A 54,832-nucleotide genomic window follows, 5' to 3' on the forward strand; every position below is an offset into this window, starting at 1 on the left:
TGCCGGTCGCGCCCACCGTCCCGATGCGTTGCCCTGCCCGGACGAATTCGCCCTCTTCCAATCCCGGCGCATAAGTATCGAGATGCGCATAATAATAGATCGTCGCACCATCGGCGCTGCGCACGTAGATCGTCTTGCCGCCGTCATCGGACAGGAACAGCTTTTCAACCGTGCCTTGTGCCGCGGCAACGACAGGCGTGCCCGTTGGGGCCATGATGTCGAGCGCCTCGTGACTGCGCGATCCGCGCGGCGCATCGTATGTGTCAATCAGGGCCGATGAAGCGACGCCCTCCACCGGAATGCGCAAGGCACCGACCGGCTTTAGCGGCTGGACCGGGGAGACCATCTCGATCGGTACGACGTCCTTAGGTAGGCGATCGTCCGCATCGGGCGAAACCGTGGTTACGGGCTCGTCAGGCTCAACCCTCGGCGCGAAAAGGTTCACGCCCGCGAAAGCCAGCAACACGATCCAGGCCAGCGACGTCAGCCCTGCGGTGACGAGCACGATACGCAAATCCCGCCCGAACCGCCGCATGCGCGACGGCCGGGCGGGGGCGGTGACGGCTTCGGTCTCGCTCATTCCTGGAAGATGACCTGCGTGCTTTGCGAAACCATCTCGGCAAGGCGCGCGGCGTCCCAGTTGGTCAAGCGGACACACCCATGGCTCTGCGCGCGACCAATGGTTTCAGGCGCTGGCGTGCCGTGAATGCCGTAGTGTTCCTTTGAAAGGTCGATCCAGACCACGCCGACCGGGCCATTCGGGCCAGGCGGCAACTGCTGCGGCTCCTCATCATCGGGCACATCCCAGAACAGCGAGGGATCGTAGGCGAACGGAGGATTGTGCGCGATGCCGGTGATCTTCCACTCGCCGATCGGAAGCGGATCGTGGCTCGATCCGCTAGTGATCGTGAACGCGGCGACCAGCTTGCCCTCGGCGTCATAGGCCTTGAGCGTGTCTTCCGACTTGTCCGCCACGATCTTCGTCACTTCGGGCTGATCGGTCCCGACGCCAAGCATCTGCAACGTATCGCGCCATTTCGAATCGGTATCTGCAGAACGATCGATGAAATCGGCGCCGATGTTGGGCACGCGGATCTGCTGCCCGGCAGCGAACTTGCTTGCCGGAGCGGCTTCCGCACCGTCCGACGCGGTCGCACTGGGTGTCGGTGTCGGTGTGGGCGTCGCGGTCGGGGTTGCCGTGGCATCGGCCGCCGGGGTCGTTTCGCTTGTCGCGGGCTTGCCGTTCGGGTTCAGCATTTCGAGCGTCTCGACCGTCGTGTGAAAACGTTCGGCCAGCTTTTCATCGAGCGATTCGTACCCGAGCCGGGTCATCTTCGCCTTTTCAGCCGGATCTTCGGGCAGCTTTTCAAACCGGCCCACGGCGAATTCCTCAGGGATGGTCACGACGCGGGTTGCCGGAATATCCTGCCAACGCTGCAAGGCCTCCTTCGTGGCCTCGTCCAGCTTTCCCGACTGGTCCAGCTCGTTCGCTTCCTGAAAGGAAACGAGAGCGTTTTCGGTGGAAAGGCCCATCTTGCCGTCGATCACGCCCGGCGAAAAGCCGAGCCGATCGAGCACGACCTGCGCCTGCATGATCGGGCGATCTTCCGCGTCGGGAATCGCAACCTGATCCTGCACGTCGCCGCGATCGTTGCTGCGCATCGAATCGGCGAAGTTCGAATCCGTGGTCTGCGTCGCGGTAGGTTCCGGCGCGGGCGCTTGCTCATTTCCCGAACAGGCGGCAAGGGCCAGCATGACTGGAAGGCCGAAAAGCAGTGTCGATTTGCGGATCATGGGAATTCCCGAAGATTTCTATTGTCTTCGGGAGCAACGCGCGAAACCCCGGTTGGGTCCGCAGGGCGAAGATCAGGTCTCCGGTTCAGGTGGCGGCGCGTCCTCGATCGCCTTGGCAAAGGCCTGCACGGCGGCAACCTCGTCCCCATTCCACACGGCGCCGCACACGGCCAGGAAATCCGCCCCGGCTGTCACCAGCGGTACGCAATTTTCGGGTGTGATCCCGCCGATGGCGACCGAGGGCAGCTCGAAAACGTGGAACCACCATTCCAGTAGGTCCAGTCCGGCCCGGTGCTCGGTTTCCTTGGTTTCGGTCGGGAAGAAAGCGCCGAATGCGACGTAGTCGGCACCGTCCTCACCCGCCTGCATGGCAAAGTGGCGGCTGTCGTGGCAGGTCACGCCGATCTGCGCATCACGGCCAAGCCGTTCGCGCGCGTCCTTCACTTCGCCGTCGGACTGGCCAAGATGCACGCCGTCGGCATTGAGGCGCTTTGCCAGTGCGATCGAATCGTTGACGATGAAGGCCACGTCCCGGTCCGCGCACATCTTCTGCAGCGGTTCTGCAAGGCGGGCGGCCTCGTGTTGATCCTCAATCCCTTTCACGCGGAACTGGAACGCGGTGACGACGCCCTTCCCCGCATCGAGTGCGCGGGCAAGCCGGTCGGGGAAATCGCCCGATACGTCGAGCGGGGATATCAGGTAAAGCTGGCACGTTGTGTTCATGTGCCGCGCCTTAGATCACCAGCGAAGGAGTGTGAAGCTGAATGCTGAAGTCGTTTGCCGCCGCTGCGCTGATGGCTGGCCTGACACTGTCCGCCTGCGCCACCGTACCGCCCGTCGCCGCCCCCGCCGCAGCGGGCACGCCAGTGTCGCTGAACCAGCCGGTGTACGTGGGCGATGTCGTGGTTACGCCGTTGGCCGTGAAGGAAGACAGCCGCTGCCCCGCGAACGTACAATGCGTCTGGGCGGGGCGCGTTGTGGTGACCACGCAGATCGACGGGCCGGACGACGCATGGCGCGACACGCGCGACCTGGAGCTGGAGAAGTCACAGGCGCCGAGCGGCATGACCGTGCGGCTGGCCGAGGTCAGCCCGGCGAAAACGGCAGGCGCGGAAATAGCGCCTGCCGATTATCGCTTTCGCTTCGATGCCGAGCGTACGTGGTATACCCGGCCCGAATAGGCAGGATCAGGCCACGCTTGCCGCGTAGATCTGGTCGATCGCATCGCCCAGAGTCTTGTCGAACTCTTCGTCCGACTGTCCGGCGCGCAGGTCCTGCAACAGGCCGCGGCTGAAGCTGGCGATCATGCCCTTGTTCTGGGCAAGCTTCTCGCAAGCCTCGTCGGTGGAATACCCGCCCGACAGCGCGACGACGGCCAACACCTTGGGATGGGCGATCAGGTCGGCATAAAGGTTCGCCTCGACCGGGATCGACAGCTTGAGCATGACCTGCTCGTCCATCGCCTCAAGATTCTTGAGGATCTCGGCCTTCAGGATCTTCTCACCCTCGGCGCGGCCCTCGGCCTTGATCGAGTATTCCGGCTCCAGCATCGGGACCAGCCCTGCGGCCAGGACCTGGCGGCCAACCTCGAACTGCTGCGCGACGATGGCAGCGATGCCTTCGGGGTTCGCCTCGTTGATGACCGAGCGTTCCTTGGTGCCGAACACGCCAAGCGCCTTGGCACGGGCCAGCAGCGTGTCGAGTTCCGGCATCGGCTTCATCATCTGGACGCCGTTGGCTTCGTCTTCCAGACCCTTGTCGATCTTGATGAACGGCACGATGCCGCGATCGATCAGGGCCTGCGGGGTCGGTTTGCCTTCGACCTGGCCGTCCATCGTCTTTTCGAACAGGATCGCGCCAATCACCTTGCCGTTCGAAAACGACGGGCTGGTGATGATGCGGCTGCGCATCTCATGGATTTTGGCGAACATTTCTTCATCGCCCGACCACTCGCTATCGTCCACGCCGTAACCGCGCAGTGCCTTCGGGGTCGAACCGCCCGACTGGTCGAGCGCGGCGATAAAGCCTTGTCCGTCGGCAATCTGCTTCTTCATATCCATCTAGTCTGCGCTCCCTCGTCGCATTGAAACCGGTGCGCCGCCTTTATTGCGACAGGGCGGCAACACCGGGCAGTTCCTTGCCTTCCATCCATTCGAGGAAGGCACCGCCTGCAGTTGAAATATAAGTGAAATCACCGGCCACGCCGGCATGGTTCAAGGCCGCGACCGTATCGCCGCCGCCTGCGACCGAGACAAGCGAGCCTTCCTTCGAAAGCGCCGCCGCGGTGCGGGCAAGAGCGACCGTCGCCGCATCGAACGGCTCGGTCTCGAACGCGCCCATCGGGCCGTTCCAGACCAGCGTCCGGCAGGTCTTGAGAACGTCTCCCAACGCCTCGACCGCCTGCGGGCCGACGTCGAGGATCATTTCGTCCTCGGCAACTTCGTGCACGTTGCAGGTGCGCATCGAAGGCGGGTTCGCGGCGAATTCCTTCGACACCACGACATCGTAGGGCAAGTGCACGGTGCAACCGGACGCGTCCGCCGCTTCCATGATCTCTTCTGCCGTGCCGGTCAGGTCATGTTCGCAAAGCGACTTGCCGACATCGACCCCGCGCGCAGCAAGGAAGGTATTGGCCATGCCCCCGCCGATGATCAGGTGATCGACCTGGCCGACAAGATGGCGCAGCACGTCGAGCTTGGACGAAACCTTGGCCCCGCCGACAACGGCTGCGACCGGCTTTTCCGGGCTACCCAGCGCCTTGTCGAGCGCTTCTAGTTCCTTCTGCATCGAACGGCCCGCATAGGACGGCAGGAACTTCGTCAGCCCTTCGGTCGAGGCATGGGCGCGGTGCGCGGCGGAAAACGCATCGTTCACGTAGAGATCGCCGTTTGCGGCAATGGCCTTGGCAAAATCAGGATCGTTCTTTTCCTCACCCGGCCAGAAGCGGGTGTTTTCCAGGATTGCGATGTCACCGTTGCGCATGATGCCGACCGACTGTTCGACGACTTCGCCCGCCACTTCGGGCACGAACATGATCTCTCGGCCCAGAACGTCCTGAACCGCATCGATCACCATCGACAGGCTCATCGTCGAATTGCGCGCGCCCTTCGGACGTCCGAAATGCGCCAGCAGCAGCACCTTGGCACCGGCATCGGCGAGTTCGAGGATCGTGGGGGCAGAAGCAGTGATGCGCGTCTTGTCGGTCACCTGCCCGCCGTTCATCGGCAGGTTCAGATCGACACGGACCAACGCGACCTTGCCCGAAACATCGCCGACATCGTCCAGCGTGCGGAAGTTGCTCATTCTTCGATCCTTATGGTGTCGCCGGCACGGATCGTGCCTTCTTCAAGCACGCGGCCAAGCACGCCGCCCCGCCAATCGGGGGTCAGCGCGGCCTTCAGTCCGGCGTGGATTTCTTCCATGCGGCTGCACGGATCGCATTCCTGCACGACCTCGATCACGACATCGTCGCCGATGCGGATGCGTGCGCCTTCGGTGCGCGGCAGGGTCAGCCCCTCGACCAGCAGGTTGGCGCGGCGTTCCTGCCAAGGGATGGCCCCGGCATCGAGACCGAGGTCCGACATTGCAGCGGCCCAGTCCTCCGCGCTGATGAGCGAGACCTGCCGCTTGCGCGGGCCGTCCGGCTTCAGCGCGCCGCGATAGTCGCCCGCGATGCCCTCACGGACGGTCACTGCCGCCTCGTCGGTCAGTTCCACAGGGCCACGCGGACGATCGTGCCGCGCGATGCCGCCCAATCGTCCCGTAGCGCCCATGTCAGCCAACCTCTCTTACAGGAAGCTCGCCATTTTGCCGGCGGTGTCGATCATGCGGTTCGAGAAGCCCCACTCGTTGTCGTACCAGGACACGACACGGGCAAGCTTGCCTTCGAGAACCGCGGTTTCGAGGCTGTCGACCGTCGAGCTGGCGGGATAGTGGTTGAAGTCCGACGAAACCAGCGGCTGGTCGGTATAGTCGAGAACGCCCTTCATCGCGCCTTGCGAAGCGGCCTTGAGCGCCGCGTTCAGTTCTTCCTTCGTCGTATCGCGCGAGGGCGTGAAGACGAGGTCGATGAGCGAGACGTTCGGGGTCGGCACGCGAACCGACGAACCATCGAGCTTGCCCTTCAGTTCGGGCAGGACGAGACCGACCGCACGGGCAGCGCCGGTGGTGGTCGGGATCATGTTCTGCGCACCGCCGCGCGCACGGCGCATGTCGGAGTGCATCTGGTCCAGCATGCGCTGGTCGTTGGTGTAGGAGTGAATCGTGGTCATGAAACCGCGCTCGATACCGACGGATTCCTGAAGAACCTTGGCAACGGGGGCGAGGCAGTTCGTGGTGCACGATGCGTTGGAGACGACGTCGTCCTCGGCCGTCAGGGTGTCCTGGTTCACACCGAACACGATGGTCTTCGAAACACCCGAGGCCGGAGCCGAGATCAGGACCTTCTTCGCGCCAGCCGCGATGTGCGGGCGGGCCGCTTCGTCCGACTGGAAGAAGCCGGTGCATTCGAGGACGATGTCGATACCCATGTCGCCGTGCGGCAGCTTGCCGGGCTCACGCTCGGACGTGACGGCGATCTTCTTGCCGTTCACGGTGATGCTGGCATCGCCTGCCTCGACCGTGCCGGGGAAACGGCCGTGCGTCGAATCGTACTGGAAAAGGAGCGCGTTTGCCTTGGCATCCGCCAGGTCGTTGATCGCAACGAGCTCGAGATCGTGGTCGTCACGTTCGAGGATAGCGCGAGCGACGAGCCGCCCGATACGTCCGAAACCGTTGATCGCAACCTTGGTCGCCATGCCAGTAAACTCCTGTCTTATTCGCCTAGTTTCGCTTTGATCTGCGGCACGATCGCGTCAACCGTGAACCCAAAGCGTTCGAAAAGCTGTTCTGCCGGCGCCGATGCGCCAAAACGGTCGAGACCGATGTTAAGGCCGTTCGCCATCGTGTAGCGTTCCCAACCAAGGGTCACGCCCGCCTCGATCGAGACCCGAAGGATCTCGGACGGCGCGACGTTGGGCAGAAGGTCTTCCTTGTAAGAAGCGTCCTGCGCCTCGAACAGTTCCATGCACGGCATCGAGATCACGTCCGCGCCGATGCCGTCGGCTTCCAGCGACTTGGCAACGTCGCAGGCCAGTTCGACTTCGGAACCGGTCGCAATCAGGATGACTTTGCGCGCGGCTTCGGCGGACTTCAGGCGATAGGCACCCTTGGCCGACTTGTTCGCGCCCGCATCCCACGCCTCGTCACCTTCGCCGCGAAGCTGGGGCAGGTTCTGACGCGACAGGGCGAGAACCGACGGCGTCTTTTCGTTCGCAAGCGCGATCGCCCAGCATTCGGCCGTTTCGATCGTGTCGCACGGGCGCATGACGTTGAGGTTCGGGATAAGGCGCAGGCTCATCACCTGTTCCACCGGCTGGTGGGTCGGGCCGTCTTCGCCAAGGCCGATGCTGTCGTGCGTGAAGACGTAAGTCACGCCGACCTGCTGCAGGGCCGAAAGGCGCACCGCGTTCCGGCAATAGTCGGAGAAGATCAGGAAGGTGCCGCCATAAGGCGCGATCCCGCCGTGCAGCGCCATGCCGTTCATCGCGGCGGCCATGCCGAATTCGCGGATGCCGTAATAGACGTAGCTGCCTTCGTAGTCGCCCGCCGTGATCGGGCCGGTCGACTTGGTCTTGGTGTTGTTCGAACCCGTCAGGTCGGCGCTGCCGCCGATCATGTTGGGGAACGCCGCGGTCAACGGGCCAAGCGCCATTTCCGAAGCCTTGCGGGTCGCGACCTTCTTCGGCTCTGCGGCAAGCCCGCGGACATAGTCCTGAAGCACCGCACCGGCATCCGCGCCGGGCAGCTTGATGCCCGCAGTATAGGCCGCCGCACGGTCCTCGTCGGCGTCGAAACGCTGCTGCCATTCCTGGTGAGCAGCGGCGCCGCGTTCACCCGTCTTCTTCCATGCGTCGGCGATGTCGCCGGGAATGACGAAGGGTTCTGCGGTCCAGCCCAGTTCCTTGCGAGCGGCCTCGATCTCTTCGGCGCCCAGCGGTGCGCCGTGCGTCGCGCTCGTACCCTGCTTGTTGGGCGCGCCCTTGCCGATGACGGTCTTGCACGCGACCAGCGAGGGACGCGGATCGGCGATCGCCTCGTCCAGCGCGCGGCGGATATCCGCCGGATCGTGGCCGTCACAGCGGACGGTATGCCACTTCGACGCGCGATAGCGGGCCTCGACGTCCTCGCTCGACGAGAGTTCGACCGAACCGTCGATGGTGATGTTGTTGTCGTCCCAAAGCACGATCATGCGGCCAAGACCGAGGTGCCCGGCAAGGCCGACCGCCTCGTGGTTGATGCCTTCCATCAGGCATCCGTCGCCTGCGATCACCCAGGTGCGGTGATCGACAAGGTCGTCACCGTATTTCGCGTTGAGGTGACGTTCCGCCAACGCCATGCCCACGGCCATCGCAAGACCCTGGCCCAGAGGACCGGTCGTGCATTCCACGCCGTCGAGCAGGAAGTTTTCCGGGTGACCGGCGCACGGGCTGCCGAGCTGACGGAAATTGCGGATCTCATCCATCGTGGGATGGGCATATCCCGACAGGTGAAGGAGCGAATAGATCAACATCGAGCCGTGACCGGCAGACAGGACGAAGCGGTCACGATCGTCCCAGTGCGGATCGGCCGGATCGAACTTCAGGTATTCGTCGAAAAGCACGGTCGCGACGTCGGCCATGCCCATCGGCATGCCGGGATGTCCCGAATTGGCCGCCTGTACAGCATCCATGGAAAGGGCACGGATGGCATTGGCCATGTCGGCCAGGCGGGTGGTCTCGGTGGTCATCTTCAGGCTCTTCCCGTTCAGCGCGCCAGGAGCGGGTGATTCGTTGCGGCGCTGCATTGCGGGTCCGACTGCCCCGCGTCAAGTTCACCACGGCCAGACGCGCGCGAGATGCCCCGATTGTCGCTTGGGAACGCCGGAATGTCGCTTTCGCGCGTTTAGGGGTTTGCCCGCCTTGCGACTATGCGCCATCGCCCCCAATTACCAATTCCGGAGCGGGGAAAGCGAATACCACATCATGGCAAAGACCGAGCGACTCGAAATGGAAGGCGCCCTCGACAGGCTGGAAGCCATGCTTGAGCGGCTGGAAAAGGCCGTGGTTAGGCCGAACCCGGCCCAGTCGGAGCTGGCAACCCTGAAAGTCGCGCACGAAGCGATGCGGCAGAAAGTCGGCACCGCGCTCGCCGATCTGGATGTCCTTCTCGAAGAATTCGGGAGCCACGGCTGATGGCGAACCTCGACCTTGAAATCGGCGGCCGCCGTTTTGCCGTTTCCTGCCAGCCCGGCGAGGAAGGCCATATCGAACAACTTGGCCGCATGATCGACACGCGCGTGCGCGATGCCGGCGCGGTAGGACAGTCGGAACCGCGCATGCTCCTGTTCGGCGCACTCCTTCTGGCCGACGAGGTCCACGCATTAAGAGAGGGCGACGCTGCCCCCGCGATCGATCGCGACGAGGACAAGGCCATGTCCCGCAGGATCGATTCGATCACGGCCCGGATCGAAAATATCGTCCGGCACCTTGAGGGTGGCGACCACCATTCCTAGATTCAGCGCGACGGGTTCTGCCCGGCACGAGCCGACAGAACATCCCTGAGGCTATAACCAATCCTAGGGGGCTGTCCCTCGGCTGGCTCGTGGGCCGGCCGAAACGGTCCCCACCTGATGCTTAGGCGTCAGAGGATTTCATACGGCAAACGACCCATGGTGGGCCCGTCACCTTCGCTGTACCGGCTTTTCGCCCATGCCGGCCTGCAAATGGCGTAGGCTTGTGCTTCCGGTGCTCACGACCAGAAGGTCGCTCCGCTCCGGTTCTCGGCCTCCACCATTTTCGGCTTCGGCCTGAACGAAAATCCGGCACAGCTCTTTTCCTTATAACAGGTGGCAACAACCGGATGGACAGCAAGGTGGAAATGCGCAGGTCGCTGCGTAGCGCGCGGCGGGCGCATGTTGCGGCCTTGCCCGAGGTGACGAAGGCGCTTCTTTTTCGCAGGCCGCCCTCGGCCGTGCTGGACATGGTGCCGGACGGTGCGACGATCGGGTTCTATCACCCACTTCCTACCGAGGCGCCGACCGGCGGCTATGCTCGCTTCTTTTCCGAGGCAGGTCATCGCATCGCCCTGCCCCGTTTTGCAGACGCCGACGATACCATGCATTTCGCGCAATGGGCCGACCCCTGGGGCGACAGCGACCTTGATGTCGGCCCCTTCGGCGCGCTTCAGCCCGCGCGCGATGCCGAAGCGGTGGTGCCCGATGTCATCTTCGTCCCGCTGGTCGGTTTTACCGAAAGCGGCGCGCGGCTGGGACAGGGCGGCGGGCACTATGACCGCTGGCTGGAAGCGAACGCCGACGCGCTGCCCATCGGGCTTGCATGGGACGTGCAGAGAGTGGACATGTTGCCGATGGAACCGCACGACAGGCTTCTGGCCGCAGTGGTGACCCCGACCCGGCTCTATGGCCCGTTTGAAAGGCACAATGCGTGAATCGCCCCGAATGGAAACCGACCTGGCGCAAGCCCGTGGGCATCATCGCTCTATTGGCAGCGATGATGCTTTACGTCGGTCTGGTGGTCACGCTGATCGAACCGATCTCGCGCTGGCATGTGTTGCTGCAGGTGCCGGTCTATCTGGTGCTCGGCATCGCCTGGCTGCTGCCTTTGAAACGCTTTCTGATCTGGATGGAAACGGGGCGCTGGGGCTGATTCCAGCGGCTGCGAAATCACCGCACGAACGTCTCGCAACATATTGATCGGAAACGAAAAAGGCCCGCTTTCGCGGGCCTTTATGCGTCCTCCAAGTGGCGCGAGTGACGGGGCTCGAACCCGCGACCTCCGGCGTGACAGGCCGGCGCTCTAACCAACTGAGCTACACCCGCTTGCCCCTTGGGGAGCCGCGCATCTATGGGAGGTTCCGCGCCCTGTCAACGATGATCGAAAACCTTTTTTGAAATTTTTCGAAAGTCGCGATTTTGCGTGGTCTTGGGCATCCCGGACTGGTCCCGGATCGCTTGCCCCGACGACTGATATCTCTCGCCGGGACGAATCGCGGCCCGATTTTTTAGCCGCCGCACAACAAGCGCGTTTGCGAAGGGCTGCTCTATCTGACAAACACTTGCGCAATGACGCAAACCGCCCCCTCCCTCGTCGACACGTACAAAAGACGCATCACCTACCTGCGCCTCTCGGTCACCGATCGCTGCGACCTCCGATGTCAGTATTGCATGCCCGAACGCATGCAGTTCCTGCCCCGCGCGGAGGTGCTCACGCTTGAAGAACTCAACAAGGTCGCGAATGCCTTCATCGATCGCGGCGTGACGAAGATCCGGCTGACCGGCGGCGAACCGCTGGTGCGGCGCGACATGATCGAACTGGTCCGTGCGGTCGGCCGCCGAATAGGCAATGGGCTTGAGGAACTGACGGTCACCACCAACGGCACGCGTCTTGCCGAATTTGCCGAAGATCTTTTCGCCGCGGGCGTGCGCCGTGTGAACGTATCGCTCGACACGCTGGACCCGGCCCTGTTCGAAGAACTCTCACGCCGCGACAGGCTGTCACAGGTATTGGAAGGCATCGCCGCGGCGAAAGCGGCGGGACTATCGGTGAAGATCAACACGGTCGCGCTGAAAGGCGTGAACGAGGACGAGATTCCCGACCTTATCGCATGGGCGCACGGCGAAGGGCACGAGGCAACCCTGATCGAAGTCATGCCCCTGGGCGAAGTCGATGGCGACCGGATCGATCACTACCTGCCACTGACGCAGGTTCGCATGAATCTGGAAAAACGCTGGACGCTGGAGGGGGACACCCATCGCAGCGGCGGTCCGGCGCGCTACGTCCGCGTGGCCGAAACGGGCGGACGGCTCGGCTTCATCACGCCGCTCACCAGCAATTTCTGCGACGGTTGCAACCGCATCCGGGTCACCGCGACCGGCCAGCTCTACGCCTGCCTTGGCGGGCGCGAGCAAGTCGACTTGCGCGCCGCGGTGCGGTCAAACGATCCCGACGCCGCACTCGATGCGGCGATGGACGAGGCGATGACGATCAAGCCCGAGCGCCATCACTTCGCCATCAACCGGAAGGGCGAAGCACCCGCCCTGCCCCGGCACATGTCGGTTACGGGCGGCTGATCGTGGCTTTGACGTTGCTGTTTTTGGGCAAGCTGGAAGACGTGGCGGGTGCGGGCGAGATCGCGCTCGACATCGCGGACCGGATGAGCCTTCCCGCCATTGCCGAGCGCCTCGACCCCGAACTGGCCGTCGCCATCGCCGCGCCCGATATCCGCATCGCGCTGAACGGTACGCTGGTCGCGGCTGGCGAAGTCCTGGCCGGTGACGGGGACGAGCTTGCCTTCCTTCCGCCGGTCAGCGGCGGCTGACGTGCGCGACGTCCGCCTCGCCACCGACCCGTTCGACCCGAACGAGGAACTGCGCCGCTTCTCGCACACTTGCGGAGATGCCGGCGGCATCGTCAGCTTCACCGGACTGGTCCGCGAAGAAGCGGGCAGCGAGGTCGAGGCCCTGGAGCTTCGCCATTTCGAACCGCTGACACTACCGGGGATGACCGATCTGGCTGCGCGGGCAGAAGCGCACTGGCCGCTGACGGGCACGCTGGTCCTGCACCGTGTCGGCACGATGGAGCCGGGCGATGCGATTGTCCTTGTCGCCTGTGCGGCCCGTCATCGCCGCGATGCGTTCGAAGCGGCAGATTTCCTGATGGACCACCTCAAAAGCAGGGCATGGTTCTGGAAACGGGAAAAAACCGCCTGCGGCTGGCGCTGGATCGAACCGCGCGATGCCGATCACTCGGACCTTGCCCGCTGGACCGCCGTGCCCTGAACGTCAGACCGCCCCTGAAAATCAGACCGCTACTTCCGCCTTGATGGCGGCGTGCGGGGCGTAGTCCTCGACCACGAAATCCTCGATCCGGTATCCGTCGATGCTGTCGGGTTTGCGGACAAGGTGCATTTTCGGGAACGGGCGCGGCTCGCGGCTCATCTGTTCGCGGGCCTGTTCGTAGTGGTTGGAATAAAGATGCACGTCGCCGCCGAACCACACGAAGTGCCCCGGCTTCAACCCTGCCTGCTGCGCCAGCATCAGTTGCAGCGCACTGGCCCCCGCCCAGTTGAAGGGAGCACCCAGCAGCAGGTCGGCCGACCGCTGGAACATCAGGGAATTTAGCCTGCCGTCCGACGTCACGTGGTACTGATAGACCATGTGACACGGCGGCAAGGCCATGCGGTCCAGCTCCGCGACGTTCCAGCCATGGAACAGCATCCGCCTGCTCGACGGATTGTTGCGCAACATGTCGACCAGCGTGGCGATCTGGTCGTGTTCCTTGCCGTCGCTGCCCAGCCAGCGGCGCCACTGCTTGCCATAGACCGGGCCCAGCTCGCCCCAGCGCGCGGCGAAATCGTCATCGGCAACGATTCGCGCCTCGAAATCTTCCTGCGAAATGTCTTCGCCGGTCTGTTCCCGGTAATGGGCCAGCGGCCAATCGGACCAGATGCGCACATTGTCGCGCAGTAGCGACTGGATATTGGTCTGCCCGGTCAGGAACCAGAGCATCTCCTTCACCGCGGTTTTCCAGTAGACCCGCTTCGTCGTCAGGATCGGGACCGAACCATCCGACAGGTCGAACCGGGCCATCGCCCCGAACAGCGAACGCGTACCGACGCCCGTGCGGTCGATACGCTCATCCCCGTGTTCGAGCACGTTTTCCATCAGGTCGAGGTACTGATACTCGGGGTGTCGCATTGCCTTCATCCTGTCCGCCGCGCACGATTACCTTTGGGCCTTTCGCGCGAATTTGCCAGTTTTCGCACCGCTGCATCCACACTTGCGAGCATGTTTCCGGGTCCGATCGAACAAATCGTCGAGAAACTTCCGATTGCCCGCTTGCCAGAACCAAATGCGCCGCTTATAGGCCCGCACCTGCCTCGCCGCAGCCTCGCAAGAGCGCTGTGGCAGACCGATCGGTCGGGGAGTAGCTCAGCCTGGTAGAGCACTGTCTTCGGGAGGCAGGGGCCGGAGGTTCGAATCCTCTCTCCCCGACCAATTTCGGCCCTTTGGCCGCGTTTCTGACATCGCTGCGCCATTCTGGCTTTGCGCCTAGATTTCTCTTGCTGGAAAGCGGGGCTTGTCGGGTCGCAAGGATATCTCGCTTCAATGCGTGCCCGCGTCTCCTAAATGCCAGACCGTCGAAGCCGGCCCCCACTTATTCCGGCGACTATCGCATTCAGGAAGCATCCCCCATCATGTCGACCCATCTCTCCCGCCTTTCGCTTGCCCTGGCGGTTTCCGCCGCTGCGCTGATTCCGGGCACCGCGCAGGCCACCGACGGCTATTTCCTCAACGGCACCGGAGCCAAGGCCAAGGGCGCTGGCGGCGTGGAGATCGCGATGCCGCAGGATGCGCTGGCCATTTCGGTCAATCCGGCCGCCGCGACAGAGCTGGGCCATCGCCTCGACGTCGGTGTCGAAATCTTCGTGCCCGATCGCGGCGCGCGTATTTCCGGCAACCAGGCCGGACTGGACGGTGACTATTCCGGCAACGGGTCGAACCCCTTTATCCTGCCCGAAGGCGCCTATGTCCGCCCGCTGTCGGACAAGGTTTCCGTCGGCATCTCGGTCAACGGCAACGGCGGCATGAACACGCATTACAAGGCCAACCCTTTCGCCAGCTTCGGCGCAACGGGTCCGGCCGGTGTGAACCTTCGCCAGATCATGATTTCGCCGACCGTTGCGGTCGAATTTGCCGAAGGCCACTCGATCGGCGTGTCGCCCCTCTTCGTGATCCAGAGCTTCGAACTGCACGGCGCGCAGCCCTTTGCCGCTTATTCGCAGGAACCGGCCAAGGTATCGAACAACGGCGCGGATTGGACGACAGGCGCGGGCGTGCGGGTCGGCTATCTCGGTTCGGTCGGCGACAACGTGAAGATCGGAGCGTTCTACCAGTCCAAGGTCTGGTCCGGGCGGTTCGACGATTACGCGGGCCTCTTCGCAGAAGGCGGCGATTTCGACATTCCGGCGTCCTGGGGCGTCGGCGCATCGGTCAAGGCCAGTGACCGCCTGACCGTGGGCGCAGATTACAAGCGGATCGAATATGCGGGCGTCCAGTCGGTCGGCAATACGCTGGCCCCCTTGTTCGAAGGCGTGCCCTTCGGCGCGGACGGCGGCCCGGGTTTCGGCTGGCGCGACATCGACGTCTGGAAGGTGGGCGCGGTCTATCAGGCTAGCCCCGCCCTCACCCTGCGTGCAGGCTATGGCCGTTCGGACAACCCGGTCCCGCAGTCGCAGACCCTGCTCAATGTCTTCGCACCGGGCGTCGTGCGCGGACACTACACGCTGGGCGCGACGGTCGGCCTTGCCGACGATGTCGAACTGACCGGCTATGTCATGCGCGCGCCAACCCAGACCGTGCGCGGTTCCGGTTCGATCCCGATGCCGTTCGGCGGCGGCGAGGCGGACGTGCACCTTGCCGAAACCGCGGTCGGCCTGTCATTCGGCTTCATTCTCTGATCTGGTGCCGCCCGGCGTAGTCGCGCCGGGCGGCCGCGAGTTACGTATTGCCGAGTAACCTGGCGGCTAACCGGGGAGACCGGCGAATCCGGGAACGTCTTGCAGGTCCGCGTCCCACTCGGCCCTGCTGGCAAGGCAGATATGCGCATCGGGCCTGATGCCAATCGCACTATCGACACTTCCGGCCGGTACGACGACGAACGCGCCATTCGCATGGACGCCGGGAAGCGCAGACCCGCACTGATCGCAGAAATTCCGTTCGTGGCGGCTTTCCGGCACGCGATAGGTCCGAACGCAGTCCTGCCCCGAAAGCCAGTTCAGCCTTGCTGTCGTCAAAACCAGATTGGCAGCATGCGCCGAACCGGAACCTTTTCGGCAGAGACTACAATGGCATAGGAAGAACTTCTCGAAACCACCTGAAATCTCGAACCTGACGGTACCGCAAAGGCAGGATCCGCTTGCGGATTCTGTCATAGCAACGATCTCATCATTCCTGATCTGCCGGTGCGGCTTCGCCCATGCCGGCGTTGGCATCGCCCATTGCGATGCTGACAAGGCGGATACCATCGACATTGTCGACGATCTCGCCGCCAAGCGCGCTGGCAGAAGCATCGTCAGGGCAGCCCACCAGAATCGCGCTGTCATCGAGGTAATTCGACGTTGCCGCGCTTTCGCCAAGCCTGCGGCAAGGATTGCCCGGTTCCGGGTACCCGTCGCCAAAAGGCGCGAGACTTTCGGGAATTGTCGCCATGACTTTCGTCGCGGGGTCCTCGCTCGCTTCGGGCTCGGGCGCGGGCTGCGCCCCGCAAGCAGCAAGGGCAAAGGCGACCGATACGGTCAGGCAGATTGTGCGCATTCGGCCGTTCCTTCTTGTCCTGCCAGCAGCGTCGGTACTGCTCGCGATCTTGCATTTTCCACTCGGAAAAGCTCCCCCTCCCCTTTCGTAAAGTCAACCTTGCGCCGAACATCGGTGCATTGCGAACCAAGACGGCTCCCTTTTGGAGGACTCGGCCGCTAGGCTGGCAACCGGATGAAGAAAGGTATGGCATGATTCCGTCGAAGTGGCGTTACGCGACATGGGCCATTGCGCTTGCGATGTTCATGCTCGTCATGGTGCCCAGGGGTGCGCAGGCCGCACTCGTCCCGATGGTCGCCGAAGCAGTCGAACTCGAAGCCGAGGTCGAGGCCGCCAAGATCGAGAAGCAGGAACGCGACCCGGCAGTCGAAGAGCTTTTCGAGCAATTCGAAGCGAATGCCGACGAAGCGCGTGCCTTGCTCGACGAGGACACTCAGGACCTTTCCATCCAGGGTCGAAGCAGGTTTGCCGTGGTCCGCGCAAAGCTGGCCCGCGACCGCGACCTTGCCAATGCCATGGCAACGAGCGGTTCGCTCGACACGCGCATTCTACAGGCGCGCATCGATGCCTTGGGCCCGGTTCCCGCCGATGGCGAAACCGAGCCTGCCTACATCACGGAGCGCAGGGAGGAACTCACGGCCCGGCTTGGCGAGATTCAGCAGCCGGTCATGCGCCTTCGCGATGCACAAGTGACCGCCGCCGTGCTTGTCGGCGAACTCGATGAAAAGATCGCGGCGCTGACCCAGGCAAGGCTGTTCCAGAACGGTCAGTCCCCACTCGATCCGCGCCTGTGGGTCGATAGTGCGAAAGACCTTTGGGCCGGCGTCAGCAAAACGCGGGATGCGATTCGCCAGGCCGTCGTCGATCACGGCATGGGCTATGTCGCTTTCGGCGCCATGCTCGTCATCGCGGCGATCGTGGGTCTACCCCTGCTCGCCGTATTCACCCGGCGGTGGATTACACGGCTGGTGCAAAGGCGCCTCCTGTCCGGCGGCGGCGTGGCGCGGCGGCTGGCCCTGACAATCGTGCTCGACAGCCTGCTGGCTCTCGTCCTCGGCATCAGCATATTGTTGGCCACACTGGCCCTGTTGGCCGCGTTCATCCCGCTCATCGGACCTGAAAGCACGAGCGAACTGGCCGCCAGTTTCATCGTCGCCGGGGTGATCGTCTCCGTCGGCCACTGGCTGGGCCGCGGGGTTCTGCTTTCGCCCTTTCCCGAATTGCGCCTGATCACGTTGCCCGAAGAAGGTTCGCGGCGCGCACTGCTGATCGTTCGGCGTATTGCCTATGTCCTGGCCGCAGAACTGGTCGTCGCGAACCTAGAGGAATACGACCTGCTCGGGACCGAGCTGTCACGGCTGCTCTCGGCGATGCTGGTCACCTTGGGCGCGTGGCTCTTGTGGCAACTGGCGAATTCGATCCTGGAGGCGCGGCGTTTCTGGGAAAGCCGTGAGGAAAAGAGCACGACCAGTTCCGAAGCCAGCCTCGATTTCGCGACCCCGCTTGCGCGAGCAATCAAGATATTTTCGCTGGCCGCGGTGATCGCCGCCGTTATCGGCTTTGCCCTGCTGGCCCGCTATATCTTTTCGGCCACGCTGCTGTCGCTGGGCACGATCTGCACCGCGATCTACATCCACCGATCCTTTGCACTGTTCGTCACGTCGCTCGCTTCGGGGCGCCTGTACCGCTATCGCCGCATCCTGCATTTCCTCCCGCTGCTCAGCGGGATCGTGGCGACACTCCTTGTGATTCCCCTGCTGGCGATCATCTGGGGTTACAGCGCGTACGAGATCGGGGACGCGCTGCTTGCCCTGCGCAACGGTATCGAATTCGGTGAAATCAAGATTTCCGCCGGGGACGTGTTCACATTCTTCATCGTCTTCTTCGTCGGGTACTTCGTCACGCGCTGGCTGCAAAGGTTCCTCAAAGTGTCGGTCATGCCCGAATTCGGCATGGAAGCGGGCGCAGAGGCGGCGATCCTCACGTTCCTTGGCTATATCGGGGTCACGCTGGCCGCTGTCATCGCCATCGCCACGACCGGCCTCGATCTGTCGAGCCTCGCCTTCGTGGCCGGTGCGCTTTCGGTGGGCCTTGGCTTCGGCCTGCAATCGGTGGTCGAAAACTTCGTCAGCGGCATTCTTCTCCTGATGGAACGCCCGATCAAGGTGGGCGACTGGATCGAAGTGGGCGAGCATTCGGGTATCGTGCGCAAGGTCGCGGTGCGATCCACGCATGTCGAGACGTTCGACCGCCACCAGATCATCATCCCGAACTCGCAGCTGATCACAGAGGTCGTGAAAAACCGCAGCTTCAGCACCGCGCCGACGCGCATCGTGGTACCCGTCGGTGTCGCCTATGGCACCGATCTGGAAAGGGCGCGGCGAATCCTGCTCGAAATCGCGCATTCCACCGATGCGGTCCTCGAAACGCCCGAACCGGCCGTGGCCATCGAAGGATTCGGGGACAGCTCGATCAACATGAAGATCCTGGCTTTCGTGCGCGAAGCCACGGAGGGCGCGCCGACCACCTCTCTTATCTATTTTGCGATCGCCAGCCGTTTTGCCGAGGAAGGCATCGAGATACCTTTCCCGCAGCGCGACCTGCACGTGCGATCGGTGCCGGAAGGATTCCTCGGCAAACCGGGACCGGCGTGAGTTTGAAGACGATGAACAAGACGCGAGGCGCGATGCTGATCGCCGGGGGATTGATGATGTCGCTGATGACCTCTTCGTGCCAGACAGTGCCACCGGTCATGACTTACGCCGATTTTCAGGAACTGGAACAGCCTGCCTCGCCCCGCGCGATCGCCTATGGCGACGATCCGCTGCAACATGTCGATCTCTGGACGCCGCGCGGCGCGGGGCAGCATCCCGTGGTCTTCATGGTCCACGGCGGATGCTGGCAGACGAATATCGCGACGGCAGAGATCATGAACCGGATGGCGCAGGCCTTCGTCGACAAGGGCGTGGCGGTCTGGAATGTCGAGTATCGCGGCGTCGACGTCGATGGCGGGGGCTATCCGGGCACGTTCACGGACATCGCGGCGGCGGCGGACCTGCTTCGGGACAAGGGTGCGGACTATGGTCTGGACACCTCGCGCACCGTGGCGCTCGGCCATTCGGCAGGCGGGCACCTTGCAATCTGGCTTGCCGGTCGCGGGCGGATCGGCGCCGACAGTCCGCTGCACGCATCGGGCGCGCAGAAACTGCGGGCCGTCATCAGCATCGGGGGCCTCCCCGACCTCGAACAGGCGCGCGTAGAAGCAGCGGGAGCATGCGGTTCCGACACGGTCGACCGGCTTGTCGGACAGGGGCGAAGCAATCCGTTCGCCGACACCTCGCCTGTCGAACTTCTGCCCATCGGCACGCCGCAGGTGCTTGTCTCGGGAGAGGCGGACGTCATCGTGCCGCCCAAGTTTGCTCACGACTACGCCGCAAAGGTCCGCGAAAGCGGCGAGGATATCCGGGTCGTCGATATTCCCGATCAAGGGCATTTCGAACTGATCACCCCCGGCACCAAGGCGGGCGACAAGGTCGTCGAGATCGCGCTCGAATATCTCGAAGCCGGTCGCTGACAATGGCAACGCCGACCTATCAGGACGTTCTGGACCTCGACGCTGGCGATCCGCTGGCGCCGCTTCGCGAAAGGTTCAGCCTGCCGGAAGGGGTGATCTACCTTGACGGCAATTCGCTGGGCGCGCTGCCAGGCGCTACACCTCGCCATCTGGCCGAAGTGGTCGAGGCGCAGTGGGGCCGCGATCTCATCCGGAGCTGGAACGCCCATGACTGGATCGGCCTGCCAAGGCGGATCGGCGAGAGGATCGCGAAGCTGATCGGTGCCGGACCGGACGAAGTGATCGCCTGCGATTCGACATCGGTGAACTTGTTCAAACTGCTGCAAGGTGCCCTCGCCCTGTCGCCATCGCACGGCACGATCCTTACCGAAGATTCGGGCTTTCCAACGGACCGCTACATGGCGCAATCGGTGGCCAACCTCGCGAGCGGCACGTCTGTGAAGGCGGCCCCGCGCGACGCGATCATCGACCATATCGATGACGATACCGCGCTCGTCCTGCTGACGCATGTCGACTATCGCTCCGGCCACAAGATCGACATGGCGGCGATGAACAAGGCCGCGCACGACAAGGGCGCGCTCGTGCTCTGGGATCTCAGTCACAGTACAGGCGCTGTCGCGCTGGATCTGGCCGGCAGCGGCGCGAACCTCGCCGTGGGCTGCGGTTACAAGTATCTCAACGGTGGGCCCGGCGCTCCGGCTTTCCTCTATGTCAGAAGCGGATTGCAGGAGCGGTTGGAAACGCCCCTGCCCGGCTGGATGGGTCACGCCGAACCGTTCGCCTTCTCGCAAGGGTACGCCCCTTCACCAAGCATAGACCGTTTTCTATGCGGGACCCCGCCCATCCTTGCGATGGCAGCGCTGGAAAGCGGGCTGGCGCAGTTCGACGGCGTTGATCTGGCCGCTCTTTTCGCCAAGGGGCAGGCGATTTGCGGGCTCTATATCGAACTGATGCAGGACTTGTGCGAAAGGCACGGCTTCACCCTCGCCTCTCCGGCAGACGCCCGGCACCGCGGCAGCCACGTCAGCTTTGCCCATCCCCACGCCCATGCGGTTTGCCAGGCCCTGATTGAGCGAGGCGTCATCGGCGATTTCCGCACGCCGGATATTCTCCGCATGGGTTTCACCCCGCTCTACACCCGGTTTGCGGACGTGTGGGAAGCCGTGCGGATCTTACGCGAAGTAATGGATAGCAGCGCCTGGCAGGACGATCGCTTCACCCGGCCGCGACGCGTGACCTGACCGGCGTAGCGCCCTTTCGGGACCAGCCGCAATCAGGCCGGAAAACGGACCGGCGCGTCGCCTTCCACCCATGGCGCGAACTTGGTCATTATGCCCTTGAACAAGGCGGATTCCAGATGACCTTGCAGCCACGAACCCACGTTGGGGATGCCTGCACCGGCAAACCAGTCCCGGTCGACGGCGGCGAACTGGCGGACGAAAGGCATTATCGCCATGTCCGCAATGCCCCTTGCGGGACCGCACAATTGTCCCGAAGCGGCGATCCGCGCATCGAGATCGGTCAGGAAACCAAGCGCCGCGGCACGGTGTTCCTCGGGGTCGGAGCCATGCCGATCGGGGTACTTGTATCGGTCGAGATGGTGTTTGAATTCGCCGTCGTTGCGCGCGATCAGGTCGGCGTCGTCGCGCAGCAGCCAGCCTTCAGGATCGTTGTGCGACAGGGCCAGCCGCATGATGTCGATGCTCTCATCCACGACCTCGCCGCCAAGCTTGACCAGCACGGGCACGGTGCCTTTGGGCGATGCGTCGAGCATGGCCTGCGGCTTTGCCGACAGCTTCACTTCGCGCAATTCGCAGGTCATGCCGCTGATCGACAGGGCAAGGCGCGCCCGCATCGCATAGGGGCAGCGGCGAAAACTGTAGAGGGTGGGCACGGTCTTGTCAGTCATCTCGGCGCCCGACCAAACGCGCTCCAACGTGCTGTTCGCCGCGTTCTGCCGCAAGGCGCTGTTGCTTGTGACGTTCGCGGTAGGATGCGCGCTGCTCCTCCGTCCGCTCTTCGAAACAGCCGGGGCAGCTGACCCCTTCCTCGTATAGATCCGACGCGCGGTCCTGCTCGCTAACCGGGTTGCGGCAGGCATGGCACAGGCCATAGCTGCCCTCGACCAGCCCATGGCCGACCGTGACGCGGTTGTCGAAAACGAAGCATTCCCCTTCCCAAAGACTTTGCTCTGAAGGGACGGTTTCAAGGTATTTGAGGATACCGCCCTTGAGGTGGAAGACATCTTCCACGCCTTCCTGCTTCAGAAACGCGGTCGATTTCTCGCAGCGGATACCGCCGGTACAGAACATCGCGACGCGCGGCTGCCGCCCTTCGCCCAGCAGGCGTTCGCGCTGTTCGCGGAACCAGGCGGGGAATTCGCGAAAGCTGGCGGTTTTCGGATCGATCGCGCGCCGGAACGTGCCGACCGCGACTTCGTAATCGTTGCGCGTGTCGATGACGATCGTGTCAGGATCGGCAATCAGCGCGTTCCAGTCCTGCGGATCGACATATGTGCCGACGCTGCGGCGAGGGTCGATGCCTTCCTCTCCCATCGTGACGATCTCACGCTTCAGCCGAACTTTCATCCGGTTGAACGGCATTGTCGAGGCCGAGGAGAACTTCACGTCGAGGTCGGCGCAATCGGGGAAGCTGCGAATATGGGAAAGGACTTCGTCGATGCCGTCATGCGGCCCCGCAATCGTGCCGTTCACGCCTTCGTGGGCAAGCAGCAAGGTTCCGCGAATGCCATGGCTTTCGCATAGCGACTGAAGCGGCGCCTGAAGATCGGCAAAGTCGTCAAGGCGCGTAAAGCGGTACAGTGCCGCGACAAGGACTTCGCCGGTATCGGAAATCGGATTGCTCATGCGCGGCCCATAGCGCCAAGCCCGCCCTCCGTCAGCCCCGATGCATCATGCAAACAGGCGAACGAAATCCCAGATGAGGATCGCGAGCAGCAGGATGAGGCTCGACAGCAGCGCCAGCGCAGCCGTGCGCCCACGACGCCAGCGCGCATTGGCGAGCACGATGCCGGTCTTGAACGCCATGTTCACCGCGACCGTCCCGGCCAGCGCGAGCGCGGCGATACGCGGGGCCACGGCGCCTTCCGGCAGCGCGGAAAAGGCAACGATGGCGGCATCGACATCGAAACTGCCCGCGATGAACAGCGAAAGGCCGCCCCCCGCTTCTCCGAATTCCGCCTGCGCCCAGTTCACCAGCAATGACGCACCAGCAACAGCAGCCAGGAAGACGAAAGCGGGCAGAAGCGCGAAAGGCTTGTTCGTCATTCTCGGCCCGCCTGATGCCGCCTCTTCCCCCGTTTCGAACCGCCATGCGAGGGCGGTCGCGGCGAAAGCCATCAGCGTCGGCGCACCCAAGAGCAGAAAGATCGGCACCGTCACGACCGGCGCCAGGATCGCAGTCAGCGCGATGACCCGCAAATACATGATCGCACTGGCCAGCGCGATGCCGGTCGACAAGGGGCCGCCGGTCCCTTCGCGCAGCCGTTGTGCAAGCGAGGCGGTGACCGCGGTGGACGAATAGGCCCCACCAATCATCGCCGTGACGATCGTGCCGCGCCGTTCCCCGACCAGACGGTTCGCGACATAGCCGGCGATCGAAAACCCGGTAATCAGCAGGACGACTAGCCACAGCCGGAACGGGTTCCACGCGTCATACGGTCCGAACTGCGCGTCGGGCAGGAACGGCAGGATCGCGACCGCGAGCACCGCGTAGCGCGCAATCGCCTGCATCTCCTCGCGCGTCAGCCGCGCGACGAAGGCATGGCTCTGCCGCCGCATGGCAAGGATGAAACTCGTGAGGGCCGCACCGGCAACAGCAAAGGCGGGATAACCCGCGCCGCCCAGCAGGCCAAGGCCGAGCGCCACGAGCGCGGCCACCATGGTCGTCGCGTCGCGGCTCCTGGTGTCGTTCATCGCACGCAGGAACATGGTGACGAGCACGACGAGCAGGCCGGCAAGAAGCACCGCGGCAACCGCATGGGATATGTTGAGCGCGACAATGGCGACGATGGCCCCGCTGCCGCCGATCAGCGTGAATGTGCGGATACCGGCAACGCGTGACCCGCTGGCAAGTTCACGCTGGCGCCAACCACGCTCTATCCCGATCAGCAGTCCGGCGGCCAGCGCGGACAGCAGCGGCAGGACAAGCTCCGTGTCGAGGTAGGGGTACTGCGCGGACAAGCCATTCCCGATCAGGACTGAAGACCGCGATCATGACTGCGCGCATTACCGGCGGCGGGCAAGCCGCGCCGCCCGATTGTTCACCGCCGCCGACCGGTTCTGCAAGGTGCCATCCATGCGATGTCCGTTCCCGCATTCGCGCCGGCATAACCGGTCTGCGACTGCGGAAACGGGACGCATCGACGCTTCAATCGTTTCCGGGTCAGCTGGCGAAAAGCGTGCGCCCCTGACCCGCGATATGCGCCAGCATGGCAGGCGATACCGGCACCGAGTTTTCGGCCCGAGCAACCATCGAGCGGAACTGGCGGATCGCCGACTGGCGATTCTCGGTCCAGTTAGCCAGAGCCTCCGCCGGATCGGCCTTGGCCTTTTCGCTCCGCAGCAGCTTGTGCAGGAACTGCAGGCGCATCTGCTGAAGATCGCGTGACAGACCGGCCACCAGCAGGCGTTCCCACGGGTCCGACGGGCTCATCACCGCGGCGGTCTGCTGGGCCCAGTCGATGCCCAGCTTCGCGCCCAGATCGGTGAAGGTTGCCGCAACCGTGCGCGCCTTGATGCCGCTGTCGGCCGAAAGCTGCGCCAGGCCGATCGCGCCGTCCATCTGGTAGAGGTGGACGACCGCATCGGCCATGGCTGCCGGAACGCCCTTGGCGGTCAGTTCGGTGCGCAGCCGGTCGGAATGGTTGCGCGCAGCCGTTTCCAGCAGCTTGATCGTTTCGGATGACAAGAGGTCAATCTGGGGGCGCAGGCGCTCATGGATGTCCGAAGGAGAAACTTCCCCCGCGCCAAGGCGCAGGACGTCGGCCATGTGGCTGCGAACAGCCCCTGCCGCCCGGTCGAGCAGCAGCAGGCGCCCTTCCTCGGGCATCTTCGCGCTCTCGATCTTTTCCCACAAATCGCTCAGATCGAACAGGCGATCGACAGCGACGAAAGCTGCCGCCACTTCGGCCAGAAGTGCGTTTTCTTCCTCGGCCAGTTCGTAGGGCAGGATCATGCCCAGCCGGTTGATGATGCGGTTGGCCAGTTCGGTCGCGATGATCTCGTGACGCAGGCGATGTTCCTCGAGATACTTGCGGAACTTGTCCTGCAACTGCTCCGGGAAAGAGGTGACGAGTGTCCTCTCCATCGCCGGATCGTTAGGCAGCTTCGAATTCTCGATAGAGTCCTGCAGCACCAGCTTCGAACTGGACAAAAGGACCGCCAGTTCGGGCCGGGTCAGGCCATGACCTTCCGCCGCGCGGCGCGTAAACACGTCGCTTGCGGCCAGCCCCTCGGTCCGGCGGTCAAGATTGCCGCCGTCCTCGAGCTGCTCGATGAGCCGGATCTGCGATGCCGTGGCCTGCGAACCGCCCTGCTCCGCCACCGACAATGCCAGCGTCTGGAGGCGGTTGTCCTCCAGCACGATGGTGGCAACCTCGTCGGTCATCTCCTCAAGCAGCTTGTTGCGCCGTTCCTCTGACAGGCGGCCCGCCTTGCGCGCCGCTTCCAGCGCGATCTTGATGTTCACCTCGTTGTCCGAACAATCGACGCCTGCCGAATTGTCGATGAAGTCGGTGTTGATGCGTCCGCCGGACAGGGCAAACTCGATACGTCCGGCCTGCGTGATGCCAAGGTTCGCGCCTTCGCCGATGGCTTTCACGCGAAGTTCGCCGGCATCGACGCGAAGACGATCATTCGACGGGTCGCCAACATCAACGTGGTTCTGCACGGTCGATTTCACGTAAGTCCCGATCCCGCCAAACCACAGCAGGTCCGCCGGGGCCTTGAGGATGGCGGAAATCAGGGCGTCAGGCTCGATCTCCTTGTCCTCTATGGCCAGCACCTCGCGTGCCTGCTTCGACAGGGGGATGCGCTTCATCGTGCGCGGGAAGACGCCGCCGCCCTTGCTGATCAGCTTGTCGTCATAGTCCTCCCAGCTGGAACGCGGCAGTTCGAACATGCGCTTGCGTTCCTTCCAGCTTGCCGCCGGGTCGGGATCGGGATCGATGAAGATGTGCCGATGGTCGAACGCGGCGACGAGCTTGAGCGCCTTGGACAGCAGCATGCCGTTGCCGAAGACGTCCCCGGACATGTCGCCGCAGCCCACGACGCTGATCGTATCGGACTGAACGTCGATGCCCATTTCCAGGAAGTGCCGCTGAACCGAAATCCACGCACCGCGCGCGGTGATGCCCATGGCCTTGTGGTCGTATCCGTTCGACCCGCCGCTGGCGAAGGCATCGCCCAGCCAGAAGCCTTCGGCCTTTGCGATGGCATTGGCGACGTCGGAAAAACGCGCCGTGCCCTTGTCGGCCGCGACCACGAAGTACGGATCGTCGCCGTCGAGGATCTTGACCCCATCGGGATGCACGACCTTGTCGTCGACGATGTCGTCGGTCACCGAAAGCAGAGCCCGGATGAAAATCTCGTAGCTTGCCTGGCCCTCGGCGGCCCAGCCGTCACGATCCTTCGACGGATCGGGAAGCTGCTTGGGATAGAAACCGCCCTTTGCGCCGGTCGGAACGATCACCGCGTTCTTTACGCGCTGGGCCTTCATCAGGCCGAGGATCTCGGTGCGATAGTCGTCACGCCGGTCGGACCAGCGCAGACCGCCGCGGGCAACGGGCCCGGCGCGAAGGTGGATGCCTTCGACGCGGCGGGAATAAACGAAAATCTCACGCCAGGGCAGCGGCTTGGGCAGTCCCGGCACGCCCGCGCTGTCGAGTTTGATGGCGATTGCCTCTTCGGCAGCGGGTACGAAGGCGTTGGTGCGCAGGATCGCCTCGATCGTGGCGTTGTACTGGCGCAGCAGGCGATCGTCGTTGATCGCATTGACCTTGGCCAGACCGCCGACAATCGCCTTGCGTGCCTTTTCGGCGGCTGCATCTGCCTTGGCCATGGCCGGATCGTGGCGCGCACGCAGCAGATCGACCAGACCGCGGGTCACGTCCGGCGCGCCGACAAGGGCGTCGACCACGGTATAGATCGTGAAGCCCAGCCCGCCCTGCCGCAGATAGCGGTAGAGCATGCGCAGCCATTCTGCCTCTTCCCGGCCCAGTCCGGCGACGACGACAAGGCGATTGAAAACGTCGTTCTCCGCCCTGTTGTTCAGCACCGCTGCAATCGCGGCCTCGATATCGGCGGCGCGGTCAAGGATGTCCTCAACCGGATCCCCTTCACGAAGACCGACAACGAAATCGTGGATCGTGCCGATCCGCGCTTCGTCGAGGCGCGTCGGCATTTCCGCCAGGACGCGAAAGCCGAAATTCTCCAGCGCCGGAACCGCATCGGACAGCGGCAGGGTGCCTTCGTACTGATAGATCTTCAAACGCAGCTGGTTTTCAGGATCGCTGTCGAGCCGGTAAAGGCGGGCATCCCGGCGCAGCGAGGAGGTATCTTCGGGCAGGTTGGCCAGTCCCTTGATCCGCAGGATATCCAGCGCCGCTTCATGCGCGCCGTAATCGGCACGGTAGGGCACGGGAAATGCATCTGCGAAACGCAGCGCCAGCGCGGCGGCACGGCCCGGTTCCTCGAACGCGGAAAGCTCATGCTCGACCGCCTCTTCCCAGCCGCGCAGCATCGTCTGCAGCCGCGCGTCGAGCGCGTCTTCGTCAGGGATGTGCTGTCCGCCGCGAATGTCGAGAACGAAGTGCAGTCGGGCGAGCTTCCCCCCCTCGATCTGGAGCGACCAGTCTAGGATGTCGGCCTTCGATTCGCTCTCCAGCATGTCCATGACGCGGATACGTGTCTGCGTGCTCATCAAATCGCGCGGCAACCAGACGAAGGCGAACAGGTGGCGCGACAACGGTGCCTCGACCAAGGCAAGGCGCGGGCGCGGGCGGTCGACTAGGCCCGACATCATCGTGGCAAGCCGCGCGATCGCATGGTCCTGCAAACCGATCAGCAAGTCGTGCGGCAACACGGTCAGCGCATGGAGCACGGCCTTGCCGGTGTGGCCCTTGGGATCGAAACCCAGCCGAATGGTCAGTTCCCCGAATTCGCGGCGCATGCGCGGCACTTCGTCGGGCGGAGTGTTGAGCGCGGCGCTCGTCCACACGCCCGCGTGGGTCGAAATAGCAACGACCTTGCCATTTTCCATCACCGGGATGAGGAACAGGTCGAGCGGAACCGAACGATGCACCCGGGAAATCTGGTTGGCTTTCACCACCAGCGGTGCGTGCGACAGCGCGTCTTCGCCAAGGTCGTCGAACCAGGCAAAGGCGCGATCCCACGATGTATCGGCAAGAAGTTCCTTCGCGCTCTTGCGGCAAACGCCGAGGCGCTGGCTGTGCGAACCGTCGCGCTTGCGCGTGACATGGCCCAGCTGGGTCAGCATTCCGCCCGCGAACCAGTCTAGCAGCGCCCGTCCTTCGGAGTCGGTCACGCTGCGCGCGTCACGTTCCATCGCGGCGACCAGCTTTTGCCAGTCCTCCACCGCGGCGCGTACGTCTGCAAGCGTCGTCGACAGCGCCTGTTCGATCTGGCGGCGATGCGCGCCGTCGACGCGGGGCGCTTCGACGTAGATTAGCGATTCTTCGGGCGCGTCGCTGTTCTCGCCCACGATGGCCAGAAGCTTTCCGGCATCATCGCGCTCGACCGGCACGACCGGGTGGATCAGCGTGTCGGCGATCAGCCCGAAATCGGCCAGCGTCGACGCGATCGAATCGACAAGGAAAGGCATGTCGTCGTTGACGATCGCGATCCGCGTTCCGCGGCGGCCTTCTGGGACCGAGGCGATAACGATGGTAACGTCGCCGTTTTCACGGACGGCGGCGGATTCGAGCAGGAACTGCGCGATCTCCTCCCGCCTTTCCTTGGGCAGCGGTTCGTCGCCGGGTAGTTCGGAATCGACGATATGCCGGACGAGCTGTGGCGCGAGCGTCTTCATATCGATGCCCGGCTTGTCTGCGATCTTGGTCAAGTTCCCCTCGCAATTCATTCTTGTGCCGTAAAACGGGGTCGGTCGTACTGGTTGGAACCGCCCTTTCCGGGCCTTGTTCCGCAATTGTGGCGTCCATTCGTGACGAACCGGCGACCTTCCTCCCGGTCGTATCGGTTCGCGCCGCCCCGCAGGCGGGTTTCTCAATGCCTGTCCCGTCGCACATCAGTGCGGTCCGGGCAATCGCGGCGGGATGGTTGGTGCACAAGGAAAGTCGCGCAATTCCGCCCTTTTCGTGCTGCAAGTGCGAGATGAACCTTGACCGCCCCCTTCCCCGGGCCACATAGACCCGAGGGTGACCGCACCGCTTAAATCACCGCCCCCGCCCGATCCTTCGCAGGACGTACTGCTCCTCGATTTCGACGGCACGCTGGTCCCCTTGGCAGAGCGGCCCGAAGGCGTCGTCGTGACCGGCGAACTCATCACCCGGCTAAACCGGCTGTCCGACCTGTTCGAAGGCCGCCTTGCCCTCGTCAGCGGACGGGCGATAGAGGTGCTGGACGACTTCGGCTTTGCAGGGCTGGCCATCGCGGGCAGCCATGGCGCCGAATGGCGGCTGCCCGACGGCACGCGCGACGGGCTTGCCCGGCCCGACGCGCTGGACGATGCAAAGGCCGCCTTCATCGATTTCGCACGCGGCAAGGACGGCGTCCTTTTCGAGGACAAGCCGCTTGGCGCGGCGCTTCATTTCCGGCTCGCGCCCGCGTTCGCGGATGCATCCATCGAACTTGCGCGCGAAATGGCCCACGGCCTCCACCTTCAGCACGGACACGAGATGATCGAAGTTCGCGTCGGCGGTGTGAACAAGGGTACAGCCATCACCGAACTGATGAACCATGCGCCCTTTGCCGGATTTCGCCCCGTGTTTCTGGGCGACGACGTGACCGACGAAGACGGTTTCGCCCGTGTCGAGGAGCATGGCGGCCACGGCATACTGGTCGGCCAGCTGCGCGAAACGCGTGCCAGCTTTCATCTATCCGATCCGAATGCCGTGAACGCATGGCTTGCCCATGCGTTGGAGCTTGCGGGATGACCGTAAACAATGACCTTGCCGAGGGAATAACCGCATGAGCCGCCTGATCGTCGTATCGAACCGCGTGTCCATGCCAACGCCCGACGCCGCACAAGGCGGGCTTGCCGTCGCGCTTCAGGCGGCCCTTCGCGAATCCGGCGGGTTGTGGTTCGGCTGGTCGGGCCGCACGGTTGAGGAATTCAACGGCTCCGTTTCGTTCGAGGAGCTCGACGGGGTCCGGTCCGCCGTCGTCGATCTGGAGCCGCAGGACGTCGACGAATACTACAACGGCTTTGCCAACCGCACGCTCTGGCCGCTGTTCCACTACCGCATCGACCTTGCCAAATATAACCGCAGCTTCGGCAGCGGGTACGAGCGGGTGAACAAGCGGTTTGCCGAACCGCTGCACGTCATGATCGAGCCCGGCGATACCGTCTGGATCAACGACTATCACCTGATCCCCATCGCCTCGCAGTTGCGCGAACACGGCGTTAAGAACAAGATCGGTTTCTTCCTGCACACGCCGTGGCCGCCGACGCGCCTGCTGGTATCGCTCCCTTATCACGAGCGTCTGGTCCGCACGATCTTTGCCTACGACATCATCGGCTTCCAGACCGAAGAGTGGCTGGAAAGCTTCTTGCACTACTGCGTCAACGAGCTGGGCGGCACGGTGGACGGCGAATACGTGACCGTCGACGGTACGACCTTGCGCGCGGTGGTCTGCCCCATCGGCATCGACTTCAAGAACTTCCTGCAGGCCAGCAATACCAAGGCATCGCAGGATCTTGCCGAGCGGATGCGTATATCTTTGCGCCAGCTCACCATGATCGTCGGCGTCGACAGGCTGGACTATTCCAAGGGGCTGGAAGAACGCCTCAACAGTTTCGAGCACTATCTGAACAAGCACGAGGAAGCGCACCGCTCCGTCGTGCTGATCCAGGTCGCACCGCCATCGCGCGGGCAGGTCGAACAGTACCAGCACGTGCGCGAAAAGCTGAATGAGATGGCCGGACGCATCAATGGCGCTTTTGCCGAAGTGGACTGGACGCCGATCCGCTACGTCAACCGCGGCTATTCGCGCGACGAACTCTCCGCCCTCTACAGCGCGGCGAAAGTCGGCCTCGTCACGCCGCTGCGCGACGGGATGAACCTTGTCGCCAAGGAATTCGTCGCCGCCCAAGACCCCGATGATCCGGGCGTCCTGGTGCTTTCTCGTTTTGCCGGCGCCGCCGCGCAGATGAAGGAAGCCCTGATCGTGAACCCCTATGCGCCAGAGGAAGTCGCCGACGCGATCCACAAGGCGATCACGATGCCGCTTGCCGAACGCAAGCGCCGGCATCAGGCCCTTCTGGAAGGCGTCAGGACGCAAGACGTCCACTGGTGGCGTGAGAAGTTCGTGAACCTGATCGAGGAAACGCCCCACGCTGCAGCGGCGGAATAGAGGATCGGCCCAGCAGCCCGTATTTCCCTGTAAATTGCAGGAATCCGGCCCGGTCGGCCCTAAAGTCTTTGGTAAACCATTGCCGGTACGATCCCCCACGGCCCCCGCATAGTTGCGGGCTGTGCGGAGGATATGATGAAGCAGGCAGGCTCGGTACGGATCATCATGATCGCGGCGATCGTCGCGGGCTCTATCGTGGCGTTCAAGACGGCGCTGCCGCAGATACCGCTTTCGACGACGATCCTGGCATCATGCATCGGCCTTGCGCTTATCTTCCTGCTTTACCGTTCCGACCTCAGGCGTCGGCGTGAGGATGCGGGAACCGAGATGCAGCTGGCCGGTGCGCCCGCGCGCGACCTCAACCCGGCATCGATCCGCGCCAGGCTCGAAAACCGACCCCTCCCCCAGGTCAGCCCGCCGCCCATGGCCCGCGACATGCAGGGCGCGGCGAAGGTACCTGCACCTGCCTACACGCCGCCCCCTTCCCAGCCTGTGCCCCTGCCCCGCTCGCCGGAAACGCCCGTGCTCGAACTCGTCAGCGACTTCGTGGCCGAGGAACCGCCGCTAGCCGAGCCCGTGGTCGAGCCCCCGGTGCTGGACCTTTCCGCCTTCGACACAGTCGAACCGGCGCAGGTGGAAGAGGACGTACTGGACCTCAAAGATTGCGGCGCAGCGGAAGCGGAAGAGGAAATCCTCGACCTCGCCGCTTTCGAGACGCCGCAGGAGGATCGCGACCTCGCCGAAGAGGATGCGGACGTCCTCGACCTTGCAGACTTCGGCGAAGCTCTCCCCCAAGACCCGACTTGCGAAGCGGACGATTTCGCAACCGGTGAGGAAACAGAGCCGGTATCGTTCGAGCCAGAAGCTCCTGAACCCACAGAAGATCCCGCGCCCCATGATCTCGACTGGAGCAATTTCGAGGATTACGCCGACACCGCTCCGGAAAAACCGCTGAGCCTTGTGCCGGAGCGCGAGGAGCACGCCGAGACCGATCGCGCCCCCGTTTCCGCAACTGTGCCCGCCTCCTCTCCCATAGAGGCGGCGCGCGGCCATGCCATCGTCTTGCGCGAGGCATTTCCGCCATCCCAAACGGCCAGCCTCTCGTTCTACGGCGGCCTGCCCGTCGCGCCTGCCGACTTTGCCTGGCCCCGCGCCATGACAGAGGCCGGCGATATCCCGCTCACTTTCGTGATGCAGTGGGATTGCGCGAAACTGGCGATTTCCGATCCCACTGACCTGCTGCCCCGTGACGGCGCGATGTACCTGTTCATGGACCTCGATTGGAGCAGGCCGATGGCCTACCGCTTCGTCCACGCGGCCGGAAACGGCGACGACTGGGCCGAAGTCGTCCCGCCCCAGGACCTTGCCCCGGCCTACGGATCGCAGGCGATCTGGGCATGGCCGATCTGCGCGGGCGAGGATCACGACGCGCGCGGCATCATTCCCCGCCGCCTGCCACACTGGCCATTCGAACCCGTCGGCATGACGCTGCCCGGTAACGATACGAAGTTCTGGCAGGACGACGAAGCCACGCGCAATGCGCTATCCCTCCTCGACCTTGCCCCCGCCCCGGCCGCGTTGCCGCGCGGTTTCGAACGGCCCTTTCCCGCTTTCCCGCACGACTGGTCGGCGGTTCGCACCGTCTGCGCCTGGCTGCTGGGACAGATGCGTCAGCCCGGCCAGCCCGCCGAACTGACCCGCTGGCTGGACGAGACCCGGATGCTCTACGCCGTCGCCTCGCGCGAGGAGCCGTTCGATCCCATCCCCCGGCTTTCGGCAAACGAGATGTGGGGCTGGATGGAACAGGTGCGCACGCCGCTAGAGCTGGTGTTCCACGATCTCGTGTCCGCCGCGATCAACGCCACGATCGGCGCGAACGGCAAGGCGATGGATGCCATCCCGGCCGAACGCATCGCGGCAGAAGCACGCGCGCATCGCCTGTCGGGCAATCCTCATGCGCCGGTGCCGAACCGCATGTTCGGCACGCCCAGCTACGTTCAGGGCGAAGTCGGCCAGTTCGTCCAGGACGAAGTGCTGCTGCTGGAAATCGGCGGGAACGACGTGCTCGGCCATTTCTTCGGCACGGGCGTCCTGCAATTCACGATCGCGCCCGACGATCTTGCCACGCGCAATTTCGACCGCGTGCGAATGACCGTCGCCGCGGCCTAACCGCCGCGCAGCAATTGCACGCCGTAATCACGCTCGAACAAGTATAGCGCGGTCCGCGCGGCTTCTCCGCGAGGGCCGGTCAGGCCGCCGTCCCGCTCCATCAGAACGCGCGCATCGTCATGCGCGGTTTCGAGCAGTTCGGTGATCTGTTCGGGCGTTGCGACGACGAAGGCCTGTTCGCCCGACTGCCGCGTGCCGAGGATTTCGCCCCCGCCGCGCAGTCTCAGGTCTTCCTCGGCCAGCCGGAAGCCATCCTGCGTCTCACGCATCAGGGCCAGGCGTTCGCGCCCCGTTTCCGACAGCGTATTGCCGCGCAGCAGCAGGCACACCGACTTTTCCGCCCCGCGCCCCACACGTCCGCGCAACTGGTGCAGCTGGGCCAAGCCGAAGCGTTCGGCCTGTTCGATCACCATCAGCGATGCGTTGGGCACGTTGACCCCGACCTCGATCACGGTCGTCGCAACCAGCACCGCGACTTCGCCCGATGCGAAGCGCGCCATGTTCGCATCCTTGATCTCGGGCCGAAGCTGTCCATGCACCAGCGTTACGGCACTGTCCCCCAGCACCTGGCGCAGCGTGTCGAACCGCTCTTCCGCTGCGGCGATATCCTCGGTCTCGTGCTCGCGCACCATGGGGCAGACCCAGTAGGCCTGCTTGCCCTCGGCAACGTGGCGCTGCAGCCCGCCGACGACATCGTCCATCCGCTCCGCCGCGATCACGCGCGTGTCGATTGGCTTGCGGCCCGGCGGCATCTCGTCGAGGCGCGAGACCTCCATTTCGCCATATTGCGCAAGGGTCAGGGTGCGCGGGATCGGCGTCGCGGTCATGGCAAGGCAATGGGCCGTGCCCTTCGCCTTCTGTTGCAGCATAAGCCGCTGCCCCACGCCGAAGCGGTGCTGTTCGTCGATCACGACCAGGCCGAGATTGCGATAGCTCACCGCCTCCTGAAAGATCGCGTGCGTGCCGACGATGATGTCGATGCTGCCATCCAGCAGGCCCATCAGGATGGATTCGCGCGCACGGCCCTTGTCGCGTCCGGTCAGAATGGCGATCTCGACACCCGTCCCGCGCGCCATTTCGACCAGGGTTTCGTGGTGCTGCCGGGCAAGGATCTCGGTTGGCGCAAGCAAGGCCGCCTGCGCGCCACCTTCGACCGCGATCAGCATGGCGTGGAGCGCCACGGCCGTCTTGCCCGAACCGACATCGCCCTGCAGCAACCGCAGCATCGGGTGCTGCTGCGCCATGTCGCCCTCGATCTCGCCGACCGACCGTTTCTGCGCACCGGTCAGTTCGAACGGCAGCCGCAACTTGTCGCGCAGATGACCGTCGCCCTTGAGCGGCACGCCCTTGCGCCGCCGGTTGTCCGCCCGCACCAGCATCAATGCCAGCGCAGAGGCGAACAGCTCGTCATAGGCCAGCCGGTCCCGCGCCGCCTTGTGCGCGCCCTTGTGCGACAGCAAGAGCGCATCGCGCCACGCGGGCCATTCGCGCTTGGCGAGCTGCCCCGGCTCGATCCATTCGGGAAGGTCGGGCACTTCGCCCAGCGCCTGCTCGATCAGTGCCTGCAAACGCCCCTGCGTCAGCCCGTCCGAAAGCGCATAGACCGGCTCACACGTAGCGCCCAGCGCCGCGCTGCCTTCCTCGCTCACGTGGTCGGGGTGCACGATCTGCAAGGCATCGCCATACTGGTCGAGCTTCCCCGCAACCCAGCGCCGCTCGTTCAACGGCAGCTGCTTTTTCGCGGTGTAGGACGCGCGCCCGAAATAAGTGAGCGAAATGACATTGCCGATATCGTCGGTCGCCATCACGTTGAATGGCCCACGCCCGCTGCGGCTGGCGCGATATTGCGTGGGGGTCAGCGGCACGATCACGTTTTCGCCAATCCCGGCATCGTCGAGGTTCGCGATGACGCGCCGGTCGATGAAGCGGTCCGGCAAGTGATAGGCAAAGTCCTTCACCCGCGTAAGACCAAGCTTCTCCAGCGGTTTTTCCAGCTTCGGGCCAACGCCTTTCAGGCTGTCGGCCTTGGCGAATAACGGATTGAGGACTTCGGGACGCATCGCGGCCCTAATAGCGCCTTGCGCGGGGGCCACGGCAAGGGCTAAGCGCGCGTGCATGGTTGATAACGCTCGTCTTGGCCGCCTCAGGTTTCGTGCATGGCATCGCGGTACGCGTGAAGCCGACTTCATGATCGGTGGATTTTTCGACAAGCATCACGCTTCGTGGAACGAGGCCGAGGCCGACTGGTTCGAAGCGCTGCTCGAAGAAGACGACGTCCACGTAATGGCCTGGGCATTGGGTACAGAAGCCGCGCCCGAACGCTATGAAGGCGACTTGATGGACGCGATGCGCAAGCTCGACTACGTCCACGTCCATCGCTGAGCGTTCAGCTCTTCCCCCGAAATTTCCAGCGGCCTGCCTCTTCCCAGGGGCCTCCGTCATAGAAATGCATTTCCAGTCCGGGAAACGCGAAGTCGCGGGCCCGGACCTGCGGGGCCAGCTGCGCCTGAAGCGCTTTGGCCTCTTGCGGTGACACCTTGTTCTGCACGGTGACGTGAAGTTTCGGCCGGTGATCGTCCTGCGCGGTAAGCGAGCCTGCGAAACGGTTCGCGATCATGTCGCGAAGGTTCAGCAAGTCCCGGCTTTCGATGTCGAGCGCGGTTCCACGGCCCAGCGACCGGATGCCGAGAAGGCGCGCAGGCGGCGGCGCGAACTCCCCCGTCAGATCGGCGATCACGCGGCGCACTTCCCCTTCGCAGGACGGCGGGATCGCGTGGAACAGCGTCAGGTGCGCGGACAGGAAATTGCGTTCGGGCGGAAAATGCGCCTGCCGCAGCCTGTCGGCAAAGGCGAACAGGTCGGGCGGCAACGTGGCCGTGATGATGATGGGGCGCGTGTTCATTTCGAAACCGTATCTCCCGTGCTCATCATCCGAACCACCGCGTGCACGACCTTGTTCCGAACCTTGCCGTACGGGCGCTGTGCGGACTATGCCCTTGTGCAACGATATAAATTCACTGGATACCCGTAATGGTCAGCCCGCGCCTCATCTTCGTTCACGGTGCCGCCGCCGATGCCCGGCTCTGGTCGCCCGTCATCGCCAAGCTGCCGCCCGAATGGGACGCACAGGCGATCACGCTGACTTATTTCGGAGATGCGGAATGGCCCGATGACGGCAGCCAGTTCGGCACGCGCCTCCATGCACAGGAACTGCGCCACATGGCGGCCGAATTGGGCGGCGATGTCGATATCGTCTGCTGGTCCTATTCGGTTCACGTCGGGCTTCAGGCGCTGCTCGACGCACCGGGCCTGTTCCGATCTGCCCTGTTCTACGAAGCGGCCCTGCCCCACTACCTTTCCGACGAAGGAGAGCGTGAGGTGTTCGGCAAGGACTTCAACTCCGTCTTCGGCGCGGTTGGCGCAAAGCTGGAAAAGGAAGGCCACGCGGCTGCCGTTCGTCAGCTTGTCGGCATCGCCTTCGCCTCGCTCCCGCAGGACCGGCAGGATATGTACCTGTCGAACGCCCGCATGATGCCGCTCCTGATGGGCGGGGGAGAGGCGCCGACGAAGATCGGGCCGGATCAGCTCTCTAAAATCAAAACGCCCTGCCGCGTGGCGATGGGCGCGAAGACACGGCCCTGTTTCGAATTGCCGAGCCGCGCGCTGGCTGCTGCTTTGCCGAATGGTAACCTCGACGTGATAGCAGGGGCGGACCATTTCCTGCCCGAAACCACCCCGGACCTGTTCGCCGCGGTGGTCGAGGAATGGGTGAGCGAACAAGGCGCGGAGTGACGAGACGATGAGCGACGAATGGTACCGCGGCCCCGCATGGGACGAGGATGCGCGGGCGCTGTTCGAAAAGAAGATCGCTCGCGCGCGAAACCAGAAGCCGTTCTATTTGTGGGTTAAGGCCGAAGCCATCGCCCCGCAGCACCCCAAAGACGCCGAAAACCTGTTCGAACGTTCGCTCGCCGCCGATGAGGAGGGGTTCGAAACCGGACGCGCGCTTGCCGCACGCGCACGCGCCAGGGCCGCGCGCGGCGATCTGGATGGTATCATCGAGGACCTGGGCGAAGCCGCGCGCGTAGAGCGTGAAGAGATCAAGGGTCTCGATACCGGTGCACGATGGGATTTCGCCGCGCTTGTCGGAATGCAGCGCCGCCGCGACAAATATGACGAGGCATTGAAGGCGGTCGGTTGGCCGGTTTCGAACCTGTCGTTTGCCGGACAGATCGCCCTTGCCTTCATCCACCACGATCGCGGCAACCGCATCAGGGCCCGGCGTGCGGCGAAAAACGCGCTGGAGCGGGCAACGATGAAGAGCGAAGTCGCGCCGGGCGTGCCGCTGCCCCCGGTGCCGCCCTTCCCCAACCCGATCTACGACAGGTTGCTGGTCATCGCGGGTCTGTGGGACGAAAAGGAACTGGGCCCCGCACCGCCGGTCTGGCCGGAGGACTTACCGGCCGAGGGTTAGTCCGCCGCAGGCCCGGCCCACTGGCGCCGCTCTTCCGCAGCGCGCAGCACTTCGTAGGCCAGCTGCAATTTGTGAAATTCCTTCGCGGCCTCGTCGTCGCCCGGCTTCACGTCGGGGTGTACTACCTTGGCCTTGGCACGCCACGCTTTCTTGATGGTGGCGAAATCCACGTCGTATTCGAGGTCGAGCGCGTCGAGCGCATTGATCTCGTCACGGCTGCGCGAACCGTCACCCGATCCGGTCCAGCCGTAATGGGCGGATTCGCGATAGCCTGAATTGTCGCGCTGTTCATCGGCGGCGCGCGCCGCCGCTTCCTCGGCGTCAAGGCCCGCGAAGTAGTCCCAGCCCTTGTTGTATTCCGCCGCGTGCTTCTGACAGAAATACCAGCGTTCCGGGCTGTTCGGGCTTTTGGGCGCGGGGCAATCGCCCACGTCCTCGCAACCGACCCGGTCGCAAAGGCGCACATTCTGCGCCTCGCGACCGGCTTCGTAACCGCGCCAGCGGGGAAACCCCCAGTCTATAGAACGTCCGTATCGAGCCATGATTATCGTCGAATAGCCCGATCCGGTGCCGGGGGAAACCTCGCTTGGCGTTGCTTTTTTACTGGACCGTCACGGTCACGGCGCGGCGGTTCTGGGCCCACGCGCTTTCGTTCGATCCCATGGCGACCGGGCGTTCCTTGCCATAGCTTACCGTGGTGATACGCGTGGCGGGAATGCCGAGGCTTACCAGGTAGTTCTTGGCCGAGTTCGCACGGCGTTCACCCAGCGCGAGGTTGTAGTCGCGCGTGCCGCGTTCGTCGGTGTGGCCTTCGATGGTCACGCGAACGTTGGGATATTGCATCAGCCACTGGGCCTGGCTCTGAAGCGTGGCCATGTCGGCGCTGTCGATGTTGTAGCGATCGGTGTCGAAATAGACGCGATCGGACGAAACGGTGGCGATGAAGTCTTCCTGGCTGCCGGGGACCGGACCGCTGGGCATCGGCGTGCTGGTCGCAACCGGCGTCGGGGTCGGTTCGGGGGGAAGTTCGTCGGGCGTGGTCTTGCAGGCGCCAAGGGCGAGCGAACCGGCCGCGATCAGGGCGACGGGTGCGATCATACGGGTGCGCAGGATGGACATTGGGGCAAGCTCCTTCTCTTCATGCAAGGCGAGTGGTCCCGGCCTTGCGAATTTCATGCGCGACAGACGGTGCGACCCGTGTCGTCTGCGCTGGCGATTACTGTACTAACGCAGTTAGGGCCGAACCGGTCCCCAAGAAGGATCGGAAGCGTCCTCCGGCGTCTCCAGCTTGCGCAGATGGCGGCCCGTCAGATCGACCTGCCACAGGCTGGTATCGCCCGAATTCCGCTCTGTCCGGAAGAACTGGACGATGCGGCCATTGGGGCTCCACGTCGGGGCCTCATCCTGCCAGGCATTGGTCAGGTGGCGTAGGCTACCTCCGCCCGGGCTCATCACCGCGATGCGGAAATTGCCCGCGATGTGGGTAAAGGCGATCTGGTCGCCGCGCGGGCTCCATTCCGGGGTCGCTGCGCGCCCGCCGAAGAAGCTGATGCGCTTCTGGTTCGAACCGTCGGCGTCCATGACATAGATCTGCTGACTGCCCGAACGGTCGCTTTCGAACACGATTTTCGAACCATCAGGCGAATAGGACCCGCCGATGTCGATGCCGGGGCTCGTCGTCAGCTTGACCGGACGCCCACCGCCAGCGCTCGACACGCGGTAGATGTCGGTGTTGCCGGCGATCGCCATCGAATAGAGGATATACCGTCCATCGGGCGACCAGCGCGGCGCGAAAGTCGGGTTCGAGCTTTCGGTGACCAGCGTCTGGCTACGCTTGGCGATGTCGTAGACGTAGATGCGCGGATTGCCGTCGTTGTACGACAGATAGGCGATCTTCGAATAGTCCGGCGAATAACGCGGGGTCAGCGCGGTCGAAGATCCGCTCGTGATGAACGTGTGGTTCGCGCCGTCGCTGTCCATGATGGCCAGGCGTTTGCGGCGGTTATCCTTGGGCCCTGTTTCGGCGATATACGCGATCTTGGAATCGAAGAACGGGTCTTCGCCCGACAGGCGCGAATAGATGAGGTCGGCACACTTGTGCGCGGCGCGGCGCCAGTCGGACGGCGCGACGACATAGCCTTCGCGGACAAGCTCGGACTGAAGCTGAACGTCGTAGAGATAGCAGCCGACCGTAAGTTGACCGTCAGCAGCAGCGCGCACGAAGCCGTGGACCAGCATTTCGGTGCCCAGCGGAGTCCAGCGACCGAACTGCGGGTTCGTCGCTTCGGAAAAGGCAATGCGCGGCAGGGCCGAGGGGCCGACCGGGCGAAACAACCCGTTGTTCTTGAGATCGTCGGTAATAATCTGTGCAAGCGCCACGCCCAGCGCGCCAGTCGTCTTGGGCGCGGCGGTGGTGGGCACGTCCTGCTGGGCCGGAAAGGCAGGGATGGCGATGCCGAGGTCCTGCCACTCGCTCTCGTCAGAGACGGAGCCGACGAGGCCGCCATCCTGGGCAAGTGCGGGCTGTGCGGCAAAGGCCACGAATGCGGCGGCGATGAGGGCTTTGGTCTTCATCCTTACAGTCTCCGGTCGAATCGGAATTCGCGCACGTTCTTCCACGTGTCGTAATATTCATCGGGCAAGTCGAAAGGGGCAGCCAGCTGAACCGCGCGGATCGCGAGTTCGGCGTGCCGGTCCTTCTGGGCGGCGTTCGCATCGGTTACGCCGCTTTGCGAAACGACGCGCGGACGGCCTTTGAGATTGCCGTTACGGTCCATTTCCCAAGCCAGCACAGTCACCAGCTTTTCGGCATCGATCCCCTGCGGCGCGGTCCAGTGCGGGCGCAGCTGGCGGCTGATGGCGGAGGACAGCGACGAAGCGGTCAGCGGGCCGACCTTTTCGGCGGGCTGATCGGCATCGCTGCCCGAACCGCCGGTGCCGGACAGGAAATCGTTGCCAAGACGGCTGCCGCGCGACGGCGCATCGGGGCGGCGGCGTTCGGAACGGTCGGCAGGCTTGCTCTCTGCCCGCGGGGTCGGTTGCTTGTCCTGACGCGGGATCGGCGCCGGGCGCGGTGCAGCAGCGACGGCATCGTCGGCGGCATCGGCCACGGCGTCAGCAACGCTCGCTTGGGCGGGAGGTTCTGGATCGCCGAGTTCCTGCCCGACGGAAGGTGCCGGATCGGCGGCGGGATTGGGCGAAATCGATTCCAGCGCAATCTCGTCCGATACCGTCACCACGACCCGATCGGGCAGCGGCATGGAAGGCGCTTCCTTGTCCCACGCGACCAGCACGATGACGAGGACGACGTGAAAGGCAATGGCGACCGCAAGGCCCAGCCGGTCGTCCCGCCCGAAGCGGGCGGTTTCAAGCTGATCCCCGTAAGGTGTTGCAAGGCGCATCGCGGTCAAGGCCTATGGGCTTGCGTCTGAACCGTGGGTGACCAGCGAGATCTGCCGGAAACCCGCACGATTAAGTGCGCCCATCACGGCCACGACACGCCCGTAATCGAGCGCCTTGTCAGCGCGCAGCACGACCGGCGGCGCGCCCTGCCCCGTGGGCGAGATCACCGCGAGCCGTTCGGCAAAGGCCCCTGCGGGAATGCGCTGTTCGTCGATATAGATCAGGCCCTGTTCGTCGAGAGAGACGGTCAGCGTCTGGTCCTGGCTGTCGAGCGGTTCTGCCTGGCTGTCGGGCAGGTCCACGGGCACGCCCGCTACCAATAGCGGAGCTGCGACCATGAAGATGATCAGCAGCACCAGCATGACGTCGACCATTGGCGTGACGTTGATCTCGGCCATGGGCGTACGGCCGCCCCGACCGCGGCTGCCGCGGCCGCTGCCCCGTGAAGCAAGCTTTACGGCCACTTACATCGTCTCCAGTTCGCGGCTGAGGGAGGCATGAAAGCGGTCGGAGAAGCGATAGAGCTTCGTCTCGAACGCGTTCACGCGGTGCGAGAAACGGTTGTAGGCGATGACCGCCGGAATGGCCGCGAACAGGCCGATCGCAGTGGCAAAAAGCGCCTCGGAAATGCCGGGCGCAACGACGGCAAGCGAAGTGTTCGACTGCGCGCCGATCTGGAAGAAGCTGTTCATGATGCCCCAGACGGTGCCGAACAGCCCCACGAATGGCGCGACCGAGCCGACCGTGGCGAGAAAGTTCAGCTTCTCGGCGATCGAATCGCTCTCGTTCGTGACTGCCGCTTCCATCGAAGAGGCGAGACGTTGGCGCAGGCCTTCCTTGTCGCGCAGGCCGCGACGGGTGGACGTTTGCCATTCCGCAATGCCGGCCGCGGCAACGCGGCGCGAAGGCACGTCGTCATCGCTGCGTACCAGCGGTTCGACATCGTCGGCCTGCCAGAAGCGATTTTCGAATTCGCGGTTCTTGCGGTCCAGCCGCCCCATTTTCATCGAGAACGAGACAATGATCGCCCAGACCCAGATCGAGGCGATGATGAGCCCGGCCATAACCGCCTGAACGACAATATCGGCCTGCAGGAACAGTTCGACCGGATCGAGCCGCGTCGGCGCGCCGGTCGCGGTGGATGCGGGGACCGCGACGGAAGCTATCTGGGTAACGATCTGGGATAGGGACAAGGGACTAACTCTCGGTCTGAAGAGTGGAAGTGACGGTTTCGAACGCGGCAAGCCATGCGTCGGGCTGTCGGCGCGGGCGGCCATCGGGCGATACGAACCCGACGCGCACATCCATTTCGGCCAGCAGCGTTTCGCCGCGAAAGGCACGCTGATTCAGTTCGCACGATGCCTTGCCGATCCGCTTCACCCGCGCTTCCAGCATGACGGTATCGGCAAGCTTTGCCGGTGCCTTGTACCGGATGGACAGATCGGCAACGGAATAGACGCCCTCGCCCGCCTCCATCGCGGCGCGCTGATCCACGCCGATGCAGTTGAGCAGGTCCGACCGCGCGCGTTCGAACCAGCGCAGGTAATTGGCATGATAAACGATGCCGGACAGGTCGGTGTCTTCGTAATAGGCGCGCACGGCATAACAATGCACGCCGTCGACTATCGATCCGGTCGCAGGAGAAGGAAGCGCATCAGCCATTGGCCAAGGGTAATAGCCGTGCCGCGATTCGCCGCACAAGCGGCTTATTTTTCGCCTGTGGAAGGCCGATTCATCGGCAATTCACCTTGGCATGAACCCCACCCAGATCAGGCCGGTGTCAGCATCGGTCCCATGACGCGTCCGCCAAGCAGGTGGACGTGAAGGTGTGGCACGATCTGCCCGCCGTTCGGGCCGATATTGTTGATGAGCCGGTAACCTGCTTCGACAAGGTTCTTTTCCCGCGCGATCTTGCCGACGGCACGGACGAAGCCGGCGATTTCCTCGGCCGGGGCGTTCACTGAAAAATCGTCCCAGCTGACGTACTTGCCCTTGGGCACGACGAGGATGTGGATCGGCGCGACGGGGGCGATATCCTCGAACGCGAAGGCCCATTCGTCCTCGTAAACTTTCGTGCACGGCAGTTCGCCGCGCAAGATTTTTGCGAAAATGTTGTTGTCGTCGTAAGGCGCGGTCGGATCGACGGGGCTCATTCGCTGGTCCTCGAAGCTTTTTCGGCGATTCCCGATATCCCGTCACGGCGATCCAGTTCGGCCATCACGTCGCCTATGGATAGGTCGCGCGCAGAGAGCAAAACGGCCAGGTGGAAGATCACGTCGGCCGCTTCACCGATCAGTTCCTCGTCCGATCCGGCCAGCGCGGCGACCACGGTTTCCACCGCCTCCTCGCCCAGTTTGCGCGCGGCATAGTCGGGGCCCCGGTCGAAAAGCTTTGCGACATAGCTCTCGTTCGGGTTGCCGCCCTTGCGGCTTTCGATCGTGGCGGCAAGCCGCTCCAGCGTGGTGAGTTCGGTCATCGGCGAAATCCTTTGGCCCGCGCCGGGGCAAAGATCAACGCCCCTCGTCAGGCTGTTAATAGGGCTGTGTGAAGATCCGGTCGCGCGCGGCCTTGATGTCGCCCTTGTCGATCTGTTCGATCAGGCGCGCTTCGTCACGTTCCCGATAGGCCTGCTCCGCCTTGTCGATCGCCTCGTCATTTTCGCCCAGCCCTTCCAGCGCCTTTCGCGCCAGCAGAATGGCCGAATCGAAAACTTCGCGCGCGATGAAGTCGGCCGGTGCCTCGGCAAGTTTGATGATCCCGCGCCGGTCGTAAACGCGCACGTATATGCCGGTATCGGGGAACTGGTCGCGCACGGAGGCGATCAGTTCCGGTGTCACCTGGTCGCCGTCGAGGCAGAAGACGATGGCCTTGGCCTCCATCCCGCCTGCCTGACGCAGCAGGTCGATGCGGGTGCCGTCCCCGAAATAGACTTGCGCACCGAATTCCGCCGCGACGTCGATCATGTCGACATCGCGATCGATGATCGTCACCCGGATACCCCCGGCGATCATCATCTGGGTCACCGTCTGCCCGAAGCGGCCATATCCCACGACCAGCGCGCTTGCGCCTTCGGGTTCGGGACCGGGCCGCGTGCCGTCTTCGCGCAGCGGCTCGCTGCGGATACCGGCGGTCAGCATCATCAGGAACGGCGTCGCGGCCATCGACAGGGTGACCACCGCGCCGAACAGGCTTGCCGCCTCCGGCGCGATCAGGAGGCCGTCCTGCGCCTCTGCGAAAAGGACGAAGCCAAACTCGCCGCCCTGGCTGAGTAGAAGTCCCATCGCCAGCGCCTTGCGCCAGGGCATTTTGATCAGCAGTCCCAGCCCCGAGATCACGACCGCCTTCGTCGTGATCAGCGCAAGCGCCATCAGGACGACGAAGAGTGGCCTTTCGGCAATGGCCGACAGGTCCAGCATCATCCCGATCGACAGGAAGAACAGACCCAGAAGGATCGAACGGAACGGTTCGACGTCTGCTTCCAGTTCGTGCCGGTACGGCGAACTGGCCAGCATGACGCCCGCGATGAACGCGCCCAGCGCCGTGGACAGGCCAAGCGCCTGCATCAACGCGGCGGCACCGACGATGGTGAACAGCGCGGCGACGATGAACATCTCCCGCTCCCCCAGTACGCCGATCAGGCGGAACAGCGGACGGATGAGGTAACGCCCCGCGATGATCAGGCCGATGATCGCGGCAGCCGATATCAGCGCGAGCTGCCAGCCGGGCGGGCCTGCTTCCTGTTCGGGATTACGGCTGAGCGCCGCGATGATCGTGATCAGCGGGATCAGCGACAGGTCCTGAAACAGCAGGATCGCGAAAGACCTCTCGCCCACAGGAGTACGCAACCGGCCCGCGCTTTGCAGCATGGGCAGAACCTGCGCCGTCGACGACAGGCCCAGCGGCAGGCCCAGTGCGAAGGATGCGGCAAGGCTGAAGCCGGTGAAGAAATAGATCACCGCGCTGACCGCGACCCCGCACAAGGCGACTTGGGCAAGGCCCAGCCCGAAAATCTCCTTGCGCATGCGCCACAAACGGTTGGGCGCAAGTTCAAGCCCGACGATAAACAGGAGCAGCACGATGCCCAGTTCGGCAAAGTTCAGCTTCGCCTCGGCCCCGCCGACAAGGCCCAAAGCCTGCGGCCCGACCAGCGCGCCCGCGACGAGATAGCCTAGCGTCGCGCCCAGCCCCAGCTTGCGGAACAGCAGCACGGAGGCAAGCGCAAAACCGAGGAGTATCAACCCCTCTACCAGCATGGAGCCGGTGCCCCCTTCGTGCATGAAATGTCCCCTGTTGACCGGAAAGGCCCGGCCGTCTGCGCCAAGTTAGGATCGGGCAGGCAGCAGGGCAACCGCGCGGGCGAAAGTCGTGATCGGATCGGAAAAAAGTGCGCGACGGGAACGGGTCACGGTGGTGGGGGGATGTGACCCGCCCCGCCGCGCTGGACGAAAGGTGCTGGAAGATCTTTTAGAGGAGGAGTCAGTCCTTCATGGGGCCGTCGAAAACGGTCCCAAAGAAATCATCCTTCTTCCAGACAGGCCTTTCGCCCATATCTGCAATGTTGCGTGCGATATCGAAATTGAGATCGGCAAACCGGGCCGCCTGATCGAACATGATCAGCTCCACTTCGTCGGACGGCGAGTGATAATGCTCCGCCAGAAAAGCGCCGAACGCGTCGAACCCGCCATTGCCCGGCCCGGTTGCGACATAGATCGAGGGGATACCCTCACGGACATAGGAATAGTGGTCCGAACGGGTAAAAAGGCCCTCTTCCGTGAACGGGTCCTTGGCAAATTCGATACCGGCTGCTTTCGCCGCCTTGGCAACTGCGCCGTACAGCGTCGACCTTTCGGCACCAAAGGCAACCACGTCGACATATTCGTAAGTCAGCATCGGCATGTCGAGATTGACGTTGGCAACGACGCTGTCCTTGGGAACGATGGTGTTGCGGGCATGATAGGACGAGCCGATGAGGCCCATTTCCTCTGCCGTCAGCGCCACGAACATCACTGACCGACGCGGAGGTGCCATCGCAAAACGGCGCGCGACATCGATCAGGATCGCACTACCGGTCGCGTTGTCCATCGCGCCGTTGTTGATCGTGTCGCCCTCTTCATCCGCATCGACGCCGATGTGGTCGAGGTGTGCGGTCAGGACGACGAATTCGTCTTTCAGTTCGGGATCGGTGCCGGGAACGACGCCGACAACGTTACGGCTGGTGACGTCTTCGAACTTCTGCTGGAAAGCGATTCTGGCCGTCATGCCCATATCGAACGCGGGCAGCCTTGCATCCGGTTCGTCGATCGCGGCAATCGCCTCGGCATAACTCATGGGCTGACCGTCGAGCAGCCTTGTCGCGGCAGCAGGGTTCAGCACGGCATAGGCGACCATCCCTTCGCGCGGATCGTAGGCCTTGCCATCTTCGCCGACCCAGGTCGCACTGGTCGCATGGTCACGGCCCGTAAGCCGCCTGTCCCAGCTGTAACGCTCTTCCGATTTCTCGGTCAGCAGCGAGACGAGACCGATTGCCCCGCGCCTTGCCATTTCGCGCGAACGCTGGCCGTTGAAATAGGCGCGTTCTTCGCTGTTCAGGAATTCCGGCGCGCCGGTAATGGCGACGGCGATCTTGCCCTTCAGGTCGATACCCGCAAAATCGTCACGGCCATTGCGCGGATCGACATAGCCCTGCCCGACGAAGACCAGAGGGGCCTCGATCACACCGCTTTCCTGCCCGACAAAACCGTCGACAAGGTAATCGGTACCCAGTTCCAGCTTGGGCGCATTGTCGCCCGACAGCGTCATCGTGTTGGCATCCATCGGGCCGGGACGCATGATCCGCAGGCCCACCGGCTGGAAATAAGTACCGTCGGCAGCGCCGGGTTGCACACCCACCGATGCGAAACGGTCCGCGACGTACTGCGAAGCCAGCTGATACCCACGCTCACCCGACTGGCGACCTTCGAGTTCGTCAGACGCAAGGTAACGCACGTCCGCCTCTATCGAGCGTTCGCTGGGCGCAGTCGCGACGTTCATGTCTGCTGCCGCGCATGAAGCAAGCGCAAGCGAGGCGGTCAGCAGGAGGGCAATCCGCATTGATTAAACCTTGGGAATGATTCGTGTGGTTACGCCTGTAACCAAGGAAACTGGCTTTGAAAACGTTCTCATTGCCGAAAAACGGCGATTAACCGTGTTTTTCAGCCAGCCCGTCAGCTGCGCGCAGGAAGCCCGGCGGCGCGCAGGGCGTCGTGCGCCTCTGCGATCGTGTGCTGTCCGAAGTGGAAGATACTTGCCGCCAGAACCGCGCTGGCATGACCATGCGTCACCCCTTCGACAAGGTGATCGAGGGTGCCGACACCGCCGCTGGCGATGACGGGTACCGTTACGGCATCCGCGATCGCGCGGGTCAGTTCCAGGTCGTAACCCTTCTTGGTGCCGTCGCCGTCCATTGAGGTGACGAGCAGTTCGCCCGCCCCCAGTTCGGCAAGGCGGCGCGCATGTTCGAGCGCGTCGATCCCGGTTGCCTTGCGGCCGCCGTGGGTGAAAATTTCCCACCGGCTTTCCCCGGAACCGTCCCCAGACTTATCCACACCTGGTCCACAGACTCGGCGCGCATCGACGCTGGCAACGATGCACTGACTGCCGAACCGCTCCGCGATTTCGGCGACCACTTCGGGGCGGGAAACGGCGGCCGAATTGACCGCAACCTTGTCCGCGCCTGCCAATAGCAGGGCACGGGCATCGTCAGCACTGCGCACGCCGCCGCCAACAGTCAGCGGCATGAAGCATACCTCTGCCGTGCGCCGAACGACGTCGATCAGCGTGCCGCGCCCTTCGTGGCTGGCCGAGATGTCTAGAAAGCACAGTTCGTCCGCACCGGCGGCGTCATAGGCCTGCGCCTGCTCCACCGGATCGCCCGCGTCCACCAGATCGACGAAGTTCACGCCCTTCACCACGCGGCCATCGGCAACGTCGAGGCAGGGAATGACGCGGACACGGACAGTCATGAAACAAACGCTCCGTCAGGTTGCGGCGTGGGCAAGTGACTACACCCTGTGGCGCGCCACTTCCAAAAAAATCAGTCGCGGTTCGCCATGGCCAGCGCGGTGGCAAGGTCGAGCCTGCCGTCATAGATCGCGCGGCCAGTGATGACGCCCTCTATCCCTTCGTTCGCGTGGAGCGACAGGATGTGAATATCGTCCAGCCCCTTCACCCCGCCACTGGCGATGACGGGCAGATCGACCGAGCGGGCCAGTTCGACGGTCGCGTCGATATTGCAGCCTTTCAGCATGCCATCGCGCCCGATGTCGGTGAACAGGAGCGAGGCGACGCCCGCATCCTCGAACCGGCGGGCCATGTCGACGACCGGCACGTCCGACACGTCCGCCCAGCCCGCGGTGGCGACCATGCCGTCCTTGGCATCGACTGCCACGACGATGCCGCCGGGGTATTCCTTGGCCATGTCCTTGACGAACTGCGGGTCCTTCAACGCCGCGGTGCCCATGACGATGCGTGCGACACCGGCATCAAACCAGGCCTCAACCACTTCGGGCGTGCGGATACCGCCGCCAAGCTGGACATAACCTTCGAAAGCCTCGACGATCGCCTCTACCGCCTCGCGATTGCGAGCCTCGCCCGCGAACGACCCGTCGAGGTCGACGACATGCAAATGCATCGCCCCCGCCTCTGCGAAAATCTTCGCCTGGGCGGCGGGGTTATCGCCGTAGACGGTGGCGCGGTCCATGTCGCCTTCAGCAAGGCGGACGACCTGGCCGCCCTTGAGGTCGATTGCGGGAAATACGATCATGGCTGGGGCCTATACACCGCTGCGCATCATGCAAAAGCCTGTTTTTGCGCTTCGGCCCAGCCGATCACGCATGAGCGGTCGTTACGGTTTCCACTCAAGGAACCGCTCCAGCAGTTCGATGCCGTAACGCTGGCTCTTTTCCGGGTGAAACTGAACGCCCAACATGTTGTCGCGCGCCACTGCCGCGGTGATCGAACCGCCATGGTCGGTGATCGCGGCTATGTCGCGTCCCTCGTCGGCAACGAAGTGATAGGAGTGCAGGAAATACGCCTCGCCCCGCTCGATCAGTTCGGCGCCGTCGTGATGCTTCATCGGCGCGACGTCGTTCCAGCCCATGTGCGGAATCTTGATCGCCGGGTCGGTCACTTCGATCGGCAGGACCTCTCCCGAGATCCAGCCCAGCCCCTTGTGAACGCCATGTTCGACACCGCGCGTGGCAAGCAGTTGCATCCCGACACAGATGCCGAGGAACGGCGCACCTTGATCGAGGACGCGCTTTTCCATCGAAGAAACCATGCCAGGTATTGACCGCAATGCCTTGATGCAGTTGGCAAAAGCTCCAACACCGGGAAGCACGACACGATCGGCGGCCAGCACGACATCGGGATCGCCGGAAACCTTTACGTGATCGGCCCCGGCAGCCTTCAGCGCATTGGCGACCGACTGCAGGTTGCCGGCTCCGTAATCGATGAGAGCGACGTGCGAAGGCATGCTCAGGTCTCGATCGTGCCCTTGCCCAGCAGGCCCTTGGTAGAAGGGATCGCGTCACCCTTGCGCGGGTCCAGTTCGACCGCCATCCGCATCGACCGGGCAAAGCCCTTGTAGATCGATTCAATGATGTGATGGTTGTTCTGGCCGTAGAGCAATTCGATGTGCAGCGTGATGCCCGCGGCCTGCGCGACGGAGTGAAACCAGTGCTCGAAAAGCTCGGTATCCATCTCGCCAAGGCGCGGCTGCGAAAAGCCCGCTTTCCAGACCAGCCAGGGCCGCCCCGAAATATCCAGCGCCACGCGCGACAGGGTTTCGTCCATCGGCGAATAGGCCTGACCGTAGCGCGAAATCCCGCGCTTTTCGCCCAGCGCCTGCAACAGCGCCTCGCCCAGCGCGATCGCGCTGTCCTCTACCGTGTGGTGTTGGTCCACGTGCAGGTCGCCGTCGACCTTCAATGTCACGTCGATCAGGGAATGGCGGGAAAACTGTTCGACCATGTGGTCCAGAAAACCGATGCCGGTGGCGATGTCGTATTCGCCGGTGCCATCGAGGTTCACCGCCACTTCGATGGCGGTTTCCTTGGTCTTACGCGAGATCGATCCGGTACGCATGGCAGCCGCTATAGGCCCGCGACCGCGTCACGCAAGATGCGATCGCACACGCACATGCACGAGCCATGGTGAAAATGACTATAAATCGATTTTTTGCTGATGCTTGAAGCGAATACCTCACAGTTTGCCACAGCTATGCACAATACGTAAAACACATCGGCAATAGCGGTTGATGACCGCTTTTCCGGCTTGACCGCGCGGCTTGATGCGGCCAAGCCACCCCCATGAGCGACGCACCGCCCGACAGCCTGATACCCTATGACGAAATCGTGCAGGAGGCCCTGCGCGCAGTCGTTGGCCGCGTGCTGCGCGAAGTGGAAGCATCGGGCAGCGAACTGCCCGGATCGCACCACTTCTACATCACGTTCAAGACCGGCGCTCCCGGCGTTTCGATCCCGGCGGATCTGCGCGCGCGTTTCCCGGACGAGATGACGATCGTCCTGCAGAACAAGTTCTGGGACCTCTCGGTCGAGGACACGCTGTTCTCCGTGGGTCTCAGCTTCAACCAGATTCCGGCAAAGCTCGTGATACCCTTTGCCGCGATCACCGCTTTCGTCGATCCCGCGGTCGATTTCGGGCTTCAGTTCCAGGCTATCGAACTGGACGATGAACCCGAACCGCACGACGATGCCGAAAACGACATGGAACAGGGTGACGGCGAAGACGTTTCTTCGGTGACGCCCCCGGAAGATGGCTCCAACGTCGTGACCGTCGATTTCGGGAAAAAGAAATAAGAGCCCGGCGCTTTCGATAACCGCGCGGGCCCATGATCGAAAAAGAGGTCTCAATGCCCAAGCGCCGCAAACTCCCCGGTCTTAGCCCCAATCCGATGACGAACCTGATCGTCACCGACATCGCCCTGCGCGGTGTGGGCCGCATTACGCGGCGACTAACCGAGAAGGCGCTGCTGCGCACGCGCTACAGCTCTGAAGACGCAGAGAAAGTCGTCGCCGGACGCTCGATGGCACAGACCCTGGTTTCGGTTGCCATTGCGCGCGTCGCCACGCGCTCGATCCCCGGCGCGCTGATCGTGGGCACCGGCATCCTCGGCAAGACGCTGTGGGATCGTTCGATGGGCAAGACCGGCGCGCGGATCGAAGGGCGCAAACAGATGCAGGAACGCATGGAACAGGCCGAAAAGTAAGCGCTTCTCCCGCAATTTTCGACAAAAACGGTTACGGCGCTTGACCGCGACGCCCAGTCGCGGCCATCAGCGCGCATGCCCGTTGACCAGACTTCCGACGAAAATACCGCGCTGAAACGCCGCGGGCTCATGTTCATCCTGTCCTCGCCCTCCGGCGCGGGAAAGACGACGATCGCGCGCAAGCTGCTGGCGTCAGATGACGAGATCAATCTCTCGGTGTCGGCGACGACGCGCCCGATGCGGCCCGGTGAGGTTGACGGCAAGGACTATCACTTCGTCCAGAAAGACGATTTCGACGCGATGGTCGATGATCACGCGTTCCTCGAATGGGCACATGTCTTCGGCCACAGCTACGGCACGCCCAAGGCGCAGATCTGGAACGGCATGAAAGAGGGCCGCGATTTCCTTTTCGACATCGACTGGCAAGGCACGCAGCAGTTGAACCAGCGGGCGAGCGAGGACGTCGTGCCGGTCTTCATCCTGCCGCCCAGCATCGACGAGCTGCGCCGCCGCCTGATCGCGCGCGGCACCGACGATCCGAAGGTCATCGAAGCCCGCATGGAGCGCGCACGCGCGGAAATCAGCCACTGGTCCGAATACCGCTACGTCGTGGTGAACGACGACGTGGAAAGCTGCTTCGCACAGGTCCGCGAAATCCTGCATGCAGAGCGCATGAGGCGAGAGCGTCAGACCGGTCTCGTCAGCTTCGTGCGCGAGTTGATGGCCGGCCCGCCCCCGGGGGCCTGACGCGTCAGAACCGTGCGGACCAGCGCAACGCCGCACCCTTGTCGTCGGACAAGTCGGCGATGTGCCCCGGATCGCGGCGATAGAATAGGCTGGCCGTCAGGCTGCCGCCCATCCACGGCCCGATCCAGCGCACTTCGCTGGTGATTTCACGGCCCGTAGGTTCGAGCGAAAGGCTGCGCTGTCCAAAAGTCGCGGTCTCGGTTGCGTAATCCCACGCGGTCGGCAGGTTAAGCGACAATCCGCCCCCTTCCACCCGCAGCGGTTGCGCAATCCGCAGACCGAGCGTGTCGCTGTCGGCAAAAACGCCTTGCCGCTGCGCGTCGATGCTCCACGCGCTACTGCTGAAACCCGAAGCGCCGTCGATCAGGCCGGCGGCACGCGGGCTGGTCATGCCGCGGCGATAGTCGGCACCAAGCGACCATCCCGGCGAAGGTTTCCAGGCAAACGCCGCGTCGAGGAACACGGTGTCCGCCCCGCTCGCGCCGATCGCGTCGGAAAACCGCGCGCCTAGAACGGTCCGGTCTTCTGCCAGAACGCTCGCCCCGAAAGAGGCGGAAATATCACGGCCCGACCAGTCCAGCGTCGCTGCGTAGCGGGTAAAATCATCCTGCTTCCCGCGCGACCTGAGGCCGCCTTCGAAACTGTCGCTCCACGCCTTGCCGCTCTCGACACTGGCGGTAACTCCGAAATCTCCGAAGCCATGACGCACCGCAACCGCGCCGTCGCGGCGCGCGACGAAGCCCAGTTCGCCAGCGCTCTCCCCCGCGACGAGGAAGGCCGGTCGCGAATGACCGGCAAGTCCGGCTTCCAGCCCCTGCGCCCCTTCGCGCAAGGCAAAAGCAAACTCGGTATCAGGCGCGATCCGCGCACCGATCCGCGCCGCCAGAAGGCGTGCTTTCTCAGCGTTCTCGTCATCGAGACGCAGCGGGATCGGGGATGCGGCGTGAACCGTGCCGGGTGCGACGGTAAAAGCGAGCGAGGTCGTGCCGCTGGTAACATAAAGCCCCTCGGCCTGGCCCGATATCGCCTGGTAAAGCCGTGGCTCCACCCTAGCCGTGGCCAGCCGCGCGCCCAGATCCGCGCCATAGGCCCGGTCATATTCATCCAGAACCACGGTGCCGATGCTGGCCCGCCGTGCCGCATCGCCCATGGCCGGGCTGGTCACGCCCGAACCATCGCCCAGCGCGACGGCCGTCGCCGTTCCGGCCAGCGAGGTCCGTCCCTGCGGCGCGAATGAGCCGGCAATGTCCAGCAGGCCGACGCCATAGACGGCATCGACCCCCGCATCGCCGAGGTCGGAAGCACCACGAAGGATCAGTTCCACGATTTCGGAACCGGTCAGGTTCGGGAACGCCTGGGCCAGCAGGGCCGCGGCCCCGGCGACTTGCGGGGCGGAAAAGCTGGTCCCGTTGCTGACGTAGATATATTCGACGCCGCCGACGACCTCGGTATAGATCTCGCCGTTTTCGTAGACGCAGCAAACGTCCTCTCCGCGTGCGGTGATGAAGCCACTGGCCTGCGACCCTGCGCGGTTGCTGAAGCTGGAGATCGTGTTGTTCGCGTCAACCGATCCGACGATGATGACATTCTGCGGCGCGGCGAAAAAGACACCGGAAGCGAAGGGATCGGGCTGTGCCGGATCGATTCCGGGATCAGTGGATTCGCCGTCGTTCCCCGCAGAAACCACGACGACGAGTCCCGCCTGTGCCGCGCGATCGATCGCTGCCGTCAACTGGGCCGTGGGCAGCGAACCGCCAAGCGAGAGGTTCACCACTTTCGCGCCGGACGCGATGGCGACATCGACGCCGCGCGCAATGTCGCTGTCGAGAAAGCTGCAACCGGTGGACGAATCCGCCGGATCGAACGAGCTGCACGTGCCCGGCTCGTCCGCCCGCAGCGCGAGGACGGTGGCGTCGAATGCAATGCCCATCACGCCGCTGTTGTTGCGCGCAGCCGCCGCGACAAGCGCGACCTGAGTTCCGTGGCCGTCCGGGCTGTCGATACCGCGATTGCCGGCGACGTCCTGCGATTCGGGGGCGACCCGGCCTGCGAATTCCGGACTGTCGCTGTCGATGCCGGTGTCGATGACCGCGATCGACACCCCCTCGCCCGTTGCGCCCTGCTGCCACGCGGTGACGGCATTATGCTGTTTCGGCCCGTCGGAGCGGCGGAATTCCGCGGTATCGAAATTCGTCGTCGACGTGGGCGTCGGCGAAGGCGTGGGGGACGGTGTCGGGCTGGGCGCAGGCGCGGGAGCGGGCGTGGAAATCACTCCGCCACCGCCGCCGCCTCCCCCGCCGCCGCATGCCGAAAGCGCGGCTAGCGACGCACCGGCCAGTGCGCGCAGGATCAGTGCTTTTGCATCAGGGGTTTGCTTGTCCGCCATTCCAGTCCCGTTCATCCGTCTATCGCGCGCATT

54 protein-coding genes and 2 tRNA genes (1 of these 56 only partly in view) are annotated in these 54,832 nt (G+C 63.8%); 22 read left to right on the plus strand and 34 right to left on the minus strand.

Annotation, left to right across the window (positions count from 1 at the left end; all coding sequences use genetic code 11):
• The 3 genes from FAX90_RS02255 to thiE form a co-directional block, all read right to left on the minus strand.
• Window positions 1-580 carry the 5' portion of a M23 family metallopeptidase gene (locus FAX90_RS02255; RefSeq protein WP_240704673.1) on the minus strand. 122 nt of this gene lie to the left of the window's left edge, so 580 of the gene's 702 nt are visible here — the first part of the coding sequence; its start codon is at window positions 578-580; its stop codon lies off the left edge, out of view.
• On the minus strand, window positions 577-1,794 hold the full coding sequence (locus FAX90_RS02260; RefSeq protein ID WP_240704674.1) for a L,D-transpeptidase family protein: 1,218 nt from the start codon (window positions 1,792-1,794) through the stop codon (window positions 577-579). Before FAX90_RS02260 ends, FAX90_RS02255 begins: the two co-directional genes overlap by 4 nt.
• A gap of 72 nt (window positions 1,795-1,866) precedes the next feature.
• The gene (gene thiE, locus FAX90_RS02265; RefSeq protein ID WP_144095151.1) at window positions 1,867-2,517 is read right to left on the minus strand and encodes a thiamine phosphate synthase; all 651 of its coding nucleotides are present in this window, start codon (window positions 2,515-2,517) and stop codon (window positions 1,867-1,869) included.
• A gap of 41 nt (window positions 2,518-2,558) precedes the next feature.
• Here thiE and FAX90_RS02270 point away from each other — a divergent pair, with 41 nt between their 5' ends.
• Entirely contained in the window at window positions 2,559-2,975 is a 417-nt protein-coding gene (locus FAX90_RS02270) for a hypothetical protein (protein ID WP_144095153.1), read from the plus strand.
• A gap of 6 nt (window positions 2,976-2,981) precedes the next feature.
• Here the strand turns inward: FAX90_RS02270 and FAX90_RS02275 are convergent, their stop codons facing one another.
• The 5 genes from FAX90_RS02275 to tkt are packed head-to-tail and all read right to left on the minus strand — an operon-like array spanning window position 2,982 to window position 8,620.
• Complete coding sequence (locus tag FAX90_RS02275; protein WP_144095155.1) at window positions 2,982-3,854, minus strand: fructose bisphosphate aldolase; 873 nt, start codon at window positions 3,852-3,854, stop codon at window positions 2,982-2,984.
• Between the two features lie 43 nt (window positions 3,855-3,897).
• Complete coding sequence (locus FAX90_RS02280) at window positions 3,898-5,097, minus strand: phosphoglycerate kinase (RefSeq protein WP_144095157.1); 1,200 nt, start codon at window positions 5,095-5,097, stop codon at window positions 3,898-3,900.
• Entirely contained in the window at window positions 5,094-5,567 is a 474-nt protein-coding gene (locus FAX90_RS02285; protein ID WP_144095159.1) for an MOSC domain-containing protein, read from the minus strand. The genes FAX90_RS02280 and FAX90_RS02285 overlap by 4 nt, the downstream gene beginning before the upstream one ends.
• A 15-nt stretch (window positions 5,568-5,582) precedes the next feature.
• A complete protein-coding gene (gap, locus tag FAX90_RS02290) occupies window positions 5,583-6,590 on the minus strand; it encodes a type I glyceraldehyde-3-phosphate dehydrogenase (RefSeq protein WP_144095161.1) in 1,008 nt (335 codons plus the stop codon).
• Between the two features lie 17 nt (window positions 6,591-6,607).
• Window positions 6,608-8,620: a transketolase gene (tkt, locus tag FAX90_RS02295; RefSeq protein WP_144095163.1), complete on the minus strand. Its 2,013-nt coding sequence runs from the start codon at window positions 8,618-8,620 to the stop codon at window positions 6,608-6,610.
• 235 nt (window positions 8,621-8,855) lie between these two features.
• Between tkt and FAX90_RS02300 the strand changes: the two genes are divergently transcribed.
• From FAX90_RS02300 to FAX90_RS02315, 4 genes are all read left to right on the plus strand, one after another.
• On the plus strand, window positions 8,856-9,065 hold the full coding sequence (locus tag FAX90_RS02300; RefSeq protein ID WP_144095165.1) for a hypothetical protein: 210 nt from the start codon (window positions 8,856-8,858) through the stop codon (window positions 9,063-9,065).
• On the plus strand, window positions 9,065-9,385 hold the full coding sequence (locus tag FAX90_RS02305; protein WP_144095167.1) for a cell division protein ZapA: 321 nt from the start codon (window positions 9,065-9,067) through the stop codon (window positions 9,383-9,385). Before FAX90_RS02300 ends, FAX90_RS02305 begins: the two co-directional genes overlap by 1 nt.
• Window positions 9,386-9,732: 347 nt before the next feature.
• Complete coding sequence (locus FAX90_RS02310) at window positions 9,733-10,320, plus strand: 5-formyltetrahydrofolate cyclo-ligase (RefSeq protein ID WP_144095169.1); 588 nt, start codon at window positions 9,733-9,735, stop codon at window positions 10,318-10,320.
• Window positions 10,317-10,538, plus strand: coding sequence for a DUF2842 domain-containing protein (locus FAX90_RS02315; protein ID WP_276612119.1), 222 nt, complete (start codon window positions 10,317-10,319; stop codon window positions 10,536-10,538). Before FAX90_RS02310 ends, FAX90_RS02315 begins: the two co-directional genes overlap by 4 nt.
• Window positions 10,539-10,634: 96 nt before the next feature.
• Here the strand turns inward: FAX90_RS02315 and FAX90_RS02320 are convergent.
• Window positions 10,635-10,711 (minus strand) — tRNA-Asp (locus FAX90_RS02320).
• 243 nt (window positions 10,712-10,954) lie between these two features.
• On the opposite strand from FAX90_RS02320, the gene moaA reads away from it, so the two are divergent.
• From moaA to FAX90_RS02335, 3 genes are read left to right on the plus strand one after another with little or no spacing between them, the layout of a single operon-like run.
• The gene (moaA, locus tag FAX90_RS02325) at window positions 10,955-11,962 is read left to right on the plus strand and encodes a GTP 3',8-cyclase MoaA (RefSeq protein ID WP_144095171.1); all 1,008 of its coding nucleotides are present in this window, start codon (window positions 10,955-10,957) and stop codon (window positions 11,960-11,962) included.
• Window positions 11,963-11,964: 2 nt separating this feature from the next.
• On the plus strand, window positions 11,965-12,210 hold the full coding sequence (locus FAX90_RS02330) for a MoaD/ThiS family protein (protein ID WP_240704675.1): 246 nt from the start codon (window positions 11,965-11,967) through the stop codon (window positions 12,208-12,210).
• A 1-nt stretch (window position 12,211) separates the two neighbouring features.
• Complete coding sequence (locus FAX90_RS02335; RefSeq protein ID WP_144095173.1) at window positions 12,212-12,670, plus strand: molybdenum cofactor biosynthesis protein MoaE; 459 nt, start codon at window positions 12,212-12,214, stop codon at window positions 12,668-12,670.
• A gap of 21 nt (window positions 12,671-12,691) precedes the next feature.
• Here FAX90_RS02335 and thyA read toward each other — a convergent pair whose 3' ends face one another.
• The gene (thyA, locus tag FAX90_RS02340) at window positions 12,692-13,588 is read right to left on the minus strand and encodes a thymidylate synthase (RefSeq protein ID WP_144095175.1); all 897 of its coding nucleotides are present in this window, start codon (window positions 13,586-13,588) and stop codon (window positions 12,692-12,694) included.
• Window positions 13,589-13,811: 223 nt separating this feature from the next.
• Here thyA and FAX90_RS02345 point away from each other — a divergent pair.
• Window positions 13,812-13,888, plus strand: a tRNA-Pro gene (locus FAX90_RS02345).
• Between the two features lie 200 nt (window positions 13,889-14,088).
• Entirely contained in the window at window positions 14,089-15,351 is a 1,263-nt protein-coding gene (locus FAX90_RS02350; RefSeq protein WP_144095177.1) for an OmpP1/FadL family transporter, read from the plus strand.
• A gap of 66 nt (window positions 15,352-15,417) precedes the next feature.
• On the opposite strand, the gene FAX90_RS02355 is transcribed toward FAX90_RS02350, so the two are convergent.
• A complete protein-coding gene (locus tag FAX90_RS02355; protein ID WP_338080230.1) occupies window positions 15,418-15,924 on the minus strand; it encodes a GFA family protein in 507 nt (168 codons plus the stop codon).
• Complete coding sequence (locus FAX90_RS02360; protein ID WP_144095181.1) at window positions 15,839-16,207, minus strand: hypothetical protein; 369 nt, start codon at window positions 16,205-16,207, stop codon at window positions 15,839-15,841. Before FAX90_RS02360 ends, FAX90_RS02355 begins: the two co-directional genes overlap by 86 nt.
• Before the next feature lie 191 nt (window positions 16,208-16,398).
• On the opposite strand from FAX90_RS02360, the gene FAX90_RS02365 reads away from it, so the two are divergent.
• From FAX90_RS02365 to kynU, 3 genes are read left to right on the plus strand one after another with little or no spacing between them, the layout of a single operon-like run.
• Entirely contained in the window at window positions 16,399-18,861 is a 2,463-nt protein-coding gene (locus FAX90_RS02365; protein WP_144095183.1) for a mechanosensitive ion channel domain-containing protein, read from the plus strand.
• 11 nt (window positions 18,862-18,872) lie between these two features.
• Entirely contained in the window at window positions 18,873-19,781 is a 909-nt protein-coding gene (locus FAX90_RS02370) for an alpha/beta hydrolase family protein (RefSeq protein WP_144095185.1), read from the plus strand.
• 2 nt (window positions 19,782-19,783) lie between these two features.
• Complete coding sequence (gene kynU, locus FAX90_RS02375; RefSeq protein ID WP_144095186.1) at window positions 19,784-21,022, plus strand: kynureninase; 1,239 nt, start codon at window positions 19,784-19,786, stop codon at window positions 21,020-21,022.
• A 32-nt stretch (window positions 21,023-21,054) separates the two neighbouring features.
• On the opposite strand, the gene FAX90_RS02380 is transcribed toward kynU, so the two are convergent.
• The 4 genes from FAX90_RS02380 to FAX90_RS02395 form a co-directional block, all read right to left on the minus strand.
• A complete protein-coding gene (locus tag FAX90_RS02380) occupies window positions 21,055-21,690 on the minus strand; it encodes a glutathione S-transferase (protein ID WP_144095188.1) in 636 nt (211 codons plus the stop codon).
• A complete protein-coding gene (trhO, locus tag FAX90_RS02385; RefSeq protein ID WP_144095190.1) occupies window positions 21,683-22,648 on the minus strand; it encodes an oxygen-dependent tRNA uridine(34) hydroxylase TrhO in 966 nt (321 codons plus the stop codon). The genes FAX90_RS02380 and trhO overlap by 8 nt, the downstream gene beginning before the upstream one ends.
• Window positions 22,649-22,693: 45 nt before the next feature.
• Window positions 22,694-23,983 carry an MgtC/SapB family protein gene (locus tag FAX90_RS02390; protein ID WP_144095192.1) on the minus strand — a complete coding sequence of 430 codons (1,290 nt, stop codon included), beginning with the start codon at window positions 23,981-23,983 and terminating at the stop codon, window positions 22,694-22,696.
• A gap of 202 nt (window positions 23,984-24,185) precedes the next feature.
• The gene (locus FAX90_RS02395; RefSeq protein ID WP_240704786.1) at window positions 24,186-28,850 is read right to left on the minus strand and encodes an NAD-glutamate dehydrogenase domain-containing protein; all 4,665 of its coding nucleotides are present in this window, start codon (window positions 28,848-28,850) and stop codon (window positions 24,186-24,188) included.
• A gap of 346 nt (window positions 28,851-29,196) precedes the next feature.
• Here FAX90_RS02395 and otsB point away from each other — a divergent pair, with 346 nt between their 5' ends.
• From otsB to FAX90_RS02410, 3 genes are all read left to right on the plus strand, one after another.
• Window positions 29,197-29,934 (plus strand): trehalose-phosphatase, encoded by a 738-nt coding sequence (otsB, locus tag FAX90_RS02400; protein ID WP_240704677.1) that lies wholly within the window; start codon window positions 29,197-29,199, stop codon window positions 29,932-29,934.
• Window positions 29,935-29,968: 34 nt separating this feature from the next.
• Complete coding sequence (gene otsA, locus FAX90_RS02405) at window positions 29,969-31,354, plus strand: alpha,alpha-trehalose-phosphate synthase (UDP-forming) (RefSeq protein ID WP_144095196.1); 1,386 nt, start codon at window positions 29,969-29,971, stop codon at window positions 31,352-31,354.
• Window positions 31,355-31,489: 135 nt separating this feature from the next.
• The gene (locus tag FAX90_RS02410) at window positions 31,490-33,523 is read left to right on the plus strand and encodes a DUF1963 domain-containing protein (protein ID WP_170234830.1); all 2,034 of its coding nucleotides are present in this window, start codon (window positions 31,490-31,492) and stop codon (window positions 33,521-33,523) included.
• On the opposite strand, the gene recG is transcribed toward FAX90_RS02410, so the two are convergent.
• Window positions 33,520-35,583, minus strand: a complete 2,064-nt coding sequence (gene recG, locus FAX90_RS02415) for an ATP-dependent DNA helicase RecG (RefSeq protein ID WP_144095200.1) — start codon at window positions 35,581-35,583, stop codon at window positions 33,520-33,522. The two genes, FAX90_RS02410 and recG, sit on opposite strands and share 4 nt — an antisense overlap.
• Before the next feature lie 55 nt (window positions 35,584-35,638).
• On the opposite strand from recG, the gene FAX90_RS02420 reads away from it, so the two are divergent.
• Window positions 35,639-35,905, plus strand: a complete 267-nt coding sequence (locus FAX90_RS02420; RefSeq protein ID WP_144095202.1) for an FAD assembly factor SdhE — start codon at window positions 35,639-35,641, stop codon at window positions 35,903-35,905.
• 4 nt (window positions 35,906-35,909) lie between these two features.
• Here the strand turns inward: FAX90_RS02420 and FAX90_RS02425 are convergent, their stop codons facing one another.
• Window positions 35,910-36,425 (minus strand): 2'-5' RNA ligase family protein, encoded by a 516-nt coding sequence (locus tag FAX90_RS02425; RefSeq protein ID WP_144095203.1) that lies wholly within the window; start codon window positions 36,423-36,425, stop codon window positions 35,910-35,912.
• A 128-nt stretch (window positions 36,426-36,553) separates the two neighbouring features.
• Here FAX90_RS02425 and FAX90_RS02430 point away from each other — a divergent pair, with 128 nt between their 5' ends.
• Both FAX90_RS02430 and FAX90_RS02435 read left to right on the plus strand, forming a co-directional pair.
• A complete protein-coding gene (locus tag FAX90_RS02430; protein ID WP_144095205.1) occupies window positions 36,554-37,315 on the plus strand; it encodes an alpha/beta fold hydrolase in 762 nt (253 codons plus the stop codon).
• A gap of 7 nt (window positions 37,316-37,322) precedes the next feature.
• Window positions 37,323-37,997, plus strand: a complete 675-nt coding sequence (locus FAX90_RS02435; RefSeq protein WP_144095207.1) for a hypothetical protein — start codon at window positions 37,323-37,325, stop codon at window positions 37,995-37,997.
• Here FAX90_RS02435 and FAX90_RS02440 read toward each other — a convergent pair.
• The 15 genes from FAX90_RS02440 to hisB form a co-directional block, all read right to left on the minus strand.
• Window positions 37,994-38,539, minus strand: a complete 546-nt coding sequence (locus tag FAX90_RS02440) for a J domain-containing protein (protein ID WP_144095209.1) — start codon at window positions 38,537-38,539, stop codon at window positions 37,994-37,996. The two genes, FAX90_RS02435 and FAX90_RS02440, sit on opposite strands and share 4 nt — an antisense overlap.
• 58 nt (window positions 38,540-38,597) lie before the next feature.
• On the minus strand, window positions 38,598-39,116 hold the full coding sequence (pal, locus tag FAX90_RS02445; RefSeq protein WP_240704678.1) for a peptidoglycan-associated lipoprotein Pal: 519 nt from the start codon (window positions 39,114-39,116) through the stop codon (window positions 38,598-38,600).
• Between the two features lie 114 nt (window positions 39,117-39,230).
• On the minus strand, window positions 39,231-40,571 hold the full coding sequence (tolB, locus tag FAX90_RS02450; RefSeq protein ID WP_144095211.1) for a Tol-Pal system beta propeller repeat protein TolB: 1,341 nt from the start codon (window positions 40,569-40,571) through the stop codon (window positions 39,231-39,233).
• A gap of 2 nt (window positions 40,572-40,573) precedes the next feature.
• A complete protein-coding gene (locus tag FAX90_RS02455) occupies window positions 40,574-41,398 on the minus strand; it encodes a TonB C-terminal domain-containing protein (protein WP_144095213.1) in 825 nt (274 codons plus the stop codon).
• 12 nt (window positions 41,399-41,410) lie between these two features.
• On the minus strand, window positions 41,411-41,797 hold the full coding sequence (locus tag FAX90_RS02460; protein ID WP_205700611.1) for an ExbD/TolR family protein: 387 nt from the start codon (window positions 41,795-41,797) through the stop codon (window positions 41,411-41,413).
• Between the two features lie 66 nt (window positions 41,798-41,863).
• Complete coding sequence (tolQ, locus tag FAX90_RS02465; protein WP_420810955.1) at window positions 41,864-42,592, minus strand: protein TolQ; 729 nt, start codon at window positions 42,590-42,592, stop codon at window positions 41,864-41,866.
• Window positions 42,593-42,596: 4 nt separating this feature from the next.
• A complete protein-coding gene (locus FAX90_RS02470; RefSeq protein ID WP_144095219.1) occupies window positions 42,597-43,061 on the minus strand; it encodes a YbgC/FadM family acyl-CoA thioesterase in 465 nt (154 codons plus the stop codon).
• Between the two features lie 107 nt (window positions 43,062-43,168).
• On the minus strand, window positions 43,169-43,552 hold the full coding sequence (locus FAX90_RS02475; RefSeq protein WP_144095221.1) for a histidine triad nucleotide-binding protein: 384 nt from the start codon (window positions 43,550-43,552) through the stop codon (window positions 43,169-43,171).
• Window positions 43,549-43,875: a phosphoribosyl-ATP diphosphatase gene (locus FAX90_RS02480; protein WP_144095223.1), complete on the minus strand. Its 327-nt coding sequence runs from the start codon at window positions 43,873-43,875 to the stop codon at window positions 43,549-43,551. The genes FAX90_RS02475 and FAX90_RS02480 overlap by 4 nt, the downstream gene beginning before the upstream one ends.
• Before the next feature lie 55 nt (window positions 43,876-43,930).
• Window positions 43,931-45,676, minus strand: coding sequence for a cation:proton antiporter domain-containing protein (locus FAX90_RS02485; protein ID WP_144095225.1), 1,746 nt, complete (start codon window positions 45,674-45,676; stop codon window positions 43,931-43,933).
• A 199-nt stretch (window positions 45,677-45,875) separates the two neighbouring features.
• Window positions 45,876-47,489, minus strand: coding sequence for a M28 family metallopeptidase (locus FAX90_RS02490; RefSeq protein WP_144095227.1), 1,614 nt, complete (start codon window positions 47,487-47,489; stop codon window positions 45,876-45,878).
• Between the two features lie 113 nt (window positions 47,490-47,602).
• Complete coding sequence (hisF, locus tag FAX90_RS02495; RefSeq protein WP_144095229.1) at window positions 47,603-48,400, minus strand: imidazole glycerol phosphate synthase subunit HisF; 798 nt, start codon at window positions 48,398-48,400, stop codon at window positions 47,603-47,605.
• A 71-nt stretch (window positions 48,401-48,471) separates the two neighbouring features.
• Complete coding sequence (gene hisA, locus FAX90_RS02500) at window positions 48,472-49,200, minus strand: 1-(5-phosphoribosyl)-5-[(5-phosphoribosylamino)methylideneamino]imidazole-4-carboxamide isomerase (RefSeq protein ID WP_144095231.1); 729 nt, start codon at window positions 49,198-49,200, stop codon at window positions 48,472-48,474.
• An 81-nt stretch (window positions 49,201-49,281) separates the two neighbouring features.
• A complete protein-coding gene (hisH, locus tag FAX90_RS02505) occupies window positions 49,282-49,911 on the minus strand; it encodes an imidazole glycerol phosphate synthase subunit HisH (protein ID WP_144095233.1) in 630 nt (209 codons plus the stop codon).
• A gap of 2 nt (window positions 49,912-49,913) precedes the next feature.
• Window positions 49,914-50,522 (minus strand): imidazoleglycerol-phosphate dehydratase HisB, encoded by a 609-nt coding sequence (gene hisB / locus FAX90_RS02510; RefSeq protein ID WP_144095235.1) that lies wholly within the window; start codon window positions 50,520-50,522, stop codon window positions 49,914-49,916.
• A gap of 224 nt (window positions 50,523-50,746) precedes the next feature.
• Between hisB and FAX90_RS02515 the strand changes: the two genes are divergently transcribed.
• The 3 genes from FAX90_RS02515 to gmk all read left to right on the plus strand — a co-directional run bounded on the left by FAX90_RS02515 (window position 50,747) and on the right by gmk (window position 52,413).
• Complete coding sequence (locus tag FAX90_RS02515) at window positions 50,747-51,256, plus strand: SspB family protein (protein WP_144095237.1); 510 nt, start codon at window positions 50,747-50,749, stop codon at window positions 51,254-51,256.
• Between the two features lie 53 nt (window positions 51,257-51,309).
• On the plus strand, window positions 51,310-51,666 hold the full coding sequence (locus FAX90_RS02520; protein ID WP_240704679.1) for a hypothetical protein: 357 nt from the start codon (window positions 51,310-51,312) through the stop codon (window positions 51,664-51,666).
• A 75-nt stretch (window positions 51,667-51,741) separates the two neighbouring features.
• The gene (gene gmk, locus FAX90_RS02525) at window positions 51,742-52,413 is read left to right on the plus strand and encodes a guanylate kinase (protein ID WP_240704680.1); all 672 of its coding nucleotides are present in this window, start codon (window positions 51,742-51,744) and stop codon (window positions 52,411-52,413) included.
• A gap of 4 nt (window positions 52,414-52,417) precedes the next feature.
• Here the strand turns inward: gmk and FAX90_RS02530 are convergent, their stop codons facing one another.
• Complete coding sequence (locus FAX90_RS02530; RefSeq protein WP_144095241.1) at window positions 52,418-54,799, minus strand: S8 family peptidase; 2,382 nt, start codon at window positions 54,797-54,799, stop codon at window positions 52,418-52,420.
• Window positions 54,800-54,832: the final 33 nt, after the last annotated feature.

The organism is Croceicoccus sediminis (assembly GCF_007570835.1).
Taxonomy (GTDB): domain Bacteria; phylum Pseudomonadota; class Alphaproteobacteria; order Sphingomonadales; family Sphingomonadaceae; genus Croceicoccus; species Croceicoccus sediminis.

What these genes read in the sequence shown, in the direction of transcription:
- FAX90_RS02260 (WP_240704674.1), bottom strand. Translation starts at nt 1,794, where the DNA reads ATGATCCGCAAATCGACACTGCTTTTCGGCCTTCCAGTCATGCTGGCC.
- thiE (WP_144095151.1), bottom strand. Translation starts at nt 2,517, where the DNA reads ATGAACACAACGTGCCAGCTTTACCTGATATCCCCGCTCGACGTATCG.
- FAX90_RS02270 (WP_144095153.1), top strand. Translation starts at nt 2,559, where the DNA reads ATGCTGAAGTCGTTTGCCGCCGCTGCGCTGATGGCTGGCCTGACACTG.
- FAX90_RS02275 (WP_144095155.1), bottom strand. Translation starts at nt 3,854, where the DNA reads ATGGATATGAAGAAGCAGATTGCCGACGGACAAGGCTTTATCGCCGCG.
- FAX90_RS02280 (WP_144095157.1), bottom strand. Translation starts at nt 5,097, where the DNA reads ATGAGCAACTTCCGCACGCTGGACGATGTCGGCGATGTTTCGGGCAAG.
- FAX90_RS02285 (WP_144095159.1), bottom strand. Translation starts at nt 5,567, where the DNA reads ATGGGCGCTACGGGACGATTGGGCGGCATCGCGCGGCACGATCGTCCG.
- gap (WP_144095161.1), bottom strand. Translation starts at nt 6,590, where the DNA reads ATGGCGACCAAGGTTGCGATCAACGGTTTCGGACGTATCGGGCGGCTC.
- tkt (WP_144095163.1), bottom strand. Translation starts at nt 8,620, where the DNA reads ATGACCACCGAGACCACCCGCCTGGCCGACATGGCCAATGCCATCCGT.
- FAX90_RS02300 (WP_144095165.1), top strand. Translation starts at nt 8,856, where the DNA reads ATGGCAAAGACCGAGCGACTCGAAATGGAAGGCGCCCTCGACAGGCTG.
- FAX90_RS02305 (WP_144095167.1), top strand. Translation starts at nt 9,065, where the DNA reads ATGGCGAACCTCGACCTTGAAATCGGCGGCCGCCGTTTTGCCGTTTCC.
- FAX90_RS02310 (WP_144095169.1), top strand. Translation starts at nt 9,733, where the DNA reads ATGGACAGCAAGGTGGAAATGCGCAGGTCGCTGCGTAGCGCGCGGCGG.
- moaA (WP_144095171.1), top strand. Translation starts at nt 10,955, where the DNA reads ATGACGCAAACCGCCCCCTCCCTCGTCGACACGTACAAAAGACGCATC.
- thyA (WP_144095175.1), bottom strand. Translation starts at nt 13,588, where the DNA reads ATGCGACACCCCGAGTATCAGTACCTCGACCTGATGGAAAACGTGCTC.
- FAX90_RS02350 (WP_144095177.1), top strand. Translation starts at nt 14,089, where the DNA reads ATGTCGACCCATCTCTCCCGCCTTTCGCTTGCCCTGGCGGTTTCCGCC.
- FAX90_RS02355 (WP_338080230.1), bottom strand. Translation starts at nt 15,924, where the DNA reads ATGTCGATGGTATCCGCCTTGTCAGCATCGCAATGGGCGATGCCAACG.
- FAX90_RS02360 (WP_144095181.1), bottom strand. Translation starts at nt 16,207, where the DNA reads ATGCGCACAATCTGCCTGACCGTATCGGTCGCCTTTGCCCTTGCTGCT.
- FAX90_RS02365 (WP_144095183.1), top strand. Translation starts at nt 16,399, where the DNA reads ATGATTCCGTCGAAGTGGCGTTACGCGACATGGGCCATTGCGCTTGCG.
- FAX90_RS02370 (WP_144095185.1), top strand. Translation starts at nt 18,873, where the DNA reads ATGAACAAGACGCGAGGCGCGATGCTGATCGCCGGGGGATTGATGATG.
- kynU (WP_144095186.1), top strand. Translation starts at nt 19,784, where the DNA reads ATGGCAACGCCGACCTATCAGGACGTTCTGGACCTCGACGCTGGCGAT.
- FAX90_RS02380 (WP_144095188.1), bottom strand. Translation starts at nt 21,690, where the DNA reads ATGACTGACAAGACCGTGCCCACCCTCTACAGTTTTCGCCGCTGCCCC.
- trhO (WP_144095190.1), bottom strand. Translation starts at nt 22,648, where the DNA reads ATGAGCAATCCGATTTCCGATACCGGCGAAGTCCTTGTCGCGGCACTG.
- FAX90_RS02395 (WP_240704786.1), bottom strand. Translation starts at nt 28,850, where the DNA reads ATGAAGACGCTCGCGCCACAGCTCGTCCGGCATATCGTCGATTCCGAA.
- otsA (WP_144095196.1), top strand. Translation starts at nt 29,969, where the DNA reads ATGAGCCGCCTGATCGTCGTATCGAACCGCGTGTCCATGCCAACGCCC.
- FAX90_RS02410 (WP_170234830.1), top strand. Translation starts at nt 31,490, where the DNA reads ATGAAGCAGGCAGGCTCGGTACGGATCATCATGATCGCGGCGATCGTC.
- recG (WP_144095200.1), bottom strand. Translation starts at nt 35,583, where the DNA reads ATGCGTCCCGAAGTCCTCAATCCGTTATTCGCCAAGGCCGACAGCCTG.
- FAX90_RS02420 (WP_144095202.1), top strand. Translation starts at nt 35,639, where the DNA reads ATGGTTGATAACGCTCGTCTTGGCCGCCTCAGGTTTCGTGCATGGCAT.
- FAX90_RS02425 (WP_144095203.1), bottom strand. Translation starts at nt 36,425, where the DNA reads ATGAACACGCGCCCCATCATCATCACGGCCACGTTGCCGCCCGACCTG.
- FAX90_RS02430 (WP_144095205.1), top strand. Translation starts at nt 36,554, where the DNA reads ATGGTCAGCCCGCGCCTCATCTTCGTTCACGGTGCCGCCGCCGATGCC.
- FAX90_RS02435 (WP_144095207.1), top strand. Translation starts at nt 37,323, where the DNA reads ATGAGCGACGAATGGTACCGCGGCCCCGCATGGGACGAGGATGCGCGG.
- FAX90_RS02440 (WP_144095209.1), bottom strand. Translation starts at nt 38,539, where the DNA reads ATGGCTCGATACGGACGTTCTATAGACTGGGGGTTTCCCCGCTGGCGC.
- pal (WP_240704678.1), bottom strand. Translation starts at nt 39,116, where the DNA reads ATGTCCATCCTGCGCACCCGTATGATCGCACCCGTCGCCCTGATCGCG.
- tolB (WP_144095211.1), bottom strand. Translation starts at nt 40,571, where the DNA reads ATGAAGACCAAAGCCCTCATCGCCGCCGCATTCGTGGCCTTTGCCGCA.
- FAX90_RS02455 (WP_144095213.1), bottom strand. Translation starts at nt 41,398, where the DNA reads ATGCGCCTTGCAACACCTTACGGGGATCAGCTTGAAACCGCCCGCTTC.
- FAX90_RS02460 (WP_205700611.1), bottom strand. Translation starts at nt 41,797, where the DNA reads ATGGCCGAGATCAACGTCACGCCAATGGTCGACGTCATGCTGGTGCTG.
- FAX90_RS02470 (WP_144095219.1), bottom strand. Translation starts at nt 43,061, where the DNA reads ATGGCTGATGCGCTTCCTTCTCCTGCGACCGGATCGATAGTCGACGGC.
- FAX90_RS02475 (WP_144095221.1), bottom strand. Translation starts at nt 43,552, where the DNA reads ATGAGCCCCGTCGATCCGACCGCGCCTTACGACGACAACAACATTTTC.
- FAX90_RS02480 (WP_144095223.1), bottom strand. Translation starts at nt 43,875, where the DNA reads ATGACCGAACTCACCACGCTGGAGCGGCTTGCCGCCACGATCGAAAGC.
- FAX90_RS02485 (WP_144095225.1), bottom strand. Translation starts at nt 45,676, where the DNA reads ATGCACGAAGGGGGCACCGGCTCCATGCTGGTAGAGGGGTTGATACTC.
- FAX90_RS02490 (WP_144095227.1), bottom strand. Translation starts at nt 47,489, where the DNA reads ATGCGGATTGCCCTCCTGCTGACCGCCTCGCTTGCGCTTGCTTCATGC.
- hisF (WP_144095229.1), bottom strand. Translation starts at nt 48,400, where the DNA reads ATGACTGTCCGTGTCCGCGTCATTCCCTGCCTCGACGTTGCCGATGGC.
- hisA (WP_144095231.1), bottom strand. Translation starts at nt 49,200, where the DNA reads ATGATCGTATTTCCCGCAATCGACCTCAAGGGCGGCCAGGTCGTCCGC.
- hisH (WP_144095233.1), bottom strand. Translation starts at nt 49,911, where the DNA reads ATGCCTTCGCACGTCGCTCTCATCGATTACGGAGCCGGCAACCTGCAG.
- hisB (WP_144095235.1), bottom strand. Translation starts at nt 50,522, where the DNA reads ATGCGTACCGGATCGATCTCGCGTAAGACCAAGGAAACCGCCATCGAA.
- FAX90_RS02515 (WP_144095237.1), top strand. Translation starts at nt 50,747, where the DNA reads ATGAGCGACGCACCGCCCGACAGCCTGATACCCTATGACGAAATCGTG.
- FAX90_RS02520 (WP_240704679.1), top strand. Translation starts at nt 51,310, where the DNA reads ATGCCCAAGCGCCGCAAACTCCCCGGTCTTAGCCCCAATCCGATGACG.
- gmk (WP_240704680.1), top strand. Translation starts at nt 51,742, where the DNA reads ATGCCCGTTGACCAGACTTCCGACGAAAATACCGCGCTGAAACGCCGC.
- FAX90_RS02530 (WP_144095241.1), bottom strand. Translation starts at nt 54,799, where the DNA reads ATGGCGGACAAGCAAACCCCTGATGCAAAAGCACTGATCCTGCGCGCA.